Here is a 57,671-nt window from a genome sequence, read left to right as displayed (position 1 = left end):
TAGTTGTTGTTTTTAAGCTCATGAATCCTGTTAAACAACTCCTGTTTTCTATGGTTAACACTATTGGTGTGTTTGTTATATTGTGAATCGCTGGTATTTTCGTTATCTCCACTACTTAAGCAGATGTTATTTTTTTTGCTTTTATAAAGACTCTTCCTGTGAGCCAACCAACTATTTTTAATGGTTTTATACTCCATTCGTATTTCATGTGCTATGTGATCTCCCAGATTTTTCACTAAATGAAACCTGTCTGCTATTTGTGACGCCTTGGATGCCCCAGACTTTATAGCATTAGAGTAGCTGCTTGATCGATCCCTGGTTACATACAGTATGGAGTTATGTCTTATAAGCCAATCTGCAACCTCCTCCTTGTCTCTACTCTTTAGTAGTTCTACGGGACGGTGATTAATCGCATTTACAATAATAGTACCATACGATTTGCCTTTCCTGTATGCCCAGTCATCTATGCCTATGGTGGTTAGTTCCTGAAAATGGGGCATTTCTATAGACTTAACGATTCTAAGACAGGTAGAACTGCTCTGCTTTATTGATAGGAGCTCACTTATATACTCACCTTTACGAGAAGAGACCTCAATGAGCAGTTTTTGCAAAAAGTGACTTGTGCGATCTGTCAGTCGTGAGTGTTTCCGCGTTAAGGGCAGATGTTGCTCAGAGAAAACTGTTTGAGTGCAATTACTGTAACGGCATCTAAACTTTCTGACTTTCAGTATAATTTTAACAGCTCTGCCAACTACAGCTAGATCTGTTAATTTGCGCATATAGGATGAATGGACACTTTTACTCCTTTTACCGCAACAGATACATTTTGCTGTCTTGTCTTTAAGACGGGCAGATAGAAGAATCAAATTATCACTTATAACGGAATCATAGAATACAACACCTGGGATTCCAAAAATAGCTTGGAGCGAATGTTTGTTTATAAAAAAGTTATTATCTTTGGGTTGGCTAGTGTTGTCAATCATCTTTAAATCCTTTAGTGTCAGACCTTTAAAGATAATAAAAATAATTCTATTATACTAGCTTTTTGTTATTTATTTGCCTGTATATCAACACAATAAGTCAATTATACTGGTTGTTTAAGAACCGTTATTTTGCACCAAATTTGACGAAGAACCCGCATATGCACCCACCCGATTTTACTTTATTATTTGTGACTTTTCGAGTATTTTGCGTGATAAAGAAATCAATCACGCATAGATATGTCAGGAAAAGTAAAACGAATGAGCACAATTAAACAATTGATTCAGCTGCACCTGGCGGGCGTATCCAACCGACAGATTGCAAAGCAGCTAGGTATTTATAAAAATACGGTAAACAAATACATCCGGACATTGAGTCTGGATCCGTTAAGTTGTCAGGATCTGCTTACCTTAGACGATCCTGTGCTGGAAAGACGTCTGCATGCCGGTTCTCCGGCTTATTGCCAGGACCGCTTCGATGATCTGAAAACGCTTTTGCCCTATATAGAAAGTGAGTTAAAGCGAAAACATGTAACCAGACATTTGCTTTGGCAGGAATACCGACAAAGTCGTTTTGATGGTTACAGTTACTCTCAGTTCTGTTATCATCTCTCCCAATTGGAATCTGCCCGCAAGCCAACAGCCATTCTCACTCATAACCCGGCAGAGAAGCTGTTTATCGATTTTGCAGGAGATACCCTCTGTTATATAGACAAATCAAGGGGAGAGATCGTTTCTGTTCAGGTGTTTGTTGCCTGTTTGCCTTTCTCTGACTACACCTATGTGCAGGCAGTGATGGATCAACGGACCGAAAGCTTTATCCATGCTCTGGGTTGTTGCCTGCAGGAATTAGGGGGATCTCCCAAGATACTGGTACCTGACAATCTGAAGGCTGCCGTAATCAAAGCAGATAAATACGAGCCGGATATCAACCATGTACTTGAAGACTTTGCCAACCATTACGGGTGTGTTGTAACACCCGCCAGGGTTCGCAAGCCTAAGGATAAGGCTCTGGTGGAAAGCAGCGTAAACAGGATTTATCAACGGGTTTACGCCAAACTGCGTCATCAGACTTTTTTCTCTCTGGAAGAGCTGAATAAGGCGTTAAAAGAAAAAACTCGGGAACACAACCAAACCCGTATGCAGCAAAAAACGTATAGCAGGGAAGAACAGTTTCTTGCAGAAGAAAAAGCGCTTCTCAGGGCATTGCCGGCTCATGCGTTTGAAATAAGATACTATACAGAACTGAAGATTGCCCAGAACAATTGCATCTATCTGGGCCGGGATAAACATTATTACTCTGTACCTTTTCAACACATCGGCAAACAGGCCAAGGTTATTTATACCCGTACGCTTGTAAAGGTTTATGTTAAAGGTGAACTGGTGGCTACTCATCCCCGTTCATACAAATTTGGCTATACCACACAAAAAGAACATCTGTGTTCGGCCCATAATCACTATCTGGAGCGAAGCCCTGAATATTATTTGCGGATAGCAGAAAACCGATCGGAGGCGCTGTACAGGTTAATCCAACTCATTTTTGATAGCCAGGAGGTGCCAGAAATATTATACAAACGCTGTGACGGACTTCTGAGCCTGCAACGCAAAAGTGACCCGGTTCTCTTTGACCGGGCATGCCATATTGCGACAGAGAACCATATAACCAGCTATAAATTTGTTCGGAACCTGATGGATAAAAGAGATCTCATCAATGAGCAAGAGGTCGCTGGAGGAACTCTGCCCAAACACCACAATATCAGAGGAAAGCATTATTATCAATAACTATAAAAAAAATAATCATGGAACAAATCAAGTCCAGACTAGCCGGCCTCCGGCTCCCGGGAATGGCCCACTGTTGGCAAACCCTGTATGAAACACGTAAGGTAAATGAGCTATCACTGTCCGATGGGTTGGAGCTGTTGCTTCAGTCCGAAGAAGACCAACGCACAAGCAACCGATGTGCCAGATTGCTTAAAAATGCAGCTTTCCGTTATAAAGCCTCCATCGAGGAACTAAGCAATGATCCGGCAAGAGGGATAGATAAGTCACTGATCACAAGACTTTCTTTGGGTGAATATATAAAAAACGGAGACTCTATCCTTATCACCGGAGCGGCCGGTGTAGGAAAAAGCTTCCTTGCATCCGCCCTGGGTCACCAAGCCTGTTTGCAAGGTTACTCGGTGGCGTATTACAACATGCAGAAACTGATGATCAAACTCAAACAAAACCGGCTGGAGGGTATCATAATCCGGCAGTTTGAAAAGCTTGCGGCAACCGAACTGCTCATTATTGACGATTTTGGACTCACTACCCTCGAAAGACAACAACAACTTGATCTTATGGAAATCATCGAGGACCGTCATAACAGAAAGGCTACGATTATAGCAAGCCAGTTCCCTGTGGCAAGCTGGTTTGACATTATTGGAGAAGAGACGATTGCCGATGCAATTTTAGACAGAATAGTACACACATCGCATCGTTTTGAACTAAAGGGAGAGAGTTTAAGAAAAAAACTGTAAATTTGGCAGATTTAGAAATGTTCGTTAAGTCATAAAATAGAGGCATATCTGCTTTTTAGGTGGGTGCATATCACCGGAATAGCTAAAAAATATAATGATAAATAACTAATTACATTTAACAAGAATGGAGCCACAATTAATCGGGACCAAGTTTTTCCAAAAAGATCCATCTCCCTTCTAGCAACATTAACATAAGACCAAATTGATATTTGAGTCAACACAATTACAAGTATAAATAGAATATCTGTCATCACTTTTTTCTACAAAAGTATGTTTATAATTCAATTTTTTACATAAATTTTCAATAAAAATGAATGTAGAAGAATTTATAAAAATAAAGCTGAGAGTCAATCCCAGATTAAAGAGCTGAACAAACAGATGTCAAATACTAAATATATCTTACAGATCTCATTTTCATTGAATTAGTTATTCGATAATATACACCTGTGAGCTTCCCTTTTTTCGGACAGAGTTCAAACTATGGCCTCAAATCTAACCTACGTTTAGATTATTTTTTTATCTTCGCAAACAATGAGCACTAGTATACTTTTCAACTGGAATCTGGTATACTTTTCAATTGTTATATACAGAAGAGATAAGATAAAATTATAAATCATGAAGACAATAAAAATTATAGAACAACTTCTTATTGATGTTGATGGTGTGAAAGCTAAAACAAAAAACGGAAAATATCAAACTGTACATTTAAGGCAAGGTAATTTGGATGGTGCATGTGCCGTATATTCAACAATGATGAATTTGATCTTGATTGGTGCAGTAAAATTCAGCGATATTAGACTCTCAGGCAACAATTATGACAAACGATATGGGATTGAACGGCTTAAAAAGGAGTTTTTTGATCTAAAAGGGTTGCACAGAGAGGGTAATTACTTTTATCATGAGGAGTTCGATAATATCAAAGAAATGCTCCAACGTAGTTTTTCAAAACATGTATCCAGCACGCATATTGAAGGTAATGCAGATGAAATAATTGATAAAATACATCAAAATATTAATAACAATCAGCCACTACTCATTTCAATAGCTTACAAAGGAAGTGGTTCACATGCCTTGGTAGCAGTTGGCGTTGAAATTAATGAACAAAATCAACCAATCAAAATATTATGTCTTGACCCTGGTTGTGAAACGCCAAAATTTACATATTGGAATAGTATAATAGATTTAAAACCACAGGGTGGAAAATATAATTTTAGAAATATAACAGAAACAGGAGATTGTAAGTATGTACAACTTCAAGATGTTTTAGTGATTAGTAGTAAATAATATCATATTAACCCAACTTAAATAATACAACTACTATTGAAATGGAAAACAGTTCTCATATAAATGATAAATTTACAATTGATGAGCTTTTGCACTAAAGTTGGAAGCACAAAGACAGTAAAGAGTTCTTTAAGTTCTTTGATTATATTGCAAAATTCAATCATTATTCCATATACAACACGATGTTGGATTATCTTCAGAATGATGCGGTAATATTTTTTGGAGATACATCCGGGAGTGTAATTTAAACTCTGTCTGGTTCATATTCTAGGAAAATCACTACAAATATAATTTTTCTTTTTGGATTTACAAATGCTTTTTAAGGCTGTTATTGGTAGTGTGCAAGGGCGGTGAGGAACGAGCCGTTTATATACCCTTGCTCACTACCGGGAACAGCCTTTTCTTTGCGTTTGAAAAACCGGGAAGAAAAATGGATTATATATCCAATGGCATTCTATCACCGAACTTAATCCGCAATTGACCGGCTGTCAATGCCCAATTATGAAGAGGCTGTGTCCATTTTTTTGAGATATTTATAACGGCCAGGTAGATCAACTTCATCAAGGCCATGTCATTAGGGAAAACGCCCTTTGTCTTGGTCACTTTTCTAACTTGACGATGGAAGCCTTCTACGGCATTAGTGGTGTAAATTAGTTTTCGAATCTGTTCATCATAAGCAAAATAGGATGTAAGCTTGTCCCAATTCCTTTTCCATGAATCCATGACTACAGGATATTTCTTACCCCATTTATCTTGTAGTTTATCAAAATTCAATTCCGCCAGATCAAGCGTAGGGGCTTGATAGATTGTCTTTAAATCAGACATAAACTCTTTCTGATCTTTTGAGGCAACATATTTCAATGAGTTCCGGATTTGGTGAACAATACAACTCTGTATAATCACATGAGGGAAAATTGTGCTGATGGCCTCTGCGAACCCCGTTAGATTATCAATACAAGCAATCAAAACATCTTTCATCCCCCGGGCTTTAAGATCGGTCAGAACACTCAACCAGAAGTTAGCTCCCTCGCTTTCGGAAACATACATACCTATAAGCTCCTTACGGCCATCTTTGTTGATGGCCAATACATTATACACTGCTCTGCTTTCGGTTCGGCCTCCATCTTTTACTTTATAGTGCATCGCATCCAACCATAGAATGGTGTACATATTCTCCAAAGGGCGACTTTGCCATTCTTTTACCTTGGGAACGATCCGGTCTATTATTTCGCTAAGGGTATTGTGTGAAATCTCCACATCGTACATTTCCTCTATATGAGTGGAAATATCTCTCAGACTCATCCCCATGCCATACAAACTGATAATTTTGGAGGACATATTATCTGCCAAAATCGTCTCCCGTTTCTTGAGAATCTCCGGATTAAAACTGCTGTGGCGATCCTGGGGAGTCACTATCTCAATCTCCCCGGCCATCGTTTTAACGCGCTTACTGCCTCGGCCATTACGCTTATTGCCAATCTGACGCTCTGACTCATCCAGATGAGAGGACATCTCTCCGTCTAAAGCGGCTTCTAAAAACTCTTTTAATAAGGGGCCAAAGGCGCCATCCTTTCCTGTGAGTGATTCACCACTGCGAAGTTGTGCTAATGCCTTGTCTCGCATTAACTGGTACTCTTGACTGTTTCTATCCATAATGCAAAGTAAATTGTTTTTGGACAGAGTTCAAATTACGGTCTCTAACAAAGGGAGATGCCAGGCCTTATGTAATTTTTATTAACACTTAACCCAACAATATCTTTATCATTTCATCATTGATATAGGGTTTGAATGCTTTCTCCCATATGGAAGATTTGTTGCTGATTGATTTAGAATCGATAGATGGCTCGTATCGTGTAAGAATGTCTATAGACCATGGGAAGGATTTGTTGTCTATCAAACCCTGATCGTAGCATTCGCCTCCGGTAAGCGATAGCAGATTGCCTCTTTCATCGTATAATTCGCATTTTCTAAAGCCGCCCCATTGAATATGTTCGGCGTAACGGTCTATTAATTTTTCATTCCATGGTATTTTTTCATTGGAACATAGCTGATTCCAGTCTATATGGGATTTATAATTGTCAATCATTTCTTCATTCCAGTCTATTCCTGGATTGGAACACAACGAATTCCAATCGATATAGTGTTTATGGTTTTCGATGATGTCGATAGTCCAGGGAAAGGTATTATTTATAGAAAATGATCTCCATACCTTATTTTTGATGGATTGCCATTTGTCGCAATGGGTTTGGTAGAAATCGGGGTCGTGCGCAAATAAAAAACTATTACTTGCTATACCGCTCCAATCAATTTTATCACTCCAAAGATGTAATAGATCTTTTTCTATCCATGGTAGATGGGGATTAGCAGATATAATTTCCCAGTCAACGGAATGTTTGTATTTTTCTATAAAGTGGAAAGTGATAAGTGTGCGGTTTGTCTGTACTCCATAATAGGATAAATAACTTTCATCCAGATATTTATCAAACAGTCTAAGCGTCCATGGTATTGATTTATTGTGCGCTAATTCGACAAGATCCCATTTGGGAAAATACTTATCTAAAAGCGCTTCACTCCAGGCTACATTGGATTCTGCAGAAAGCTTATTGAAATTTATTCTATCCGCATATTTTTCAATCGTTTCATTATCCCAATAAAGCCCGTGGTTGGCCACTATCGAGCCGAAACAGATATCATCGGATCCGTACCAATCAATTTTAGTGTAGAATTTATCCAAAAAGCTTTTATCCTTGAAGACACTGCTATTTTGAGTTACTGTTTCCCATTCTAAATCTTCGGAAAAGGAATTTAGGATATCATACGTCCAATGAATGTTGCTGTTTTCGGAGATACGATCCCAGTTGAGCGTCTTGTGATACGTTTTCAGTTGAGATTCAGACAATGGATAGTATGATGATATCCAATCCCTCAATAGATCGGGATGATCTAAAAGGAAATGAATAATTTTATGTTGATGGTCTGATGTCATTTTAAGGAAAAGTGTGGTTTATTCGTGTTCACAGATTGATTGGATGCAATAGTTCAAAATTAGAGAATTTAATTTGATATAACAAACTATTATTGGAGTTATTATCTTCTAAATATTTCCAACCTGCTTGGTTGGTGTTTGATTGCAGTAGCCGGAACCAGTTACCTGTATAAGTTGCTGGTGTAGGATAAAAAATGGTCGGGATATATTTGCACACATTATAATGTTCGCGCGGCGCACGTAACCTAATAAATTAATTATCCAAATTACCCGGACTGCTATGAAACATTGTATAATTAGTTGCGAGAAGAAAAATAACCCTTATATTTGCAATGGACAATTTCAATATTCACTGGTTTAATTAATTTAATGTTTGTAGAGATAAAGGAAAGTATAAGAAAAGTCCGGCTCGCGAGAGTCGGACTTTTTATATTTTATAGCATTAGAATAACCTATCTTAAATGTCAAACACCCAGCTTACTATCTCTCTATCAGAGGCTATACAAAGCGATCTTTTTATAGAAAAGAGGCTGTCTTAAACAAAATTCCGCCAAACGACTGAATAAAAATGCGCCAAATGACTGAATAGAATTGCGCCAAATGACTGAATGAAATCAAGCCAAATGACTGAATTCAAATATTTATCTTATCTTTGCCACATACATAGTAACCTTATACATATAGATTTATATGGCAAAAGATAGTTATAAACCAAGAGTGATAGACCAGCTTCTAAGCAGGAAATTGCGAGGTAAAGGTGCCGTATTGATAGAGGGTGCAAAATGGTGTGGAAAGACATCGACCGCAGAGCAACAGGCTAAAAGCATCATTTATATGTCAGACCCCAAACGCAGAGATCAGTACCAGCTATTTGTTGATTCAAATCCGGAGATGATATTAGATGGAGATACACCTCGCTTGATTGATGAATGGCAGGAAACGCCAAAACTGTGGGATCTGATACGATTCGAGGTTGACCATCGTAAAGGTCTGGGGCACTTCATTCTTACAGGGTCTGCCGTACCGGCAAACCGGGATGAAATTTTACATTCGGGTACAGGGCGTTTTGCCTGGCTGATTATGCGTCCGATGAGCCTATGGGAATCGGGCGACTCCAATGGCAGTGTAAGTTTACGCGAACTATTTGATTCTCCAGAGAGTATTGCTGCAACTTGTGATTTAGATTTGAAAAGAATAGCCTTTCTTACTTGTAGAGGAGGTTGGCCACAAGCATCGCTTTTGAGTAAGGACGAAGACATTGCTCTGGATCAGGCTATCGATTATTACGATGCGGTGGTGAATTCTGATATTCAGCGGGTAGACGGTGTAGACAGGGACCCGGAACGGGTAAAACGATTGATGCGCTCTTATGCCCGGTATCAAGGCAGTCAATCGTCTTTTGCTGAAATAGGAAAGGATATGACAGCTAATGAGCATGGCGGATTAGACGAAAACACCATAAGTTCTTACCTCAATGCGCTTAGAAAAATATTTGTTGTAGAAGATATGCGCGCATGGAATCCTAATCTGCGTTCCAAAACAGCTATCAGGACTACGGACACCCGTTACTTTGTTGACCCATCCATCGCAACGGCTGCCCTTGGATTGGGGCCGGATGACTTAATGCATGATTTGGAAACGTTTGGTTTGATTTTTGAAACACTTTGTGTTCGGGATCTTCGGGTATTTGCACAGGCTCTTGATGGAGAGGTATATCATTACCGGGATAAAAACGGATTGGAATGCGATGCCGTAGTTCATTTACGAAATGGCAGCTATGGTCTTATTGAAATTAAGTTGGGTGGCGACAAACTAATTGAAGAAGGATCTAAAACACTGAATACACTCGCTTCAAAAATTGATACAAACAGAATGAAGAATCCTTCTTTCCTGATGATACTTACAGCGGTTGGCGACTTTGCCTATCGCAGGCAGGATGGCGTTTATGTTGTTCCTATAGGATGCCTCAAAGATTAGATGCATCTGGAGTAAAAAAATTCCCTTAAGTGAACGGGATGATCACTTAAGGGAATGTATTTTAAATCCAGGTCAATCGAGTCTTACCAGCCGGGGTTCTGTTTCCATTGGTTGTTGGTAAGCGACAACATGCGCGACTGGATAGGATACAGGTAGTCTCTGTCCAGTTTGAACTGCCATCCGTTCTGATAGTTCTTGTTATTGAATGGGATGATATAGCGTTTGGCATCTCCGGGTTTTCCGCTCAGGAACAGGTTGTTGTTGGCTGCCTGATCGTACACCAGTTTATTGCCGTAGGCTGTCTCCAGACTGCTTCCGGTGAACAAGGCTCCCAGAGGGGTTTTGTTTACAATCAGCTTGTCGGCTGCCGCCCAGCGCAGGATGTCTGTAAGACGACTTCCTTCGAAGGCTTTCTCCACACGACGCTCCCGGCGTACGGCCTGAATGTATTTATCCAGGTCCTTGAAGGGATAATCTGATGCGGTGTTGTACTCGCGGTCGAAATCTACCGCAGGCATGCCTACACGGTCGCGCAGGGGCTTCAATGCGGCTGCAATCTTAGCGGCGTTGGCTGCTCCGTTCAGTTCGGCCAAAGCTTCGGCGTAATTGAGCAGGATGTCTGCATAACGGTATTGGATGGCCGGAGCCTGACTCTTACCTTCGCCGTCGATCGTAGGAGTGTAGGTGGTATTGAATTCAACATACTTCAGTACCGAAAATCCGGTGGTGTTCTGGTTGTAGCTGTTTCCATCCAACGGCGGACGAACAAATACGTAGGCGTTGTTGGGACGGAGCGGCTGACCGGGAGTACAGACTGTCTGAGACAGACGGGGGTCGCGTACCGTAGGCAGTAGTTCGTTTCCGTATACTTTCTGTGCATTCTCACGCTCTGCACCCACAAACGGGCGACCGTCTGCCGTAAGGTAATCGTCTACCAGCGACAAGGATGCGCCGGTGATACCTCCACCCTGGTTCAGGTAGCGGGTTACCGAATGCCCGATGTTATCGCTTGCATCGTATTTTTTCCACCATAACACCTCTTTGTTAGTAGAAAGGTCCAATGTAATAAACAGATCGCGGTAGGCTGTCTGTGTATTGCCGGTTGCGATGCTCCACACGCCACGGTCTATCACCGCCTTGGCTGCATCGGCTGCCTGCTGCAGGTAGTTGTTTATTTTCTCGTCGGTAACACTCTTATCGTAGAAAGGGGTGCCCTTGGCTTTGTGGTACTTCTCCCAGGTTCCTTCAAACAGGGCCACTTCGCTTTTAAGCGCGCGGGCTACATCTTTGTGTACCCGCATGGTGGCGCTGTTGTTCTTTTCGCCCAGGTTCTCGATAGCCACATCCAGGTCGGCCAATATCTTATCGGCAATCATGGTACGGCTGTCTCTGGGGCGCTCCATCTGTTCCTGTACAGGGTCCAGCACCTCATCGATCCAGGTAAGCTCGCCGTAGTTTACAAACATCTGGTAATAATACCAGGCCCGGAAGTAATAGGCCTCGCCGATGCATTGGTTCATAGCCGCACCGGTCTCCTTGCAGTTCCCGAAGTTGTTGATCAGGAAATTGACATTGCGGATGTAGGTGTAGTTGGTGAGCTTTGTAGCATCGCTCAGCGCCGTTTCGCCGGCAAGCCTGTCGTCTATCACGTTGGAGATCATATTGTCGCTGGCCATGTCGCCAAAGGCGATACCCGAAGCATTACCCACATTCTGCGATTGGGTACGCACGCCTGTCTCGTAAAACTGGTTCAGGTATTTGGTAATCTCGGCAGTGCTGCTGAATGCAGTAGATGTGGAGAGAACGCCCTCCGGAAGTTTATCGAGGTCCGAACAGCTTGTCAAACCGAAGATAAGTGCTAAACCTATAAATATTTTTATTCTTTTCATATTGACGCGTATTAGAAATTAACGATTAGACCTAAAGAAATCACCTTATTCATCGGATAGTTCTTTCCTGATTCACTGGTATAAGAGGTTCCGGTGAAGATGGCTTCCGGATCGAACATCTTGGCCAGTTTGGTGCTTGTGAATAAGTTCTCGCCCGAGAAGAATACCTGGGTTTTGCTTAATCCCACCTTTTTGGTCCACGCACCCGGCAGGTCGTAGCTTACAGTAAGGTTTTTAAGTCGGCAGTAGGCCGCATTCTGCATGTAGCGGTCTGTTTTCTGCGAGGTCTTGTTTCTGAAGTTATTGATGGCTCCGGCTCCGGCGGTATAGGGTGCAGGATAGTAGGCATCCTTGTTATCTTCTCTCCAGTAGTCGAGGTGTTCTTCAAATACCGTAACCTGTGCATACGGACCCGATCCCCAAAAATAAACCGATCCCATGTCCGGCGACCAGTCTCTTTTGGCTACTCCCTGGAACAACAGGCTCAACGAGATGCCTTTCCAGTTTACAGATCCGTTTATCGTATACTGATAGCGGGGTGTGGTGTTACCGATGATGGTTACATCGCCCATATCTGCCAGGGTGTTGTTTCCTTTGTTTATTTTACTGTCGCCGTTCAGGTCGCGGTACTTTACATCGCCCGGATTCCATTTCTGTCCGGAGATATACGACAAGTCGTAAGCTGCATTATAGGCATCCGCCTCGGCTTGCGACTGGATCAGTCCGTCTGCACGGTATCCCCAGATCTCGCCCACTTTGCGACCTACATACCACTGTCCCTGAGGATCGGTACCGGTTGGGTTTTCGTAGGCTGTAACCTCCGAGATGGCGTCCGACAAGGAGGCTCCCACTGTATAGCCCACCTCTTTACCGATCTTGCCACGGTACTGCAACGTTACTTCCCAGCCTTTGTTACGCATACGGGCGTTGTTGGTATTAGGAACCGTAGCACCAAAAATATCAGCCAAGTCGGCCGAAGGGCCTAACATATCCTTTGTATCACGCTGGAACAGGTCGATTGTACCTGTAAGGGAGTTACCCAGGAATCCAAAGTCGACACCCACGTTCTTGCTCTCCACCTTCTCCCAGGTAGTATAAGGATCCACCACACCGGGGGCATTGATAATCATATCCCTGCCATCCTGGAAGTAATAGTTGCCCAACGGCTGTGTACCCATGGTGGAGGCAAACGTATACAACGCCGCTCCGCTCTGATTACCCAGCAATCCCCAGGAAGCACGCAGTTTGAGGTTTGAAAGCACATCGGTTGTTTTTTCCATGAAGGCTTCGCGAGAAAGATTCCATCCCAGTGAAACGGAAGGGAAGAAACCCCAGCGGTTGTCTGATGCAAACCGTGAAGAGCCGTCGTAACGACCGTTAGCTTCCAGCAGGTAAAGACCCTTGTAGTCGTAGTTGATACGGCCGAAGAATCCACGGGTGGCCCATCCGTTGCGGATATCGGTGATGGTCTGGTCGCCGGTACTCAAGCCCAGTCCGGGGTTGGTGGTAGAAATCAGATCCGTAACCTGGTTGAACAGGTAGCTGTAATTGTTATCCTCTTCCTGATAACCGCCCATCAGCGTAAAATTATGATCTTCCGCCAGAGTGAACAGGTAATTGGTGTACAGGTTTACCGACTGATAGCGTCTTTTAGACATGGAACGGGTAAAACGTCCGTTGGCTGCGATGTTCAACTCAGAACGGGTACCTTTATACAAAGTCTCGTTGTCGGCTCCCGGAATCTGAGGGGCTACGTTAAGCGCCTCGTACTCCTCGTTGTCGTTGCGATAGGTATAGTCTACAAAGATGCGCCAGTTCTTGATCGGTTGAATCTCGAAACCGCCGGTTAAAGACATGTTGTCGTCTTGTGTATTTGTGTAGGTGCCGCTTTGCAGATACGGAATCATGGTAAGTTCCGTAAAATGGCCGTTGGGATCCACCTCGCTCACCGTGGGACGGAAACGGGCCAGCGAATGATAGAAACCTTCGGACAATCCGCCGGTTCCGAAGGGAGTGTTGTTATCCGAATGCATAAACTTGGTGTTCACCTTCATTTTAAGCCAGTCGGTTACCTGCGAAGTAACGCTGGCATTGAAGTTGAATCGCTTGTAATCCATATCGGCATAGCGCAGGATTCCGTCTTCCGTATAAGCTCCTCCCGATACGTAATACTGAGCCAGCTTTCCACCTCCGCTCAAGCTCAGGTTATGGTTCTGCTTATAGGCGGCATCTTTGTAATGCAGTTTAAAATAGTCTACATTACCCACCCCTTTGGCTGTATTCTCGAATGCGGCCACCAGGTTGTTCTGTCCTTTCAGGTCGGCCCAGGCATCTACTCCTGCAGGATTCTGTATATATTGCTGCAATAAGCCCAGTTTCTCGTCGCTGTACTGTTTAGCAACCCCCGCATTGGCGCAGGCGGCATTAAAATAGGTGGCGAAATCGTACGAATTGGCCATATCCGGCAAAACCGTGGGAGAGCTCCAGCCTACAGTTCCCTGATAACTTACCCGCATCTTTCCCTCTTCGCCTTTTTTAGTTGTCACCAATATAACACCGTAGGCGGCACGGGCTCCGTAGATTGCCGAAGCGGCGGCATCCTTCAGCACGGATATATTTTCGATGTCGTTGGGGTTTACATCCGAAAGGTTCATTTCCACACCATCCACCAATATATAGGGGTTGGCTGTATTGGAAAGGTTACCCTGACCGCGCAGGGTAAGCGAACTTTCGGCACCGGGACGGCCCGAACTGCTGTTGTTAACCGTCAACCCCGGAACCAGTCCCTGTAAACTCTGGGTGGCGTTGGCAACCGGGCGCAGACTTAATTCGTCGCCTTTTACCGAAGATACGGATCCGGTAAGGTTCACCTTCTTCTGTACGCCGTAACCTACCACTACCACCTCATCCAGCGCCTGACTGTCTTCAAGCAGTTCGACACGCAGGTGTTCGGCATTTTTAACCGCAACCTGCTTGGGCTGATACCCGATGTAGCTGATTGTTAGCGTAGCATTCTGGGGCACCTCCAGGGTAAAGTTACCATCCATATCCGTAATGGTTCCAATACCGGCACTGTTGGTAACCTGCACGTTGGCACCGATAACCGGCAATCCGGATTTATCGAGCACCGTACCTGAAACCTTGAACGGCTGTTGTTGCTGCACTGCAGCTTCGCTGTTTTTTAATTCGCTGTGGTTCTTCCGCGACAAAATAATATGAGATCCTTCAATCTTAAAGGAGATGTTGCGATCCTTTAGAAGATCGTTCAACACATCGGCCACCCTTTTTTGACTGGCGTCGATAGATACCGCCTGGTTGGCGTTTACTTCGTTGTTATAGATGAACAAGTACTCCGTTTGCTTCTCAATTTCAGAAAGAATCTTATTGAGCTGGGCATTGTTCATATGAATGCTCACCCGGGCATCCTGGGAATAGGTAGATTTAGCATGTGAACAAAAAACACAAACCAAAAGTAGGAAAGTAGTTATTCGCATAGTTCTAAATATTTGTTTAAATCCAGTTTTTTTATGACAAAGTCTGCTTGAAAAATTTTCGTTCTTCATACATTTGTATTGATTTATAATTTAATACAGTTTTAAATAATTGTGTTGAATGCATGCCGGTAAGTGTTGGCGCACTTATCGGCATTTTTGTAGGCTAACAGTTCATTTTATCATAGGCAATAGATTCATAAAGATTAATAGAATTATTTAGTTTATATGTATTATCTGCGTTTCGTTATCCTTCTTATAGCTGAAGCTGATATCATTCTGAAGTACCCTGAGGGCATAATCTACACCGTCTGTCTGCCGGAATGATCCGGTGTAGGAATACTTCAGTACATCCTGATTGTTGATTATGATTTTGAACCCATAGTATTTTTCAAGGTCTTTCATGATGGTAAGGAAGGGTTCATCTTTGAAGCTGATGAGTCCCTCCTTCCAGCGGTAGGGATTGAAATCGGTCACCTTCGAAACCTCCAGCCGTCCGTCCTTCAGCGTTGCCTTGTGTTCCGGTTTAAGTGTTACCTGGTGCGACGGAGATGCCTGGGAGGTGAGCTTTACACTACCCTGCATCAGGGTGGTCACAAATTTTTCTTCGTCCGGATAAGCTTCCACATCGAACTTGGTTCCCAACACTTCGATGCTGTACTTGTCCGTTTTAACGATAAAGGGCCTTTCTTTGTCTTTCACAACATCAAAATAGCCTTCGCCCATCAGTTCGACCGTACGGTTGCGGGTGCTGAACTTTTCCGGAAACCGGATCGTTGTCCGGGCGTTCAGCCATACGTTGGTTCCGTCCGGCAGGGTTACGTTGGTACGCTGACCGGCAGGAACGGACACGATGCTCATGGCCAGCTCCTTGTTATCGGCTACATAGTGTTGGTAAACGGCGTTCAGCGAGAGGGTGATCAATACGATGGCAGCCACTCTCAACCAGTCGGACTTCAGGAGGGTTCGCAGTCGGCTTTGCCCAGGTACAGCGGCGATCCGTCTCTTGTCTTGCAGCAAGATGGCGCTGAACAGCTTATGCTCCTTCATAAAAATACGTTTGTTTTCGGCCGAAGCTTCCATCCAGTCCCTGATCTCCATGCCCTCCTCTACGGTGACATTTCCTTCAAAAAATCTATATAGTTTTTCCTTGTCCATACATCCACATGATTTGTTTCTGTATGTATAGCACCTGAGAAAAGAATGTTCCTAGTCTAATTGATAAAAAAATAGAAAAAAGGTAAATAGTCCTTCAGGTGGACATGCAGAATCTTCAGCGCCTTGCCAATGTGGTAGTCTACGCCCTTAAACGATATATTCATTTCCTGCGCGATCTCCTTATAGGATTTATTTTCGTAGCGGTTCAATATAAAGATGGCGCGGGTACGTTCGGGCATCTGGCTGAGGGCCTCCTGGATAAGTTGTTCTATTTCGGCCGTAAACAGTTCGCTGGGTTCGCAGGCCTCCAGCGTAGCGATACGGGTACCCAGCTCCCACTCCTGGTATTGCCTGATGTTTTCCGAAAACTCTTCGCGGATATGCAGATGCCGCAGATGATTCAGGCATTTGTTCTTAATCATGGTAAGGATATAGGCCGGGATATTGGATTCGTCGCTGATTGACAGGCGGTTTTCCCAATAATACATCAACGCATCGACGGCAATATCTTCCGCAACGGCTGCATCTCTTACATACACATTGGCAAAGCGTACAAAACGGTCGTAATATTCGTTGTACAACTTATTGAAGGATGTTATGTTTTCGGCAGACATCTTTTGGGGGCGTTTTGACATATTTTTCACAAAAATAAGTTTATTATTCCGGATTATATAACATCGGCTCTCTTTTTGGTGTGGGATAAATCAAAATCAAACCCGGGTTGCCGATTGTTATATAAATACCTCTATAGGCAAATCGACTGGGTATGAATGGAAAGGATATCAAAATAAACAGGCATCCTGCGGTGGCCGGTCAGTTCTATCCGGCCCATCCGGATGTGCTGCAAAGGGAACTGGAGTCTCTTTTCAGCATGGCTGCGCCCCAAAAGCAGGGCAGAGTGAGGGCTGTTATCAGTCCCCATGCAGGGTATATCTTTTCGGGTACGGTGGCTGCTTCGGCTTTTAATCAGTTGGACGACAAGGCATCCTATCGGAAGGTATTCCTGATTGCATCGTCGCACCAGGCCCATTTCAACGGGGCGTCTGTGTATTGCGACGGCGACTTTATCATGCCTTACGGCAGGGAGCTGGTGGATACGGAGATCGGAGAGATGCTGACCGAGGTCTATCCCGAACTGTTTACAGATAACCCGTCGCCTCATCTGAATGAGCACAGTATCGAGGTACAGCTGCCGTTTCTGCATTACAAGCTGCAGAACAGCTACCGGATTGTTCCAATCATAATCGGCACCAACTCGCCGGAGATTTGCAAACGGCTGGCCTCCGCCCTGAAGCCCTACCTTAACAAGGACAATCTGTTTGTGATAAGCTCCGACTTCTCCCATTATCCGGCATACGAAGCGGCCAAATCCGTCGATTCGGCAACCGGACAGGCAATTATATCCAACAGCCCACAAAACCTGTTGTCAGCTTTAGATATCAATGCACACAAGCATATCCCCCAGCTGGTTACCAGTCTGTGCGGTTGGACTTCCGTGCTTACTCTTCTTTATATGACGGAGAATGAACCGGCGTTCTGCTACAACGAAATCTGTTATAAGAATTCGGGAGATGCCAAAGAGGAGGGGTCCCGAAATCATGTTGTAGGGTATTGGGCTATTTCCGTGACAGAAAAGCAGGTGGACGCAGAACGGTTCACGCTTTCGGATGCAGAAAAGCAGGTGCTGCTGAAAGAGGCAAGGGATTCCATCGGACGGTTGTTCCGTAAAGCGGACACTCCGCCTGCAGCCATCGAATCGTATCCTCAGGCGCTCCGTACCAGATGTGGCGCATTTGTGAGTATCCATAATCAGGGGGAACTCAGGGGTTGCTACGGCCACATGGAAGAGGATAAGCCGCTGCTACAGAATGTACGGGAGATGGCTCAGTGGGCTGCCGCACGCGACTCGCGTTTCAGGCCGGTCACCAAGGAGGAGCTGAATGAGGTGGACATCGAGATTTCTGTACTTTCTCCTCTCAGGAAGATACGGAATATCACCGAAATCGAAATGGGGGTACACGGCATCTTTATACGAAAAGGGATGAACAGAGGGGTGTTTCTGCCTCAGGTAGCCACCGAAACCGGATGGAGCAAGGAGTCGTTTCTGGGGCATTGCGCCCGTGACAAGGCGGGTATCGGGTGGAACGGATGGAAGGAGGCCGAAATATCTGTTTTTACGGCAACCATTATCCGCGAGAAAGAGTAACAGGTGTCAGCTGTGCCATATACCCGCAACCGACTTTCCGCATCGGTTACATTTTCCATCCTGAATTTCATAGGTCCCAACGGTATACCCGTACCGCTGTATCAAGGTATGTCCGCATTGGGGACAAACGGTATCTTCGCCGTGTAACCGGGGCTGGTTACCGATATAGATAAATTTCAATCCGGACTTCAGGGCAATGGCCTTTGCCTCAAGCAGACTTTCAGCTGGGGTAGGCGGCACGTCGGTTAGCTTGTAGTTCGGGAAGAACCGGCTGAAATGCAACGGGGTATCTTCAAAGCCATTGGCAAACAGCCATTCGCACATGTGTGTGATCATTTCCGGATTATCCGAAAACCCGGGAATCAGCAGGTTGGTAATCTCCAGCCAGATCTTTTTCTCTTTCAGCGTCAGCAACGTATCGAGAACAGGTTGTAACCGGCCGCCCGTAAGTTTGCGATACATCACATCCTCAAAACATTTCAGATCGATATTGGCTGCATCCAGATAAGGACAAAGGTCGAGAAGAGGTTCCCGGTTGATATAGCCGTTGGATATCCAGACCACTTTCAGTCCTTTGCCGCGGGCGATACGGGCTGTATCGTACATATACTCGTAAAAAACAGTAGGCTCCGTATAGGTGAAAGCAATCATAGAGGTATTACAACCGATAGCCCTCTGTACAAGAGCCTCCGGGTCCAGGTCATAGCCGTTCAGCGACTGGGGAGATGTTTGGGATATTTGCCAATTCTGACAATTAAGGCAGCGGAAGTTGCACCCGCCGGTAGCCAGAGAGAAAACCGGTTGGCCGGGCATGAAGTGGAACAGGGGCTTCTTTTCAATGGGATCGATACTAAGCGAGCAGGGATTTCCATAGGCGGTGGTATAAAGTGTGCCGGATTGATTGATACGGGTTTTACAGATTCCGGCAGCCCCTTGCTGTAGTACACAACGATGTGGGCACAAATGGCAGCGTACCACCTGGTCCGTCCGCTTCTCCTGATAGGAGGCAATCTTTTGCCATTTTTCCGCTTTCATAATACACCCTCCTTTCTCTATATAGAACCACCAGTCAAAGGAAGTGTTTATCAAAGGGCGTTACCTGAAACAGTATTCCAATATTTTTAACATATCCGCATGTTTGGTATGCACCAGGTTGTTCTCTTCGCAGAATGCTTTGACATTTTTTGCAGGGAAATTCTTTTGAAGCATCTTGATCGTGGTGACATTCACATATTTACCTTTGGCATTTTTAATCCAGTAGCGGTTATCCGGCTTGTATGAGAATTTCTCGTTGGGTGTTAATTTGGTGACTGCCGCCCCTTCCTGGAAGGTAGAATAGTTGGTAATGGCTGCCGTTGCAGAATACCCACCGTAGCCGGCACCCTTCCCCTGGGAGAAATAGGTAGTCTTCCACTCCACGTAAACCTCGCCTACCCCTACCTTGACAACCTGGTAAAAGATATGCTTGTTTACATACACAAACATATCTCCCTGGATATCTATAGCGGCTATCTCCAGAGGGTTGGCGATGGCCCAGATCTGTTCTCCATTCTTATACAGCATCTCTTCGACGGTTGTGTTGTAATTCAACATCGCGGAAGAGCGGCGACCGTCCTTAAATAAAACCAGGCCATCTTTAAATTCATCGTAAAGATAGCTCTGCGATAGCTCCTGCGCCTGCAGTATACTGCTGCTGAAGCAAACAGAAAGAAGGAGTAAAATGAGGTTGTTTTTCATAATGCCAGCGTATTATTGGGAAATTATTGTTTCAATTTATCTTTCAGGTATCTACCGGTATAGGATGCTTCGCAGGCGGCAACCTCTTCGGGTGTACCGGCGCAGACAAGCTTTCCGCCCTCTTTACCGCCTTCGGGACCCAGATCGATCAGATAATCGGCACATTTGATCACATCCATGTTGTGTTCGATAATGATGACCGTGTGGCCGTTCTCGATAAGGGCGTTGAAGGCTTTCAACAGGGTCTTTATATCGTGAAAATGCAATCCGGTTGTAGGTTCGTCGAAGACAAACAGAGTGGGTAGTTTGGACTCCTGACTAAGGTAATAGGCCAGCTTGACGCGTTGGTTTTCGCCTCCGGACAGTGTGGACGATGCCTGGCCCAGTTTAATGTATCCCAATCCTACATCCTGCAGGGGTTTCAGCTTCCGGATTATCTTCCTGGTATCTCCCTGAGGATCCGACTCAAAGAACTCGATGGCCTGATTTACGGTCATCTCCAACACCTGGAAAATATTAGTACCGCGGTATTCCACCTCCAGCAGATCGGCTTTGAAGCGCTTCCCTTTACACTCTTCGCACTCCAGTGTGATATCGGCCATAAATTGCATTTCGACCGTTATCTTTCCCTCTCCCTTACACTCTTCGCAGCGTCCGCCTTCTTTATTGAAGGAGAAGAAAGCCGGGGTAAATCCAAGCTGACGGGCCAGGGCCTGATCGGCATAAAGTTTACGGATCTCGTCGTAGGCTCCCATGTAGGTGACCGGGTTGGACCGCGAGCTTTTGCCGATTGAATTTTGATCTACAAACTCGATGGCCTTGACAAGCTTCAGGTCGCCTGTAAGGGATAGACAAGGCACTCCCAATGGGGCATCGTCGAGATGATGCTTCACTCCTTCGTAAAATATATCGCGTACAAGCGAACTCTTTCCGGATCCGCTTACACCGGTGACAACAGTCATCACATTGAGCGGAAATTTGACATCCACCCCTTGCAGGTTGTGATAACGGGCACCCTTTACCTCCACATAATTGTTCCATTTACGCCGGTAGGGCGGAATTTCCAGCTTATCTTCTCCGGTAAGGTAGCGCACGGTATAGCTGTTGCTGTTCAGCTGAAGGTTGGAGATGTCGCCCTGATAAACCACTTCTCCTCCCAGACGTCCGGCCTTGGGACCGATATCTATTATATAATCGGCAGCCCGGATGATCTCTTCATCGTGCTCTACCACAACCACCGTATTGCCCAGCTCCTGCAACTGACGAAGTACTTTTATCAGCAGGTCGGTATCCCGCGAATGCAGACCGATGCTGGGTTCGTCCAGTATATAGAGGGATCCCACCAGGCTGCTGCCTAAAGAGGTGGCCAGGTTGATACGCTGACTCTCGCCACCGGAAAGGGAATTTGAAAGGCGGTCGAGGGTAAGGTACCCAAGTCCAACATCCAATAAGAACTGCAGACGGCTGTCAATTTCGGTAAGCAAGCGTTTCGATACGGCTGCATCCGTTTCGTCCAGCTTGAGGGTATCGAAAAAAAGTTTGGCTTCGTTGATAGGCAGACTTACAATCTGGGATATATCCTTTCCTCCTACCTGTACATACAGGGCCTCCTTTCGCAGGCGGCTTCCTTTACAAGTGGGACAGGTGGTCTTGCCTCTGTACCGGGCATGCATCACCCTGTATTGTATTTTATATAGATTTTCCTCTACAAAAGAGAAGAAGTCGTTAATCCCGTGAAGACCCCTTGCACCGTGCCACAACAGATCCCGTTCCTTCTCCGTAAGCTCGTAATACGGACGATGGATGGGGAAATCATATTTCGCGCTTGCCTGGATAAATGCGTTCAACCACTCACCCATTTTTTCGCCCTTCCAGCAAACTACAGCTCCATCATACAACGACTTGCTTTTATCCGGAACAACCAGATCTTCGTCTATTCCCATAATTTTACCGAATCCTTCGCAAACCGGACAGGCTCCCAGGGGATTGTTGAAACTGAACATCATATCTGTGGGCTCTTCGAACACGATACCGTCGGCTTCGAACTTACGTGAGAACTCTTTTGTCTGGGTGCCGTTCGGATCGAAGACCTTCACTACGCAGGTACCATGTCCTTCAAAAAAGGCGGTTTCTACAGAATCGGCCAGACGGTTCTTAAACGGCTTATCGAAAGCAACGGCCAGACGGTCTATCAAAAGCTGAATACCCCCGGATGCCAAAAGAGATTCGTTCTCCATTACTTCCGTGATACGGTAAACATTCTCGTCGATTTCCAACCGGGTGTACCCCTCTTTCTGAAGAATGGTAAGCTGTTCTTTCATGTCGCGTCCTTCCGGCAGAACAACGGGCGTATAGACTGAGAAGCGTGTGTTGTCGGGGAAATCCAACACCCAGTTTACAACATCCGAAACCTGGTGCTTCTTAACCTCTTCGCCCGATACCGGAGAGATAGTCTTTCCTATACGTGCGTAAAGCAACCGGAGGTATTCGTATATCTCGGTAGATGTTCCTACAGTAGAACGTGGATTGCGGGTGTTCACCCGTTGCTCTATGGCAATAGCGGGAGGAATACCCTTGATATAATCGCATTCCGGTTTACCCATTCGGCCCAGAAACTGACGCGCATAGGCGGAAAGACTTTCCACATAACGCCTTTGCCCTTCGGCATACAATGTGTCGAAAGCGAGCGAAGACTTTCCGGATCCCGATAATCCTGTGATAACAATTAATTTATCTCTTGGGATAGTAACGTCAATATTCTTCAGGTTATTGATGCGGGCTCCTTTTATCTCTATATTTGTTGCATCGTACATAGGTACATATTTTATAAACTACAAAGATAACGATATTTTTGGGTTGAATGTTTTAGCAGCTGTCAGAACCTTTCATTGTATTGACAGATAGTGATATTTTTATATCTTTGTAACATTATATTTGCATTATGAAACAGATAAAACTCATGTATTCCTACTCATTACGTCTTTTCATCTTCTTGATGTTGCTTGCATCTGCTTCGTGTACAACCTTAAGACAAACACCTAAACCCGCTGAAGGCCGCCAGGTTAAGCGGGAATTCAGAGGAGCCTGGATTCAGACCGTCCACCAGGGTGAATATAAAAACATGTCGACTTCGCAGCTGAAAAAGGAGTTGATCCGTAAATTGGATTACCTGCAGGATTGCGGTATCAATGCCATCGTGTTCCAGGTGCGCCCCGAAGCGGATGCCTGGTATCAATCCAAACTGGAACCCTGGAGCCGTTTCCTTACCGGCGAACAAGGGGTTGCACCTGATCCGATTTGGGACCCGATGGAATTTTTAGTCAACGCCTGCCACGAACGCAACATGGAGTTTCATGCGTGGCTGAACCCATACCGCGTAAGCACATCGGGGAATACTGTTTTTGCCCCGGGGCATATATACAACAAGCATCCCGAATGGTTCGTAACATACAATAAAATGATTTTGTTTGATCCGGGCCTGCCTCAAAGCCGTGCTTTTATCTGCAAGGTGGTGCAGGACATCGTTTCACGTTACGATGTAGACGCAATCCATATGGATGATTATTTCTATCCCTATCCGGTAGCCGGACTCCCCTTTTCGGATGATGCCAGCTTTGATGCGTACGGACGCAGCAAAGGATACAAAGACAATCAACGGGCCGACTGGCGCAGGGAGAATGTAAATCTGCTGGTGCAGGATATCAAGCAAACCATTCTGCGTACCAAACCGTGGGTCCGCTTCGGAATTAGTCCCTTTGGCATTTACCGTAACAAAAAGAATACGCCGGATGGTTCCGGAAGCGATACCAACGGATTGCAGAATTACGACGATCTGTATGCAGACATCACCTTATGGGTGCAGAAGGGGTGGATAGACTACAACATTCCTCAGATATACTGGGAGATCGGGAATAAAGCTGCCGATTATGTAACGCTTGTGAAATGGTGGGATAAGAATGCCAACGGAGGACACCTGTATATTGGTCAGGATGTGGCCCGCACGATGAAGAAGGACGAGCTGGACAAGAAGATGGCATACATCCGTTCTGCCTCCAATATACAAGGAAACTGCTTCTGGCCGGCAAATGAAATTTTATGGAATACCGGTGGTGTGGCCAACCAGCTGCAAGAACAATATCACCGCTATCCGGCTTTGATTCCGGCTTATACGCATTTGCACGACCGGCTACCCAAAGAGGTTTCCGGCCTTAAAGCCGAATGGACAAAGGAGGGGTATCTGTTACACTGGAAAGCCGAACAAAGTGATACAAATCCGGAGTTAGCCCGTTACTTCGTTGTGTATTGTTTTAAGGCGGGTGAAAAGGCAGACATCACGAACCCGGCCAACATCGTAACCATAACAAACAAGACTTTTTATTTGTTACCTTATGAAAAGGGAAATGATACATACAAGTATGTAGTAACTGCTGTGGATCGTTTCCATAATGAAAGCAAAAAAGGAAAAACAAAAAAAGTGAAGCTATAAGATGAATAACATTCGGCGTATTCTTATCGGGTTGTTATGCTGTATGCCTTTTTTATGGGGATGCTCCAACGACGAACCATGTCCGACGCCGGTACGTACCGTGCTTATTTACATGGCTGCGGATAATTCCCTGAGTTCATTCTCCTACAAGAATCTGGAATCGATCGTAAAGGGGAGCTCTGCAGCCGCACTCAATGGCGGGAATCTGTTGGTCTATCTGGATGCTTCCGATGCGGCTCCGCAGCTTCTTCAGATCAAGGCCAAGAGCGACGGGACGATACAGAAGCTGGCTATAAAGGATTATCCCGAGCAGAATTCGGCCGATCCCATTGTTATGCGTGGGGTGTTCGAATCGGTTGTATCTGAGTTTCCGGCCGAAAGTTATGGCCTGGTTTTATGGAGTCACGGCACTGCCTGGCTGCCTTACAATGTACAGCCGATGCTCCGGTCATTTGGACAGGATGAGAGCAGTTGGATGGAGATAGATGAGCTTGCCGAAGCTATTCCCGATCATGTATTTGACTTTATTCTGTTTGATGCCTGCTATATGGCAAGCACAGAAGTGGTGTATGCCCTCCGGAACAAAGCGGACTATATTTTGGCTTCTCCAACCGAGGTACTGGCCGAAGGGTTTCCTTACAAGCTGATTATGGCTGATTTCTTCACGCAGAAAGCCGGTCTGCAGCAAATAGGTGAAAAATTTTACACATACTATGATAAGCTGACCGGACTGAACCGATCGGCATCGGTGTCGTTGATTAACACATCCAAATTGGATGAGTTGGCCGCCGTATGCAGCGAGATTGTAAAGGGAAAGGAGCAGACAATCGCTTCGCTGCCTGTCAATGAACTGCAACAGCTGGAGTATCTGGGAAACACCTACCATGCCTTGTACGACCTGGATGATTTTATTGGCAGGCTGGCTACGGAACCCCAATATACAAACTTTAAAAAGGTGTTGGACGAGGTGGTTATATACAAGCAGACAACCCCCATGGCTACCTATGCCAAAGGGTCTATCTATATCAATCGCTTTTCGGGGTTGAGCATCTATGTTCCGCAAGCGGGACTGGAACAGCTCAACGAGTGGTACAAGGGAATGGATTGGTATAAGGTTATATACCAGTAACCTGACTCTACCAATAGAGAATGATTCCGGCAATTCCGGCAATAAAGATCATCAGTATGGGATGCATCTTGTATTTCCAGGTAAGGATAAAAGAGCCGATAAATATCAGCACACTTTTAGCATCAATGAAATTTTCTGCATTCACCAATAACAGGGCGGCTGCAGCAATCAGGCCGACCGTAGCCGGGCGTAAGCCTGTGAAAGCGGCTTCCACATATTTATTGTTTTTGAACCGGGCAAAATAATAGGAGATGATAAGCACCAGAATAAAGGAAGGCAGACAGACTGCAAAGGTTGCGATTACGGATCCTAAGATACTGATCTCCGTAGAATATCCTGCATTCTGCACCGCTGTATAGCCTATATAGGTGGCACTGTTTATCCCGATGGGACCAGGCGTCATTTGTGATATAGCAACGATATCGGTAAATTCCTGGGTAGATATCCACCCATGCTTGTCGACCACCTCATCCTGAATTAATGAAAGCATCGCATATCCGCCTCCAAAACCAAAAAGGCCGATTTTAAGATAGGTGTAAAATAATTGTAGAAACAGCATACTAATGTCTTTTTAAATACATCCGATAATATAAACCGCCTGCTGCGGCTACGATAATGATATAGACAGGCGACAAGCTGAGCAACCATATGGATAGCGCAACTACCACGGGAATGACCAGCACCCAGCCGCGCAGACGGAGGGAACGGGCTGTTGTAATTACGGGAACGGCAATCAGGGCGACCACAGCAGGGCGTAAGCCTTTAAATGCCTTCTCCACCCATTCATTTTCTCTGAATTGTGTAAAGAAGAGGGCTATCGCCAATATAATCAGGAAAGATGGCAGGATGGTTCCTAATGCACAGATTACACTGCCTGTGAGCTTTTTCAATTTATAACCCACAAAGATGGATATGTTCACGGCAAAAACCCCGGGTAAGGATTGAGCGACCGCAAAAAGGTCGATAAATTCCTCCTTACTCATCCATCCCCTGTCAACCACTTCCCGCTGGATCAATGGCAACATGGCGTATCCTCCTCCGATGGTAAAGGCTCCGATTCTGACAAATGTGATGAAGAGCGTCCAATACATAAAATTACCTCTGCTATTGATTAAACAAACGAATCAACAACAAAGGTAATTATAAATATGCAGACTTTGCGTGCTGCGTTCTATCTTGTACGGCGTACGCTTCTTGTGGGTGCCGACTTTTCGGGTTTGGATGCTTTCTGTTTGACGGTTTTTTGTTTGGCAGGAGCCTGTCCGCGTACGGATTTAACTCTTCCTTTGGATTCCTTATTTGTGCTGGCTGCAACCGTGGCTGTATCTTCGGGAACCCAAAGGCTCTCGCGGAACATCGTAAGCTCTTTCTCAATACGGGCTTGTTCCCGGCTCATCGAATCGGGCGTAGGGCAATATTGCTGTAGATTACGGTTCATCAGGTTTTCGGTCTTCACGATATCACCGGCAAACATCCGTTTCCGAAAATAATCATCAATAGTAAATGTCTTTGCGTTATTGATGTTGGATGTCATGATTGGCACAGTGGATACATAGGGACGTATGGATTCGTAGGGCAGCCAGAACATCGGCATTCTTTGTTCACCCATATCGCCTGCATTAAACAGAATCGGCGAAATGGCCAGTGTCTTAACATCAAATACAGAGTTATGCTGGTCAAAATACCATGCCTCTTTTACGTAATATGCCTTTACCTCTTCCGAAGGGACGTCGCTATCGTCTATTACATACTTTACTCCGCCACCGCCGGGAACAGTTTCTTCCTTATAAAGAATATAGAAGCGGTCCAGCAAATCCTTGAAATTAACCTGGTGCGACGGACTGAAATCCTCGTAACCATCCAGGTATTCGTAGGCTGATATTTTATTCTCACCTAACAGACGGAAGATGATTGTAAACAAATTCATCTGTTTATTAATGGGGCGTACAGGATAATAAAGCGGTGCATTCTGCTCCTTGGTTAGATCCACCTCTCTGTAAATTACACGCATCCAACGTGCATTCCCGATATCCTGGGTAAGATGTTCGTTCATGTTTTGTGCTCTTACCGTCAGCTCCGGAACATTACTTTCCTGCGTTTCCACCCGGGATCCGGTTGTGGCTCGGGGTGATCTTCTTTGTTGAGTCTGCTGTTGCGACTGACCCTCCTCCTGAGCAAATGCCGGATTTACAGTAAAGAGGAAGCCTCCAAGAATTGCTATATAATACAGATGTTTCATATACAAGATCAATTAATTTACAATAACTTCGATGGTGGGTATGGTCCGTTCAATACCATCAGGCCCTTTTGCTACGACACGGGTGATATAGAAACGCTTTCCTTTGGACAGCCTGCGGATATAATCTTTCTGCCGTTGAGAAAAGTTACTTCCGTCCGATACTTCAGGAATGGCATTCCCCATGGAATCAAAGAAAGTGAGCTCGAACCGAAGTACGGAATAGGTTACATTCAACAAATCATCGTCAATTGCCGCTTTGATCCCATCTGCTTCCACCAGATTCCTTTTAGCAAACTGTCCACCCTTGAATTTACGGATGTTACCATTGGCATCTTTATATTCGATATAGGGCAGCGGATCTGGCAAAGCCCTCACCCTGAAAGACGTTTTTGCCATCTCTACCGAACGGCCATCCGCCATCCGGGCATTTACAGAGACAACCGCCTCCATGCCCACCCGCGACGGACGGGCCTCCCATAATTCACCATGCCTTGTCAGCGTACCGTTAGTCATCGTTGCCGTAATCTGAGAACTGGCTATGCCGGGAACGGCTATACGGATCGGGTTGGCTATGCCGGCATATAATACATTCATCAAAGTGGGAGCAACCGTAGCGGTAGGCTCCGTAACAAAATATTCACTCACAAAATCTCTGCGCATAACAGAGCCGTCGCTGCCGGGCATTTCGATATAGCCCTTCAGAGGGAATGTACCCGATGAAGAAGCTGTTACACGGAACATCCCTTTGTTGGCTTCGGGCAGCTCGGTCCCGTTGACAACTATCTTGGGCCGTTTGGTGGAGTCGACTGCAGAAAGAACAATGTTTGCTTCATACTGACTGCCACGCATTACAACCTGGCTTTGAGGAATAACCTGCGCCGTTATCTGGTTTACACGATAGTCGCCCACATCCACACTGCTGAGAAGATAGTTCAAGGCCTCACCTTCTGCATAGCGTACGTCGCTTTGTAATTTGGTAAGCATGGTTACTGCCGCAGCAACAGGCATATTTTCAAACAAGGACTCCTGCCAGGAACGGGTTGTGAGTCCGCTTCTCACCGACTCTGTATTCAGGCTGGCTTCAAGAACCTTTGTTTTAGCGGGATCCGTAACCAATTCTCCTAAGAACTTCCGATAGTTATCTATACTTCGTTTCAGCTTTTTACCTTCGCCTGTAACCGGAGACAACATGATTTGTGAGGAAGCTTCAATATCATCCTTACGAACGATATTATTTACATTCCCGTCTTTCCCGTCCGCCTCCTTTACAATACGTACCTTAAGTTCCTGAAGGTAGTTGTATAATGAATCGCTCGACTTTTTCACCTGCTGTCCCTTCTCATACCATTCTTTTACCTTGGTAGGGTTAGTCTGATAGTAGGTATCCAACTCGCCCGATACAATCTGATTTCGTTTGGATGAGTTGTCGATCGTAGTTCGTAAACTGCCTTCCACCAATTCGAAACCATCCAAAACCTCTGACGACACATTAAGTGCCATCATGGCAATGAACACCAGATACATCAGATTGATCATCTTCTGTCTGGGCGAATTGGGATTATTTGATAATTGTGGCATATTCTGATTGCAGTTTAATTATTATCTTCCGGGTTGTCCGGGATTTGAACCATAAGAAGCAGCTCCCTGGGGTTGGTAGGTGGATGCCGATGGTGGATTGTAACCTTGTCCTCCCTGAGGTTGTGACTGAAACATCCCGGCTCCGGGCATGTTGACTGTCATCGCCTGCAACAAACGGCTGTAAACCGTATTGAGCTGAGCAAGCTGTTGTGCCATACGCTCATTTTCTGCCCGGAAGACAGAACTGTCCACCACAGACCCTTCGTATAAATCTTTTATACGACTCAAACCGCCGTTAATACGTTCGATGGTATCGATTTGCGAACTGATGCTCTTAAGCTGAATTTCATAGATGGTGTTGAGTCCTGAGATATTCCGGTTAAGCGCCTCCATCTGATGTACATATCCTCTTGAATTCTGGTTGATTCCATCCGAATGGTCCGTAATACTTTTATAGGAGCTTAGCAACGTATCCGATACTTCCGTAAGACTGTTTGTAGTCTGACTGAAACGCTTCATCTGGTCGGCCATCCCAGCCAGTTGATCCAGGTACTGTTGTGTTGCATCTGTCAACTCAGCCATCTTGGAGATCTGCTCTGCTGCACCGCTCAGCTTCTTGATGCTATCCGAAAGATTCCGTGTATCTTCTTCCGAAATGTCCAAAGCTCCGCTTAATCCAGCTGATTGCTTTACAGCCATCGGGTTGATCAACAAATTCGCATTGGAATCATCCTCTTCATTCGCAGCCGAATGCATGATACCCGAAACTTTTTGATTGGCAAACTCGGGACGATCCATGGGATTCTTGGATTTCAGTACAGGAAATACCTCTTCCCAATGATAATCCTTTCCGGGATGTTCAAACCCGGAGATGAAGAATACAAAAAATTCCGTCATCATACCCACGAACAACATTTCATTACCAAAAGGGAGGTGAAGCAATTTAAACAAGGCTCCCAATACAACAATCGAGGCTCCCCAACTATAACAGAAGTTCAGCAGTCTCTTACCCATATCACTGGAAAGAAACATCTCAATTCTATTTTTATATTTCTTATACTTTCCCATCGTTCCGAAGTATTATATTATATATCATTTCTTATTTTTTACCCTTTGAAAATCCGATCTGAGTTCGTACGCATCTGAAGCCGATATACGAACGTGTTTCATTCTGGTATTCCATGGAACGCATATCCGAGCGGATAAACTGGGATACATCCTTCCAGGAGCCGCCGCGCACCACCTTTTTCTTCATGGCGTAAGGATCTTCCTTCGCTGCATTATAGCGCAAATCAGGATTCATATCATTCATCTGATTCGGACCCGATTCAGAATAGGTGGTGGAAGTCCACTCAGCCACATTGCCAGCCATATCATATAAACCGAATTCATTAGGAGAATACGAACCCACCTTCGATGTGATCAGATGTCCGTCTTCGGTATAATTCCCATTACCCGGCTTAAAGTTCCCCAGGAAACATCCTTTGCTGCTTTGCAGATCGTTGGTCGCCCAGGGGTATTTATTTTCATTTTTACCGGCACGCGCTGCATACTCCCATTCGCCTTCGGTAGGCAATCTGAAAGGTTCAATTGTATAACCGGCAGGTAAATTGGCAGATTCTTTAAAATAGTTGGTTCTCCAGACACAAAATGCGGTGGCTTGTTCCCATGAGACACCCACAACCGGATAGTCATTGTAACCGGCATGTGTAAAATACATCCTCATGTATGGTTCATTATAGGCATTGTTGAAATCATTTACCCAACAAGTTTCATCCGGATAAATATTAACGATCCTCGTATGAAGAAAGTCGTGATAACCGCTAAGCGGTCTTGTGATGGTTTCATTAACAATAACCCCATCGTCGTTGATATAAGCCGTATCCTTGGAGATCATGACAACCTCATTGGGATCTACCTTTATATCTGTATTACGTTGACGGGCTGCCGGATCCAGGTTATTCTTCCTTAATGCGGCGGCAGTATGATCATACCACTCATATCGATAATTCATCTGCTTCTCATCCAGTCTTTTTTCTCCGGTGATGGGATGAATATAGTATACACTCTCAATAGCGCGCTGCTCGTCTTCAGTTGCACGCTTCCAGGGTATGGGTCTACTCCAGTCCAGATGAGGTGTTACAGGTTCGCCATAGCGGTCTTCCGTAATCTTAAAAAGTTCGTTGCCTCCGTAGGCAGGATCGGCAAGACGTTCACGAATGATCGAATCGCGTACGTAATAAAGGAACTGACGATATTTAGCGTTGGTGACTTCTGTCTCGTCCATCCAAAATGCATCAAAAGATACTCCTTTGGTTTCCGGATCTGTACCCCATAACGAATCCTTATCCGAAGGTCCCATCTCGAATGAACCTCGTTTAATAAGAATCATTCCAAACGGTGCCGGCTCATTGAAGGATGCCGTTCTGGCTCCTGTAAGCTCACCTCCACCTCCACTTAACGGACTACCGCAAGAGGTAATTAAGGCTGCTGCCCCAAGTATTGATAATACCTTCTTCATATACTTATAATATACGTACACTTTTGTGTTTATTTTTCCCTGTTTTTGTCTTTGTCAGCTTCAACTTATACCGGATCATCAGTTCGTGGCTGCCGGTACTTCCCTTCAATATGGCAGATGTCGGGAAATCATAAGCATACCCCACCTGAAATCCACCGATAAGAGCCCCAATTGAAAGGACCACCGATTCATTCACCCGCCAGGATAGTCCGCCATTAAACATTTTATTATAAACTAACCGGGCCGTAATATCAGTCTGAAACGATTGCATATCAGTCTTCATGAATACAGACGGTTGCAATTCATACAACGGGTTCCTTAGTTGAATATTGTATCCTCCGGTTAAATTATACGCCCTGCCTATATAGCTGTAGACATTTTCAGTAAGCGCCAGTTCCGGTTCGGAAATATGTGTCGATGCAATTCCTGCATAAAAGTCTTTATGGCTGTAATATATACCTGCATTTAAATCAAGAACCATGGCCTCAACCTTGGTATTGGGTATTCCTTCATCCGTACCTGTATGAAATTCACTTTCAGGGATATCCACCTTTGTTCCGTCGAAACTTTGATTAACCATGCCTGCCTGTATACCTATGCTGAGAATCCCTCCGAATAGTTTTTTCTTATATGCATATTGAGCCGAAACATGGGTATTCTGAAACAGACCGATTGTTTCTGTAAAGCCCACCACCCCGACCCCATGGGTGGTTTTACCAAAAGTTAACGGCATATCGGCTGAAACAAAAAAGGATTTGGGAGCTCCTTCAATACCGATCCATTGCTGGCGGTGCAAAGCAAATAGATTGATATTGTCCGTATTACCGGCAACGGCAGGATTATAGTATCCCATCGCCATCCAATACTGACTGAATTGGGCATCGTATTGTCCAAAAGCGACATTCATTCCACCCAACAATATGATTAATTGCAGAAAAAGCCTTCTCATTCTTACTTTATGCATAGTACGATTATTGTAACTGCAAAAATGGAAATAAATTGTACATAGGCATAAAAAACAGAAAAGGCAGTAAGTATTTCCTTACTGCCTCCAATGTATTTAAAAAAACATTAATACTCTTCCTCATTAAAGAAGAAATCCTCTTTACTTGGATAATCAGGCCAGATATCCTCCATGCATTCATAGATTTCGCCTTCATCTTCCATTTCTTGCAAATTCTCAATTACTTCCAACGGCGCACCAGAACGCTGTGCATAATCAATCAACTCGTCCTTTGTTGCAGGCCAGGGTGCGTCTTCTAGTTTTGAAGCTAGTTCCAATGTCCAATACATAGTTATAAAGTATTAATAGTTACCAAAAAGTTAGTTCTAATTTTCAATTTCCCGCAAAAATAGAACTATATTTCTTAGATGCAAGTATAATCCCAAATTATTTCTTTTCCATCGTTAATTATACACTCTTTTCGTGCTAAAACGAACAAATAGTCGGATAAACGGTTCACAAAAATCAAAACCGGCTCCTCTACCGGGTCAGTTTCTGTTAATTTGTATATCTGTCTTTCAGCCCTTCTGCAAACAGTCCGGCATACATGTGCCAAAGAGGCGGAACGGCATCCTCCCGGAAGAACAAAGTTTCGCATAACCGGTATTCCTGCATCCAACCGATCGATTTCATTTTCAATCCGGACGATACTTTCAGGGGTAATACGGCTTTCTATTTTCAACTCTGTACTTTGCTGGTCGGTTGCCAGATAAGAACCTACACTAAATAATTTATGCTGAATAAAATATAGAAAATCTTTATCCAGCTGATCCTCCAGTGAAGTAACCAACAAACCGATAAAAGAATTCAGTTCGTCTATTGTGCCATAACTTTCCAGTCGCTGATGCGTTTTAGAAACACGTTCGCCACCCACCAGAGAGGTAGTTCCTTTATCTCCTGTTCCAGTATATATCAAACTTTTTTTAGTTGCCATAATCTTGATATCAATAGTAGGTTATATAATTACGTTTATGCAGCTTGTCATTAAAAAAAACTATACCCAAAGCATACAGGTCCATAGTGACTGTAACTTTCGGATGCGAACAGATTTCTTTCCAGGCAATTCTCATCTTGGAAGACGATTTAATCCCTTTAAAAACAAAGACTGAATTTTGATGAGTCTGCTCCACACATTTATTAAACAACGAGGAACAACAAATATCATCATCCTGCATATTAAAATAAACAAAATCCACAGCTTCCATATCTTCAAGGGCCTTGGGTAGCAGATCGGTATAATCGCCTTCTCTCAGATCAATCGGATTCCGGGCCTGTTTAAAGGTCTCACGTGCAACAGATGCAAAAGCCGGATTACTCTCTAATGCAATACACTGTAACCCGGAAGCGTAAGAAGTGAGGTAAAGAGTGGACAGCCCCATATTGGTCCCTATCTGTAAAATATGAACCGGTTTGAAGTAATTGACGATTTTGAACAACAATGCACCCTGTTTAGGAGAAATAGCCCTTTTCTGAACCAGCTGTCCGAGGGTCTTTTGGACAATCGCCCCCTTTTTTTTCTTATCAGGATAAGAGACCAGCTCCTCTCTGTACTGAAGTTTTAAACGTGTCAACGCAATATCATCCAGTAAATAGAAATGACCTGACTCTTCAATAACTTTAGTAATCAGATTGTAAACAAACGGAGAATGTACACCATATCCTTTTCGATAGCGGACACGTCTATAGAGGAGAATACTACGCCTTAAGGCATTTTTGCTTTTTGGTATGATCTGCATCTTATATTTTATTTACTAATACAAAGTTAGTAAATAAAAGTTTTATCTGACAAACCATTTCTTACCCAGATGATGTACCGGATACCATGCGGCTATAAAACCTATAGTAACAACCGTAATAAAAACAGTAATTACATCACTTAATGCAACCCGTACCGGATATGCATCAACGATAAAGGCTCCTGTAGTCTGCCCCAGTTTAAGCAAACCGAATTCTTGTTGAATCAGGCAAAGAATAATACCGATCAAGATACCTATCAATGCGCCAAAGCCAGCAATCATCCAGCCTTCGAAAAGAAATATCCGGGAGATGAGCGCGTCGTTAGCACCCATATTGCGTAAAGTCTTTACATCTTCCTGTTTTTCGATCATAAGCATCGACAACGAACCCACCACATTAAAAAGGGCAATTGCCAGAATGAAGCTTAGAATTAAGAAGGTCATCCATTTTTCTATCTGCATCATTTTATAAGATGCTTCCTGCTGTTCGAATCGGTCTTGAACAATGAAATCTTTTCCTAGAATGGATGTGATTTCGTCTTTATCGGAAGAAAAGTTGGAAGACGGATGCAGCTTAATCTCGATAGAGGAGACTTCTGTTTCGTATTTAAATAGTTCGCGTGTCAAAGAAATGGGCACCAAAATATAATTTTCGTCGTACACTTGTTGATTGATGCAGAAAACTGCTCCGGCATATGCATACGAAACCTGAAATGAGGTTGCAGGATTTGACAGATTTACTTTTTCATCTCTTTTGGGTGCATAGAACTCCATAGGCGAAAGATAACCTGCATTTACACCAAGAGCTGAAGCCATCCCTATACCTGGAATAGCATAATCAACCACATCATCCTGTAAAATAAAATTACCATCAACCAAAACACTGTCGATGGACGCCAATTGCTCAAAACTTTTATCAACCCCCTTTACAACGGCAACCACCTGCCTGTTATCATAACGCACCAAGGCATTATCTTCCAGGACTTCACACCATACGTCTAATGAAGGTAATTTTTTCACCTTCTCAATCCGACTGTCTTGCGGATCGAAGACCTTTCCTGTTCGGGGAGTGATCTTTAATTCAGGATCAAAGCTGCTGAATAAAGTAGATACCAGATCATTGAATCCATTATACACAGACAGGGCGCAGACTAAAGCAATGGTTGCAACTACTACACCGCAAACAGATACCATCGAAATAATATTGATGGCATTGTGAGACTTCTTTGAAAAGAGGTATCTTCTGGCTATGTAAAAAGGAAAATTCAATGGGGATTACTTCTTTAACAAATTATCAATTTTTTCAATATAGTCCAGTGAATCATCGATATAAAAGGTCAGTTCGGGTATTTTACGCAACTGTAAATGCACCCGTTGACCTAAATCAAAGCGGATAGCCTTGGTGTTAGCCTTGATTGCTTCCAGCAATTCGGGAGCTTTTTCCGAAGGAAAAATACTTAAATATACCCGTGCAATGCCTAAATCAGGACTTACCCGCACCACACTCACGGATACCAAAGTGCCCGACATAGCCTTTGTCTGAAGCAGAAATATATCGCTTAATTCCTTCTGCAATAAACGACCAATTTTATTTAATCTTGTACTTTCCATAATTATTATTTTTTCCAAATCATTGTAAGTCCGTCCCGAAGCGGCAGAATCACCTTCTCCACTCTCTGATCAGCTTTTATTTTATCATTAAATGCAAGAATACCCGCTGTTTGCTTATCTGCCGGATGGAGAGGCTCAAGCACTTTCCCGTCCCATAAGGTATTATCAGCCAGGATCAAAGCCCCTGCCGGCAACTTATCAAAAATCAGATCGTAATAATCTGAGTAAAGTCGTTTATCGGCATCTATAAAAACAAGATCGAATGATTCATCCAACGCCGGTATGATCTCCATCGCATCACCGAAATAAAGCTTGATTTTATCCTTATCCGGCGATTGGGAAACATACTTACGGATAAAATCTTCCATCTCATCATTGATCTCCAACGTGTGGATTTCGGCATCCTTCTCAAGAGCCTCAGCCATACAAAGAGTTGCATAACCTGTATAGGTCCCTATTTCGAGAACCCGTTTAGGTTTAAGCATCCGGCAAAACATCTTTAAAATTCTGCCTTGAAGATGCCCGGATAACATACGTGGACGAAGAAGATTCACATTGGCATCCCTATTTAAAGCAGCCAACAGTGAACCTTCTTCATCACTATGTGAAAGAATATAGGATTCTATTTCTTTCGTCATTCAATATTAGTCTTTAAAAGTTGGAAGCGAGTATTTATCTCCAGCATCCAAAACTTTACCAACATTATTTATTTCAAGGAACGAGGTACCGCCGCCTTCACCAAAGCTACCGCTAAGATAGGCAACCATATCAGAACGGGTAATACGGCCACTCTTGATCAGTTCATTCAATGCTTTAAAGTAATATTCCCGCTCAGATTTACTCTCTTCCTGATAAACAGCCCATACGCCATAAGATAAAGCCAGCTCTCTTGTAAGACGCTCGTGATAACAGATGGCATATACGGTGGATGTACCACGGAAAGCAGCCAGATAACGTGCTGTTCTTCCGGTAAAGCTATCTGTAATGATTGCTTTTACATGAAGCTTTGAAGATGCCTTCACTGCCTGTTTGGCAAGGAAAGAAGTTACATCAAGGTCGTTTCCTACGATAGGAACACGGATATCATTTGCTGCAAGCTTTGTTTTTTCGGCTTCAGCTGCAATCTTGGTCATAGTAGCAACCGCTTCTACAGGATATTTTCCATAGGCAGTCTCACCACTTAACATTAATGCATCTGTACGGTAATAAATGGCATTTGCGATATCTGTAACCTCTGCTCTGGTAGGACGAGGGTTATTGATCATCGAGTGAAGCATCTGAGTTGCCACAATAACCGGCTTTTTAGCTTCCACACACTTTCTGATCAATACACGCTGAATACCCGGAATCTTTTCCTGTGGAACTTCAATACCTAAATCACCACGGGCGATCATGATACCGTAAGCCACCTCCAGGATTTCATCGATATTATCAATACCTTCCTGATTTTCAATCTTAGCAATAATTTTGATCGGGCTGTTGTGTTCGTCAAGAATACGCTGTATATCAAGCACATCTTGTTTGCAACGAACAAATGAATGAGCAATAAAATCAAGATTATTCTTAATACAGTAAAGAATGCTGGTACGGTCTTTTTCTGTCAACGATGGCAAGCTGATACGTACCCCCGGTACATTAACACTTTTACGGCTACCAAGAGTAGCATCATTCAACGCCTCGCAAACAAGGTAATCAGAATGCTTTTCAATAACTTTCAAATCAAGATCGCCATCGTCGATAAGCAATTCTCCGCCTACAGACATATCTGCAACAAAATTCTTATACGACAGGCAAATGCATTCCCTGGTGGTTTCTCCATCAGGATTACCCATCACCTTAATTCTATCACCTGTTTTTAATTCAAGAGGCTGAGCCGTTTTGGTTGTTCGAATCTCCGGGCCTTTCGTATCCATTAAAAGCGCAATGTGATTTGACACGGCACGGGTATTGCCGACAACTCTATTAAACCCTTCTTCAACCATGTGGGCCGAATTCAGGCGTACCACATTCATTCCTGCCTTATACAGGGATCTGATAAACTCTACCTCACACCGTTGATCTGAAACAGTAGCAACAATCTTTGTATGCTTTAACATATAACCTTACTATTATAATCTTTATTAAAAAAATCTTCAAATTAAAACACAAACAAGCACCCGGTCCATCAAATTCATTTGAAAGATTCAAGGGCCAGTTTGTAAGAATCAAGCCCAAAGCCAAGGATCACTCCTTTGCATGCAGCTGAGATTTTAGATTCATGCCTAAACGACTCTCTGGCATGAACATTCGAAATATGTACTTCCACAACCGGAGTTGTAACTGCTTTAATAGCATCATACAATGCAATGGATGTATGGGTGTAGGCTCCGGCATTTAGTATTATTCCATCATAATCAAATCCTATCTCGTGAATTTTATTTAGCAATTCGCCTTCAATATTGCTTTGAAAAAAGGTAATTTCAAACGTAGGAAAGTTTTTCCGCAGCGTATCAAGATACTCCTCAAAAGAGGAGTTTCCATATACAGACGGCTCTCGCTTTCCCAGCAGATTAAGATTTGGTCCGTTGATAATCTGAATCTTCTTCATTTTATTGTAAGTTTATTACCTTTGCCCCATACCACAGGGTTGGAAAATATCCGGCAAAGATAATGATTTTATTTGACAAAATTGATATAAACTATGACAAAGCAATTGGGTAAAGATATTATAAGTAAATACCATACATATATTCGCCTCGAAAAATCGCTATCACCGAATTCAGTGGACGCATACATGCGTGACTTAGAGAAATTAGTATCCTATGCGAAAACTGAAAATCTGGACATAACAGGCATAACTTATCTTGATTTGCAACAATTTATCTCACAATTACATGATATAGGAATTCATCCACGCTCTCAGGCACGTATTTTATCAGGCATCAAATCCTTTTATCATTTCTTACTCATTGATGAATATATAACAAGCGACCCGACTGAATTGTTGGAAGCTCCCAAAATAGGACTTAAACTACCCGAAGTGCTGTCAATCAATGAAATCAACAGACTACTGGACAGCATTGACCTTTCAAAGGCGGAGGGGCAGCGAAACAGGGCCATGCTGGAGGTTCTTTACAGCTGCGGACTTCGTGTTTCCGAACTGATAAATCTTCGGTTTCCGGATGTTTACTTTAACGAAGGATTCATTCGGGTAGAAGGCAAAGGAAGCAAGCAGCGCTTAGTTCCCATTTCAGATACCGCCCTTAAAGAAATACGCCTGTATCTTTTTGACCGTAATGCCGTTCAAATAAAAAAGGGTTACGATGATTTCCTGTTCCTTAGTCGCCGGGGAACCGGATTGTCTCGTATCATGGTTTTCCACATCATCAAAGAACAGGCAGTTTTGGCTGGCATCACCAAAAATATCAGTCCGCATACATTCCGCCATTCCTTTGCCACCCACTTACTTGAGGGAGGTGCCAACCTTCGGGCAATACAACTGATGCTAGGTCACGAAAAAATCACAACCACAGAAATTTACACCCATATCGACCGCGAATTCTTACGAAACGAAATCCTGGATCATCATCCCAGAAGCCGGCAAAAAAGTCAATAAAAAAGATCTGACATTCAGCGCGAAAGATTTACTAAGCTATTTTCAGCAAAATAAACAAATAAAAGTTGAAAAAGAACTTGAGTTAAATCAATTAACAAATAATTATGTGTAATTTTGCCTACATAAAATATATGAAAACAAATATTGTTGCCCTAGTACTCGTTCTTCTTTGCATAACTGCTAAAGGAGTCGCACAAATCAGCCATGGAGGATCCCCTCTTCCAATGCTTACTCTCAAGAGTAGCTCTGCTGATTTCTTTGTGGAGATGCCTGCATTTGATGTGGCCGAGGAGCTTCACACAGATTCATTGAACGAAAGTGATCTGCGGGGAGGATTCAGGTTTGCATATAAGTTTATGACCTCGCTAAATGTAAAGACAGCCGGAACCTCATTTACGATGGCAGACGGCACAAAAGTCTGGAGGTTAGGTATACGCTCGGCCGGGGCTTATTCCATCAATGTCTTATTTTCAGAATTTGAAATACCGGAGGGTAGTCAGGTCTTCCTTTTCAATCCGGACCAAACCCATATCCTGGGATCTTTCACCCATCAGAACAATTCAAAGCTTAATATACTTCCGGTCGCCCCAGTTAAGGGAGACGAGTTGATAATTGAATACCACGAACCGGCCAATGCTGCATTCGCCGGAAGATTGGTTGTTGGTGAAGTAAACCATGATTATCGCAATTTAAGAGGGGCCGAACCTGGCCCCAACCTCGGGACCAATTTCTGTATGGATAACTTGGTTTGCGACCCCAACTATAATAATCAATACGAAGAAGTAGGACGCAGCGTCGTTTTACTGATCATAGATGGAATCTTCCTCTGCAACGGAACGTTGCTAAACAACACCGAAAGGGATGGAACTCCGTTTTTATTAACAGCTTCACACTGTCTCAATAACAGGTTCAATGTAACCAATCCGGATTACGAAAAGGTGGCCGGCAGCATTGTCTGCTTCTTTAACTACAACAGTCCGGTGTGCAGTCCAACCATGAGGGGAACAGAAGAGCAGTCCATGGTCTCTGCCGTACCATGTGCCATCAACGAGAAAACAGATTTAGCGCTGCTGGAATTACTGCAAACGCCTCCTGTATATTACCGGCCCTATTATGCCGGCTGGAATGCAATGGATGCAGGTGTAGCTCCCTATAGCGGGATCCATCATCCGGGAGGATCTGTGAAACGGATCAATAAGTACACTGGAACATTGAACGTTGCATCTTTCGATATTACCCATTTTAAAGAAAACAACCATTGGCATATCCCCAGGTGGAATGACGGGTCAACCGCAAGCGGGTCATCAGGATCTCCACTCTTCGATGCACAGGACATGGTTGTAGGAGCTCTTTCGGGAGGAAGTTCAAACTGTACATTTATTCCGAGACACCCTACCCTAAAAGGTCCGATAAACGACTATTATTATACGTTGAAAGACTCGTGGTCTCCGGATACGACAAAAGAAATTACACTTAAGTATTGGCTGAACCCGACATCATTCCCAATTTACAAAATAGAAGGATTGGATCCCTACGGAGATGCTGCCGCTGTAAGGTTAAGTAATCTCACCAACAACGGGAACAGAAATAACATTGAAGCTCTCAAGGTCGCGTTGCCCGACTCGGGATTTGTTTTCGGAACAAATACAACCCACCCGGAGAGTTTTGCAGAAGGTTATTCCATTTCAGGAGAGAAGGTTCGTATACACGGTGTTTTTGTTGTTACTCCCTCAGCCATCGGCTCGTGGAAAGACAGTAAGGTTACAATTGCAGTGCATAGCGGGTCAGGCAAACCCGGTCAGCTTATCCATTCGCAAATATTCAAGCCTACCTATACCAATCTGGATGCATCCAAAACTGATTTTATAGAAACCGACAAGCCCTTGAACCGCGACATGGAAACATTTGTTCCATTTACATCCCGGGTAGTTGCCGAAAACGAATTCTATATCTCCTATACAATTGAAAATGTAGCCGGTGATACAATCGCTGTTTACAATCTCAAATCTGGAGAATCCACCAAAAATACGGCATGGATTAAACGTGGAGGCGAATGGACGGAAGCTTCCAACGTGATTAACTTTGCAACATCCCTGTTTATCGACCCCGTTGTTCAATACATGGAATCATCCGGTGAAATTCCTGTCGGCATCGAACCAGAAGATTTAAATCCGGCAATCCGTGTTTATACGGGAGCAGACAGAAAACAGCTTTATATTTTAACAAACAATACAACGGAATCTGTACAGGTGGAATTATTGTCGGTTACCGGCAAGTTGATCCAAACGAATTCTTTCCGTTCAGAGCGCATTACGTTACCTGTGGGCCATCTTTCACGAGGAATCTATATCGTTAAAGTAAAGGCCGGGAAAAACAGATATGCAACAAAAATTGTACTTTAATATTTAATTGTATCAATAAACTAAAATATATTTTTTGCCTATGAAAATTATACGTATTTTAGACAAGTAATCGTTTCTTTAGACTTGAAGTAATAGAATTATATAAAAGGTCATCGTATATAAAATTTAATTTTATATTAATTAAACATGGTCTACTTTCATTAATAAGTATTAAATTAGTGACATTTTATGACCGGAATTCTATACTTCCTTAAAATAATACTTTAGTTTTGCAGGCTAATGTATAATAAGCAAAAGAAGTGAATATAAATACATAAATATCATTTTAAACTTACATCAAATTATGAACAAAAAGTTTTTCTTGCCATTTTTCATTTTGGCAACAATTGTAACCTTTTCTTCTTGCTCAAGCAAGTTGAAACCGTTAGCAGAACAGTACATCAAGGCCGAACCGCAGCCACTTGAGGCAATCGGTGGCAAAGTTCCTGTAACAATCAATGCTACATTCCCGGCAAAATGGTTCAACAAAAACGCTGTTGTAACTGTAACTCCGGTTTTAAGGTATGAAGGTGGCGAAGCATGGGGCACAGCTTACACATACCAAGGTGAAAAAGTAAATGGTAACAACCAGGTAATTCCTCAAGCTGCAGGAGCCAATGTTACAATGAAATCTTCTTTCACTTACAAGCCTGAAATGAAGAAATCAGAATTATATCTGACTTTCGAAGCTAAAATCAAGAACAAAACAGTAGCTCTTCCCGACATCAAGATTGGCGAAGGTGTTATTGCAACTTCAGCTTTGGCTGACGCAGGAACTGCAACTCCAGCTTTGGCTGCCGATAAGTTCCAACGCATCATTAAAGAAGCTCACAATGCAAACATCATGTTCCTTATCCAACAAGCTGAACTTCGCACAAAAGAATTGAAGAAAGGCGAATTGGCTGATTGGAAAAACCTTGTTAAGAATGCAAACGAAGCTCCTAACCAAAATGTAGCTATCGAAATTTCTGCATATGCTTCTCCTGATGGTGGTCTTGATCTGAATACAGGTCTTGCTGAAAAGCGTGAAAAGAACACTTCTAAATATCTTGCTAAAGAATTGAAGAAAGAAAAAATCGATGCTCCGGTAGACGCTCGTTACACAGCTGAAGACTGGGAAGGTTTCAAAGAATTGGTTGCCAACTCTAACCTTCAGGACAAAGACTTGGTTCTTCGCGTTCTTTCAATGTACAACGATCCAGAACAGAGAGAAAAAGAAATCAAGAATATCTCTGCAGTTTACAGCAACCTTGCTGACGAAATTCTTCCTCAGTTGCGTCGTTCACGTTTGACTGCCAATATCGAAATCATTGGTAAATCAGACGACGAAATTGCCAACCTTGCTAAAACGGATGCAAAAGCTCTTACAGTAGAAGAACTTCTTTATGCTGGTGCTTTGGCAAAAACAACTGCAGAAAAAGAAGCAATCTACAAAAAAGCTGTTGAATTGTTCCCTAGCGATTACCGTACATACAACAACGTTGGTATGATCAACTTCCTGAACGGTGATTTGTCTGCTGCTGAAGCAATGTTCAATAAAGCTAATTCTGTTAAGGCAAACAACGAATCTAACATGAACTTAGGTTTGATCGCTTTAACTAAGGGTGACCAGGCTAAGGCTGAACAATTGTTTGGTAGCGCTGCAGGTGTTGCTGAATTAAGTGAAGCTCTGGGCGTTCTTTACCTTGAAAAAGGCGAATACGCTAAGGCTGTTAACTCTTTCGGTGCAACAAAGAGCAATAACGCTGCTTTAGCTCAGATCCTTGTAAAGGACTACAGCAAAGCTCAGCAAACATTAGACGGTGTTGCTAACGCAGACGCTACAACAGATTATTTGAAAGCTGTTGTTGCTGCTCGTACAAACAACGTTAACGGTGTAATCAGCAATTTGAAATCATCTATTGCAAAAGACAAGGCCATGGCTAAAGAAGCTGCTAAGGATCTTGAATTTGCAAAATTTGCTGCTGATGCTGCATTCTCTGCTTTAGTAAAGTAAGAACTACATTTTATTAAATACGATAAAGCCTCAGGCATCCGCCTGGGGCTTTATTTATATAAGACCCGCTAGAAGACGTTCGTGCTGGGCGAACATAAAAAAGGGTGCCGGAATCAAATCCGGCACCCTTTTTATCTAAAGATGGATATATTATCTGCTCATACGCTTGCGCTCATTCTCGTCGAGAACAATTTTACGCAGACGCATGCTGTTAGGTGTAACCTCCACATACTCGTCGGCTTTGATATATTCCAACGCATCCTCCAGACTGAATACAACCGGAGGAGCCAAAGAAACCTTATCATCCGATCCGGATGCACGCATATTGGTAAGCTTCTTCGACTTAGTGACATTTACGACCAAGTCTCCTTCTTTCGAATGCTCACCCACAATCTGACCGGCATACACATCTTCCTGGGGACTAACAAAAAAGCGTCCTCTTGATTGAAGGTTATTTAATGCATAAGCAAAAGCCGTACCCGCTTCCATAGCGATAATCGCGCCATTGGCACGACGTTCAATATCCCCTTTCCAGGGTTGGAATTCGATGAAACGATGAGCCATTATGGCTTCACCTGCCGAAGCAGTAAGCACTGCGTTGTTCAACCCGATAATACCACGTGAAGGAATGATGAACTGAAGATGGATACGATCGTTCTTGCTCTCCATCATTCTCATTTCGCCTTTGCGTTTTGTAACCATATCAATGATACGGCTTGAACACTCTTCGGGGAGGTTAATGGTAAGCTCTTCAACCGGCTCACATTTTACGCCATCGATTTCTTTGATGATTACCTGAGGCTGACCCACCTGTAATTCGTATCCTTCGCGACGCATTGTTTCGATAAGTACAGACAAGTGCAATACACCACGACCGTATACCAGCCACGAATCGGCCGAGTCGGTAGGTTCCACACGTAATGCCAGGTTCTTATCAAGTTCTTTCTGCAGACGTTCAAATATATGACGTGATGTTACAAACTTTCCATCTTTTCCGTAGAAGGGAGAATTGTTGATTGTAAACAACATAGACATGGTAGGTTCGTCGATCGCAATGGTAGGTAAAGCCTCGGGCTCCAGAAAATCGGCAATAGTTTCTCCAATTTCAAAACCTTCGATGCCGATAAGGGCACAGATATCACCCGATTTAACCGAGTTCACTTTACTACGACCCAGACCTTCAAATACATTCACCTCCTTGATGCGTGATTTTACCATAGAACCGTCACGCTTGCAAAGCATCACATCCTGCCCCTCTCTCAATTCACCACGGTGTACGCGACCGATGGCAATACGACCCACATATTTGGAGAAGTCGAGCGAAGTGATAAGCATCTGCGGAGTACCTTCCAATGTTACAGGTTCGGGGATATATTCTATGATTGCATCAAGCAATGCGGAAATATCTTCTTTAGGTTCATTCCAGTCGGTAGACATCCAACCATTTTTAGCAGAGCCATAAATTGTCGGGAAGTCCAACTGTTCTTCGGTGGCGTCCAGACTAAACATCAGATCGAACACCATTTCCTGAACTTCAGACGGTCTGCAGTTTGGTTTATCTACTTTATTAACAACTACAATTGGTTTTAATCCGAGCTGGATGGCCTTCTGCAGTACAAAACGGGTTTGAGGCATTGGGCCTTCAAACGCATCTACTAACAATAAAACACCGTCGGCCATATTCAATACTCTTTCAACCTCGCCACCAAAGTCGGCGTGCCCCGGAGTATCAATAATGTTGATTTTATAATCATTGTAAGTAATGGATACGTTCTTGGAAAGAATCGTAATACCTCTTTCGCGCTCAAGGTCATTACTATCCAAAAACTGGTCGGGTTCTGCCTGTCCTTCACGGAAAAGCTTACCTGCTAATAACATTTTGTCAACGAGCGTTGTTTTACCGTGATCCACGTGCGCGATAATCGCGATGTTTCTAATCTTTTGCATTGAGACTAATTTATTGGCTGCAAATTTACGACAAATTCCTTTCATATGGAAAAAAAGAAAAGTAAAAGTGTTGTCTATCAAAAAACTAATGGCTACCTTTGCGCACGCTTTGAAACAATAGTATTAATTTTTTAAAAGTAGAATTCATGTATTTAGATTCAGCTAAAAAGGCAGAACTTTTCGAAAAGTACGGAAAGTCTAGCGCAGACACAGGTTCTGCAGAAAGCCAGATCGCTCTTTTCACTTTCCGCATTTCTCATTTAACAGAACACTTGAAAAAGAATCACAAAGATTATAGTACTTCAAGAGCTCTTAAAATGTTGGTAGGTAAACGTCGTCGTTTACTGGATTACCTAATTGCTAAAGACATCGAAAGATATCGTGCAATCATCAAAGAACTTGGTATCAGAAAGTAAGAAACAACTTCTCAGGAAGTTAAAGGGCTCTCTTCATTGAAGGGGGCCCTTTTCTTTTGTTATAACAACTCCCTTTTAATCAAAAAACAGATTAAAAACCACACAAAATAGCCTAATCTTTGAATATTTAATGTATTTTTGCCGTGTTTTGTAACAAATTATAATCAGCCGAAAAATTAATAAAATACATACAACTTAATTATCATGGGAAATAACAAGATTATAGGAGCAAAAATACAACGCATCCGCGAATCCAAAAACCTCACCGTTCAGGAAGTTGCCGAACGCTCCGGATTAAGTGTAGATCAGGTAGAGCGTATAGAAGGAAGTCTTGATTTTCCTTCCCTGGCTCCGTTAATCAAGATTGCCCGCGTGCTGGGAGTTCGTCTGGGCACATTCCTCGACGATCAGACAGAGCTGGGTCCGGTTATTTGTCGGAAACAAGACAACAATACCGCTACAGAAAGTATAAGCTTCTCAAACAATGCCACCAAAGCACGCAAGCACATGGAATACCATTCCTTGTCGAAAGCAAAGTCGGGACGACACATGGAGCCGTTCCTGATCGATATTGCCTCGTCATCGGGCGTAGATTTTATCCTTTCCACACACGAAGGCGAAGAATTTATCTATGTTCTTGAAGGTATCGTAGAGATCAATTACGGCAAAAACACCTACATCCTTGAAGAGGGAGACAGCATTTATTACGATTCGATTGTAGCCCATCATGTACATGCCGGAGCCGGCAGTACAGCTAAAATACTGGCTGTAGTATATACGCCATACTAATTATCATCTCTTTATGGAATTACAAGACAAAACAATCGGACAATGGCTTGAGCATTGGGCCGAGACAACACCCGATAAAGAATACCTTGTTTATTCGGACCGCGACCTGCGTTTCACCTGGAAGGAGTTTAACGAACGGGTAGACAAAATGGCCAAAGGATTGCTGGCTATCGGTGTAACAAAAGGAACCCATGTAGGAATCTGGGCAACCAATGTTCCCGACTGGCTTACCTTTCTGTATGCCGGAGCTAAAATCGGAGCGGTATTGGTAACTGTAAATACCAATTACAAGCAGCACGAACTGGAATTTCTTGTTGAAAATTCGGATTTACACACCTTATGTATTACCGAAGGGGTATTTGACGGAAACTATGTAGACATGGTCTACGAAATGATTCCCGAACTTAGAAATTCTCAACGAGGTTATCTTAGCTGCAGCCGTTTTCCCAAAATGAAGAATGTGGTTTTTATCGGCCAGGAAAAATTCAGAGGGATGTACAATACACCCGAATTATTACTGTTGGGAGACAACATCAGCGACGAAGTGCTGGACGATGTAAAATCCACCATTACATGTCATGACGTAGCCAATATGCAATATACCTCTGGAACCACCGGATTCCCAAAAGGTGTAATGCTCACACATCACAATATAACAAACAACGGACTCTTTACAGGAGAAGGCATGGGTTTTACACAAAACGATAAGCTATGTTGCTGTGTACCCCTGTTCCACTGTTTTGGCGTAGTACTGGCAACCATGAATTGCCTTACGCACGGGTCCACCCAGGTGATGGTGGAAAAGTTTGACCCGCTGGTGGTTCTGGCTTCTGTTCACAAAGAACGGTGCACCGCTCTCTATGGCGTTCCCACCATGTTTATTGCCGAATTGAACCATCCCATGTTTTCCATGTTCGACCTCACCTCGCTACGAACAGGGATCATGGCAGGAGCCTTATGCCCCATTGAGCTGATGCGTGCAGTAACAGATAAGATGCATATTACACATATAACTAGTGTATATGGACTTACCGAAAGTTCACCGGGAATGACTCATACAACCCTGGATGATTCCTTCGAAGAAAGATGTACTACAGTTGGAAAAGAATACCCTCACACGGAAGTGAAGATTGTAAATCCGGAAACCGGAGAAGAATGTCCTCAGGGTGTTCAGGGGGAAATATGCTGCCGCGGATACCTTGTTATGAAAGGCTACTATAAAAATCCGGAAGCTACCGCCGAAGTTATCGATAAGGATGGCTGGTTACACAGCGGCGATCTGGGTATCAAAAATGAACAAGGAAACTATGTAATAACCGGCCGGATAAAAGATATGATCATTCGGGGAGGTGAAAATATTTACCCCCGCGAAATAGAAGAGTTCCTATACCACCTGGAAGGTGTAAAAGATGTACAGGTTGCCGCCATCGCCTCGCAGAAATATGGAGAAGAGGTAGGAGCCTTTATCATTCAAAAAGAGGGCGTGACTCTTACCGAAGAAATTGTCAAAGATTTCTGCCGGGGTAAAATAGCCCGCCATAAAATACCAAAATATGTATTCTTCATTGACGGCTTTCCATTGACGGGAAGTGGCAAGATCCAAAAATATAAACTCAAAGATATCGGGTTACAACTACTCAAAGAACAGGGAATAACCCCTCAATGAGCATATAGAAGAGAGCCTTCCCCTATGGAAAGCTCTCTTTTTCTTTTCCTTAACAACTAACTTCATGCTTTTTATTTACCTTTGCAAACTGAACAATCTATTTTATTCAATATGTCACAACTATTTCCAACCACGCTGCCTTATAAAGTAGCGGATATGAGTTTGGCCGAGTTTGGTCGCAAGGAGATTGAAATCGCCGAACACGAAATGCCGGGTTTAATGGCGCTTCGTGCCAAGTATGCCGATAAACAGCCGCTAAAAGGCGCCCGAATTACCGGCTCATTGCACATGACTATTCAGACGGCCGTTCTGATCGAGACATTGGTTGCTCTGGGAGCCGATGTTCGCTGGGCAAGCTGTAATATTTTCTCTACGCAGGATCATGCCGCCGCCGCCATTGCCGCCACAGGCGTACCTGTATTTGCGTGGAAAGGAGAATCCCTCGAAGAATACTGGTGGTGTACAGACATGGCACTCCGTTTCCCCGAAGGAAAAGGTCCGCATATGATTGTAGACGACGGAGGTGATGCTTCCCTGTTGGTACATATGGGATACCGTGCCGAAATAGACGCCGAAACCATCAACCGTAAAGGCGGCAATCATGAAGAGCAGGTTATTCTGGATACACTCAATACTATTCTGGCCGAAGATAACCAGCGCTGGCATCGTGCGGTTGAAGAGATGAAAGGGGTTTCAGAAGAGACAACCACCGGTGTACATCGTCTTTACCAGATGATGGAAAAAGGGGAATTGCTGGTTCCTGCCATCAATGTAAACGACTCGGTAACCAAATCCAAATTCGATAATCTGTACGGTTGCCGCGAATCGCTGGCCGATGGTATCAAACGTGCCACCGATGTAATGATTGCCGGTAAGGTAGTAGTTGTTCTGGGTTATGGTGATGTAGGTAAAGGATGTGCCCGTTCCATGCGTTCGTACGGTGCACGTGTGATCGTGACCGAAATAGACCCGATCTGTGCATTGCAGGCTGCCATGGAAGGATTTGAAGTAACCACCATGGAAGAGGCGGTTAAAGAGGGTAACATATTTGTTACCACTACCGGAAACTGCGATATCATCACCATCGAGCATATGGCTCAGATGAAAGATCAGGCTATTGTATGTAACATCGGCCATTTCGACAACGAGATTCAGGTAGACAAGCTGGTTAATTATCCAAATATCAAACATACAAACATCAAACCACAGGTAGACAAGTACACCTTTCCAACCGGGAACTCCATCTTCCTGTTGGCCGAAGGACGTTTGGTAAACCTGGGTTGTGCAACCGGACACCCCTCTTTTGTAATGAGCAATTCATTTACAAACCAGGTTCTGGCACAAATAGATCTGTGGCAGATGGCTTACGAAATAGGTGTTTATCGCCTGCCTAAACGACTCGACGAAGAGGTAGCCCGCCTGCATCTGGAACGTATCGGTGTGAAACTGTCTGTTTTAAGTGAAAAGCAGGCCGATTACATCGGTGTACCCGTAGACGGACCTTATAAACCGGAACACTACAGATATTAATATAATGAAGGGTGAACCGGCAACACGGTTCACCCTCTTTTCTTTCACTATGTATCCAATTATGAAGATTGCCATCCTCTCTCCATTTTATCCTTACCGGGGCGGAATCGCCCAGTTCAGCGCCATGCTTTATGACGAGCTTGGCAAAGAACACCAGGTTAAAGCATTTAACTTCAAGCGACTATATCCCGGCATATTATTCCCCGGAAAGACACAATATGTAGATAAAGACGATCAGGCAGAAGTGGTTGAAAGTGTTCGGACATTAGACAGCATCAATCCTTTCAGCTATTTTGCTACGGAAAAAGCGTTGAGAGAGTTTGCGCCGGATCTGATTATCATCTCCTATTGGATGAGCTTCTTTGTACCCGGTTATGCCCACATAGCCAACCGGATGAAAAAAAGCTGTAAAGTGGTGGCGTTGCTTCACAATGCCTATCCTCACGAAGCCCGGCCCATGGATAAGCCGTTGGCTAAGCTGTTTTTCAATCAGTGTCATGGATTTATCACCCTCAGCGAAAATGTAAAAAACGATTTACACGCTATCCGTCCCGCGGCCCCCTGTATGGTGAGTCCGCATCCCCTGTACAACCAATTCGGCGAACGAAAAGACCGGTCGGAAGCCTGCACCACGCTGGGGCTTGATCCGGATAAAAAAACATTACTCTTTTTCGGACTGATCCGCCATTATAAAGGACTTGATTTGCTGATCGAAGCCATGTCGCATCTGGATAACACCTATCAGCTTGTAATTGCCGGCGAATGCTACGGCAGCTTCGATAAATACCAGCATCAGATCGATGCTTCCGGTGCGAAAGAGCGAATCAGGGTATTCAACCGGTATATAAATGACAATGAGATCAGCGACTACTTCTCGGCAGCAGATGCTTTGATACTGCCCTATCGTTCGGCCACACAAAGCGGAGTCGTATCTATTGCGTACCATTTCGACACCCCGATGATAAGTACTCCGGTGGGCGATTTCCCGGCAAGCATTGATATCCCGAAAACCGGTATAGTAACCTCTGCCATAACAGCCCAAGCCATTGAAGAAGCTATCCTGACCCTTTTTAAAAACGACCAGCTGGCAACCTGCCTCAAGAATATAGAGACAGAGAAAAAGGCACTATCGTGGGAAACTTTTGCAGGAAAAGTTATAAACTACGTTCAAACATTATAATTTTCCGTAACAATGCCTCTTTCTTCTGCTTACTTAACGGGGATCCTGATTATTTGCTACAGCTATATCTCCCATTTCTGTAAGATACTGATTCCAAAGACCATCTACCTGGAATTGATTCCCTAAGGCGTACTTGATCGCTCCATCGAACGACCAGGGAATAACCTTTAATGTGCTTTGATTGAACTTTTTAAGAAAATCCGGATCCTTTGTCTTTGTCAGCCAAGCAAGAAAGAATCCAGTGGTCCGGTAACCATCCATATAGCTGCCACCTTTGGGTCTGTCTTTTTCTGTAAAGCAACCGTTAAGCAGACGGACAGCATCTGCCACACCTTCAATCATTGCAAAGAAAGTCTTATTTGTTCCATAAGAGCCTATTCCCTGAGGTTCTAACTGAAAACCATGCGTTAGCTCATGATATAAAACACCGCGGGTTTCATAATCTACTTTTTCTTTATTCAATTCTTTTCCAAAGGTTTTTTCCACCCATTTTGTACTGTAATCTATATAAATAGTTGGAGGATTACCCCCCTTTGCCGAAATCCCATCGTACTCTTTCAAGGTATAATGAATCGTTTTTATACCCGGAATGCTATCAGAAGGAGAAAAATAAAGCGTTTCTAATACCTTCCGTGCTTGCAAAGCAATATAATCTTCCGGATTCGACACCAATTCATGATAAATACGAGCCCCTTCTGTTTCGGGCGACAAGGATTTAAAAATAATGTTACCAACCGGATAATTGCTCCACGATACATTATCCTTCGAGGTTGAAGATTGCGAAACCACATCATTGGCTTGCAGTAAGCCCATACACAAAAGTCCTGACAAGAAATAAGATTTAAACACACTCATAATAGGTCTATATTTAATTTAAAGTACAAATCTACAGAATTAAACCGAAAAATATTAAATCAAGTATTAACTATCCATTAAAAGAAAGTCCACTACGTTGTAATTTCATTTAGGCAATAACGTACTATATTCCCTTAAGGGTTTTAATCTTTAGTATACGGACAACTATTCGTAACGCAGTAGCATACTATTCGTTTGACAATTGGATGACTTGCATTCAACATATGAGTAACTTGCGTTCAACAATTGGGTAACTTGCGTTTAACATATGTCAAACGAATAATGGCTCGTTATGAAAAAAATAGTTCATGGTAGTGATTGGATTAGTTCATCGTTGTGTTAAGACTAACCATTGGTTATGCATCCTCTCTGAACAGAAAGAATACGATGAAAATCTCCTTCGTACCCGGATGCTTGTGTATAAAACAGACTCATTAAAATGGACTATGTAAAGCCTGCGGTTTGATTTGACTGGAACCGAAGTGGAGCCGTACGGGATGACAGATGACAGATGATCTGCATCCGTCACAAGACATCTATCATCCTCACAACCCTCTTCAATAAAGGGATCCGAGCTGAAAAATGACAAATGACAGATGTTTTTCGCACAAATCGTTTTCGATGAATAAATTTCAGTAGAATAATGAGATAGGCCGACACGAATTATTTTATAAATTTATTCCGTTTTTTTGTAACAACCTGCAAGGCTGTGCCGTCTACTTTTTGAATGCCTCGCCAAAGGTGCACATGGAAGAGGGATGAAAACAGATTCAACAATTTAAATTTTAAAAAGATATGAAAAAAATCATGGCCATACTGGCACTCGTAATCATATGCCAGGCAGGATATAGTCAGAAAAATGTAAACGACCTGTTCAAGGAGTTTTCGAAAATGAACAATGTAACTACCATCAGCATGGGACAGATCACCATGAAATTTGCGAGTCTGTTTTCGGACACGATGGGGGTAGACGGGATAGAGGTGTATTCGTTGGAAGACTGCACCAATGATGTAAAGGAAAAACTAAGCAAGGCGGTGAGCCAGCTTAAAGACAATAAGTTTGAGACAATGGTCAACGCCAACGAAAACGGAGAACGCACCAAAGTGCTGGTCCGCATCGAAAATGAGATGATCCGCGAGATGGTGATCGTAACCACAGGCAGCGACGCAGCATTGGTACGTATAAAAGGTAAAATCAAACCATCAGACATCGAACGGATGGTTAACAAACACGGTAAAGGTGAGTCCTGATCAATTCAAACAGACGTTCCTTCCGTTGCATCCGAAGCTTTTCCGCGTTGCCTATGCCCTTACGGGTAATAAAGACGATGCCGAAGACATTCTTCAGGAGGCTTATTGCAAACTATGGAACAAACGGGAGGAACTTACAAACATTATCAATCCGGAGGCCTTTTCGGTCACCCTTATTAAAAACCTTTGCATGGATTTTCTCCGGTCTTCTAAATCGGGACGCTACGAAGATAGTCTGGATACCATTACAATTGCCAGCTACAACACGCCCGATACCGTACTCGAAAATGCAGACGAGGTTGAAAGGGTAGCACAGCTGATTGAGCAGCTGCCGGAAAACCAGAAGAGGGTTTTGAAACTAAGAGGTTTTGGCGACTGTTCCATGGAGGAGATAGAAGAGATTACCGGATTCAGTGCTGTCAATGTGCGCACACTGCTTTCGCGGGCACGTAAAATTATTAAAGAGCAATACATAAAACTAAACGTATATGAACGATAAACAGATAGACGAACTAATCGACAAGGCACTGCAAGAGGATGGAAGGCTGCCCGAAGGCCTGTCGGAAAGATTGGAACAGTATATCGACAACCTGGCTGCCGGAGAACAGACCAAGAAGATTTCTTTGGTAAGAAGGCGTTTCATATACTGGTGCGGAGGCGTTGCGGCGGCTCTGGTGATTGGCACCGCTCTCTTTTTCCAGACGGAATATGTTCAGCAGAAACCTACCACTGCCGATACATTCTCTGATCCGATGGAGGCTGCCATCGCTGCAAATAAAGCGCTCGCCTTTATGTCCACTCAGCTGAACAAAGGATTGGACGAGGTGTCTGACGCTCAGCAGGAAATTCACAAGGTAAATAAAATCGTAAACAAACAATTGAATAATAAAGAAGAGATACAATGAAAGCAAAATATATCATACTCGCACTTCTGTGCATCGTATTCAGTCAGGCTGGTCTGGCGCAGACAACCAGTAAACTGTTCGAAAAATACGCCGACATGGACAATGTTACTTCGGTCTATATCTCGAAGGCCATGTTTAAAATGATGCCCACCATGCAGACAGCAGGATTAAATCTGATGAACATGAAAGGGAAAGTGGAATCATTGCAGGTACTTACCACCGAACGCAAGGATCTGACAGTGAAGATGCGCAACGAGTTTTCTCAGTTGGTAACCAAACAACACGAAGAGCTAATGCGCGTTCGCGACGGTAAAACCAAGGCAACCTTCTATGCCGTAATGAAAGGAGATCTGGTAAAAGACATGCTGATGCTGGCAGATACCGAAGATGGGTTTACGGTGATACAGCTGCTTGGGAATTTTACCCTGCAGGATATCCAGGAAATTACCAAAGACATGGATAAATAAGATAAAATGGTACTGCAAATAAATGAAAGAGGGTGTGTCAAAACTAAGTAATGACACACCCTCTTCTGTTTTTTAAAAACTTGAGTAATCTATTTCTGCAGCTCTTTATCCTTCTTAAGGGTATTCCATACCGACCAGGCTATGGCTCCGGCCAGCAGCAACAGGATAATCAGCGAGCTTACCGATGCAACCTGGGTTGCCATAATGTAGTTGTCAGGTTCGAAGCGGAATACAATCTGATGTTCGCCGGCAGGTACGCGAAGGGCGCGTAATGTCCAGTCGGCACGGAAATGAGGCGTTTCCTTCCCATCCACAAAAGCTTTCCATCCGGGTTGATAATAAATCTCGGAGAAGATGGCAAGCTGTTCGGTTTTTGTATTTGACTGGTATGTAACCACATTCGGCTTGTAATCGGTAAGTGCAATCGTTGCCGTAGAATCCGGTTGAGGAGTGAAACCTTCCAGATCGGCAGCAAAAAGTTTGTCGACAACCGCCACCATCAACGGATTGAACTGATTCATTGCAGCCATCTCGGCATCGGCATTGTCCACCATCTCCACCTTTTGGGCAAACCATGCGTTTCCATAGGCGAAAGGATTGCGTATAGGAGCCTGTTCCGGATTGTAAATGATATAGCGCATATTCAGCATATTCAACGTAGGACAAACCATCAGTCCTTTGATCACATCATCGGCAGTCTTTGCCTGTTGGAAAGTTTTCATGATCGACTGTATCTCACCCGTCAGACGATGGTCAATCAACTCCTGATACCTGCGCAACTTGGCAGCATGGTAACCTCCAATGGATTTATGATAAAATGAAGTTGTAGTTTCCTGGAATGGATTATTCAGGTTCAACACCCGGAAAGAGGGATCTGTATCCTTCAGTATTTCTTTATCGGCCACCGTTGCCTTATAGGTCTCGGCAGGTTGCTCACGTACAAAGTCGTCGCCATTAAGGTAGCGCTTGTCCACACTCCATAGGTCGGCCAACCATAAGGATAGCTATTCCCACACCAACATATACAGCTGTTTTCTCTTTGTTCTTCGCTTTAAAATACCAGAACAAAAGAGATACGCCCAGCAGAATAAAAATCAACGAGCGTAAAGCATCTGCCTGTGCCAGAGATTTACGGTCCAGTCAGCAAGGCATTGTACTACCAGTCGCGGCATCGTGATACTGGGTATCCATGGGCGAGCGGAAATCGAGGAACAGGGCCGGCATCAACCAAAGAATCAGACAAATACCGCCTGTAAGCCCTAAAGCCGTAAGGGTTCCCCGCTTCAGCAAGGTTCCACGTCCACCTTTCCGGAAAGGATCTCCTTCAATCCCCAGAAGGCAATGAGCGGGAATACAAGTCCCGGAATCACCAAAGCCATCTCCACCGTACGGAACTTGTTGTACATGGGCCAGGTTATGAAACATAAAATCGTTGAAGGCCGGTCAAAGTTCTTTCCCAATGCCAGCAAGGGTAAGAAAAACAGAACCTCCCAGCATCCACCATTTCAGCTTTCCGGGAACCACGAACAGTCCCAGTACGAACAAGAAACAGGACGATAGCGCCGAAGTAAACCGGACAGAGGTAAATATCTTATCGCCCCAATAGGTGTAACTCTGCACATCGTTACCTAACTGGGCTCCTTTACTCCGAAGCTCCTTGTATAGGTTTGAATTATTGTCCAATGTACCTCCCGAAGCTCCTCCGTAGGCATTGGGTACTAATAAGGTGAGCAGCTCTCCCTTGCCGTAACTCCCAGGCAAAGGCATATTCTTTGTCCAGACCGTCGGACACTTTGGCGGCACTTCCTGTAGTTGCCTGCGTAAGTTCCGTAGGACCGCGCATGGAGGTTTTACTCATCTCCCAGTTGGCATACAGATTCCCTAAGTTAGGTAACACAGCCAGGATAACACACACAAGCATAACACCCGAAATCTTCACCAGCGGAACCATTGCCTTTTGGCGGATCTGATCCCAGGCGAAGCCGATGTAGATAAACAGACAAAGCAGCGCCAGGTAATAGGTGATCTGTAAGTGACCGTTCAATACCGAAAGGGCTACACCCAAGGTAAACAGCACCGCTCCCCAAAGAAATTTACTCCGGAACAACAATAGCATACCGGCTATCGTGAGTGGCATATAGG

General features: G+C 43.8%; 49 protein-coding genes and 1 pseudogene (1 of these 50 running past the window's edge). 19 read left to right on the top strand and 31 right to left on the bottom strand.

Annotated features, from left to right (window positions below; genetic code table 11):
* Positions 1-983 carry the 5' portion of an ISL3 family transposase gene (locus tag F5613_RS15725; RefSeq protein ID WP_179399297.1) on the bottom strand. Its footprint begins 739 nt before the window's first position, so 983 of the gene's 1,722 nt are visible here — the first part of the coding sequence; it begins with the start codon at positions 981-983; its stop codon lies off the left edge, out of view.
* Positions 984-1,220: 237 nt separating this feature from the next.
* Between F5613_RS15725 and istA the strand changes: the two genes are divergently transcribed.
* The 3 genes from istA to F5613_RS15710 all read left to right on the top strand — a co-directional run bounded on the left by istA (position 1,221) and on the right by F5613_RS15710 (position 4,783).
* Positions 1,221-2,762 carry an IS21 family transposase gene (gene istA, locus F5613_RS15720; RefSeq protein ID WP_179400462.1) on the top strand — a complete coding sequence of 514 codons (1,542 nt, stop codon included), beginning with the start codon at positions 1,221-1,223 and terminating at the stop codon, positions 2,760-2,762.
* 17 nt (positions 2,763-2,779) lie between these two features.
* A complete protein-coding gene (gene istB / locus F5613_RS15715; RefSeq protein ID WP_179400461.1) occupies positions 2,780-3,499 on the top strand; it encodes an IS21-like element helper ATPase IstB in 720 nt (239 codons plus the stop codon).
* 615 nt (positions 3,500-4,114) lie between these two features.
* The gene (locus F5613_RS15710) at positions 4,115-4,783 is read left to right on the top strand and encodes a hypothetical protein (protein WP_179400460.1); all 669 of its coding nucleotides are present in this window, start codon (positions 4,115-4,117) and stop codon (positions 4,781-4,783) included.
* 435 nt (positions 4,784-5,218) lie between these two features.
* On the opposite strand, the gene F5613_RS15705 is transcribed toward F5613_RS15710, so the two are convergent.
* Together F5613_RS15705 and F5613_RS15700 are read right to left on the bottom strand one after the other, a co-directional pair.
* Positions 5,219-6,436, bottom strand: a complete 1,218-nt coding sequence (locus F5613_RS15705; protein ID WP_179399823.1) for an IS256 family transposase — start codon at positions 6,434-6,436, stop codon at positions 5,219-5,221.
* A gap of 88 nt (positions 6,437-6,524) precedes the next feature.
* The gene (locus tag F5613_RS15700) at positions 6,525-7,769 is read right to left on the bottom strand and encodes a hypothetical protein (protein WP_179400459.1); all 1,245 of its coding nucleotides are present in this window, start codon (positions 7,767-7,769) and stop codon (positions 6,525-6,527) included.
* Between the two features lie 690 nt (positions 7,770-8,459).
* Between F5613_RS15700 and F5613_RS15695 the strand changes: the two genes are divergently transcribed.
* Complete coding sequence (locus tag F5613_RS15695) at positions 8,460-9,746, top strand: ATP-binding protein (protein ID WP_179400458.1); 1,287 nt, start codon at positions 8,460-8,462, stop codon at positions 9,744-9,746.
* Between the two features lie 83 nt (positions 9,747-9,829).
* Here F5613_RS15695 and F5613_RS15690 read toward each other — a convergent pair whose 3' ends face one another.
* From F5613_RS15690 to F5613_RS15675, 4 genes are all read right to left on the bottom strand, one after another.
* Complete coding sequence (locus tag F5613_RS15690; protein WP_179400457.1) at positions 9,830-11,635, bottom strand: RagB/SusD family nutrient uptake outer membrane protein; 1,806 nt, start codon at positions 11,633-11,635, stop codon at positions 9,830-9,832.
* Positions 11,636-11,646: 11 nt separating this feature from the next.
* Positions 11,647-15,129, bottom strand: coding sequence for a TonB-dependent receptor (locus tag F5613_RS15685; protein ID WP_246303441.1), 3,483 nt, complete (start codon positions 15,127-15,129; stop codon positions 11,647-11,649).
* A gap of 216 nt (positions 15,130-15,345) precedes the next feature.
* Positions 15,346-16,284, bottom strand: coding sequence for a FecR family protein (locus tag F5613_RS15680; protein ID WP_179400456.1), 939 nt, complete (start codon positions 16,282-16,284; stop codon positions 15,346-15,348).
* Positions 16,285-16,340: 56 nt separating this feature from the next.
* Positions 16,341-16,919 (bottom strand): RNA polymerase sigma-70 factor, encoded by a 579-nt coding sequence (locus F5613_RS15675; protein WP_246303444.1) that lies wholly within the window; start codon positions 16,917-16,919, stop codon positions 16,341-16,343.
* 131 nt (positions 16,920-17,050) lie between these two features.
* Here F5613_RS15675 and amrB point away from each other — a divergent pair, with 131 nt between their 5' ends.
* The gene (gene amrB / locus F5613_RS15670; protein WP_179400455.1) at positions 17,051-18,490 is read left to right on the top strand and encodes an AmmeMemoRadiSam system protein B; all 1,440 of its coding nucleotides are present in this window, start codon (positions 17,051-17,053) and stop codon (positions 18,488-18,490) included.
* 6 nt (positions 18,491-18,496) lie between these two features.
* Here amrB and amrS read toward each other — a convergent pair whose 3' ends face one another.
* Genes amrS through uvrA form a run of 3 tightly spaced genes read right to left on the bottom strand, consistent with a single transcriptional unit; the run spans position 18,497 to position 23,040 of the window.
* Positions 18,497-19,525, bottom strand: a complete 1,029-nt coding sequence (amrS, locus tag F5613_RS15665) for an AmmeMemoRadiSam system radical SAM enzyme (protein ID WP_179400454.1) — start codon at positions 19,523-19,525, stop codon at positions 18,497-18,499.
* 60 nt (positions 19,526-19,585) lie between these two features.
* The gene (locus F5613_RS15660; protein ID WP_068187072.1) at positions 19,586-20,227 is read right to left on the bottom strand and encodes a hypothetical protein; all 642 of its coding nucleotides are present in this window, start codon (positions 20,225-20,227) and stop codon (positions 19,586-19,588) included.
* Between the two features lie 23 nt (positions 20,228-20,250).
* On the bottom strand, positions 20,251-23,040 hold the full coding sequence (uvrA, locus tag F5613_RS15655; protein WP_179400453.1) for an excinuclease ABC subunit UvrA: 2,790 nt from the start codon (positions 23,038-23,040) through the stop codon (positions 20,251-20,253).
* 146 nt (positions 23,041-23,186) lie between these two features.
* Between uvrA and F5613_RS15650 the strand changes: the two genes are divergently transcribed.
* Positions 23,187-24,713: a glycoside hydrolase family 10 protein gene (locus F5613_RS15650; protein ID WP_179400488.1), complete on the top strand. Its 1,527-nt coding sequence runs from the start codon at positions 23,187-23,189 to the stop codon at positions 24,711-24,713.
* A gap of 1 nt (position 24,714) precedes the next feature.
* Entirely contained in the window at positions 24,715-25,842 is a 1,128-nt protein-coding gene (locus F5613_RS15645) for a clostripain-related cysteine peptidase (protein ID WP_179400452.1), read from the top strand.
* Positions 25,843-25,849: 7 nt separating this feature from the next.
* Here the strand turns inward: F5613_RS15645 and F5613_RS15640 are convergent, their stop codons facing one another.
* The 15 genes from F5613_RS15640 to aroQ form a co-directional block, all read right to left on the bottom strand.
* Complete coding sequence (locus F5613_RS15640; protein WP_068187062.1) at positions 25,850-26,401, bottom strand: chromate transporter; 552 nt, start codon at positions 26,399-26,401, stop codon at positions 25,850-25,852.
* Between the two features lies 1 nt (position 26,402).
* Entirely contained in the window at positions 26,403-26,933 is a 531-nt protein-coding gene (locus tag F5613_RS15635; protein WP_068187060.1) for a chromate transporter, read from the bottom strand.
* Between the two features lie 80 nt (positions 26,934-27,013).
* Positions 27,014-28,081 (bottom strand): type IX secretion system ring subunit PorN/GldN, encoded by a 1,068-nt coding sequence (porN, locus tag F5613_RS15630; protein WP_068187058.1) that lies wholly within the window; start codon positions 28,079-28,081, stop codon positions 27,014-27,016.
* A gap of 12 nt (positions 28,082-28,093) precedes the next feature.
* Entirely contained in the window at positions 28,094-29,659 is a 1,566-nt protein-coding gene (gene porM, locus F5613_RS15625) for a type IX secretion system motor protein PorM/GldM (protein ID WP_179400451.1), read from the bottom strand.
* Between the two features lie 21 nt (positions 29,660-29,680).
* Positions 29,681-30,727, bottom strand: a complete 1,047-nt coding sequence (porL, locus tag F5613_RS15620; protein WP_245832489.1) for a type IX secretion system motor protein PorL/GldL — start codon at positions 30,725-30,727, stop codon at positions 29,681-29,683.
* Between the two features lie 31 nt (positions 30,728-30,758).
* Entirely contained in the window at positions 30,759-32,180 is a 1,422-nt protein-coding gene (porK, locus tag F5613_RS15615) for a T9SS ring complex lipoprotein PorK/GldK (protein WP_079682154.1), read from the bottom strand.
* 4 nt (positions 32,181-32,184) lie between these two features.
* Positions 32,185-33,144: a PorP/SprF family type IX secretion system membrane protein gene (locus F5613_RS15610; protein ID WP_245832490.1), complete on the bottom strand. Its 960-nt coding sequence runs from the start codon at positions 33,142-33,144 to the stop codon at positions 32,185-32,187.
* A gap of 107 nt (positions 33,145-33,251) precedes the next feature.
* Entirely contained in the window at positions 33,252-33,473 is a 222-nt protein-coding gene (locus F5613_RS15605) for a DUF2795 domain-containing protein (RefSeq protein WP_005633363.1), read from the bottom strand.
* Positions 33,474-33,547: 74 nt separating this feature from the next.
* Positions 33,548-34,117 carry a cob(I)yrinic acid a,c-diamide adenosyltransferase gene (locus F5613_RS15600; protein WP_079682156.1) on the bottom strand — a complete coding sequence of 190 codons (570 nt, stop codon included), beginning with the start codon at positions 34,115-34,117 and terminating at the stop codon, positions 33,548-33,550.
* Positions 34,118-34,127: 10 nt separating this feature from the next.
* Positions 34,128-34,919, bottom strand: coding sequence for an O-methyltransferase (locus F5613_RS15595; protein ID WP_079682157.1), 792 nt, complete (start codon positions 34,917-34,919; stop codon positions 34,128-34,130).
* Between the two features lie 42 nt (positions 34,920-34,961).
* Entirely contained in the window at positions 34,962-36,188 is a 1,227-nt protein-coding gene (locus F5613_RS15590; RefSeq protein ID WP_179400450.1) for an FtsX-like permease family protein, read from the bottom strand.
* Positions 36,189-36,194: 6 nt separating this feature from the next.
* Positions 36,195-36,530, bottom strand: a complete 336-nt coding sequence (rbfA, locus tag F5613_RS15585) for a 30S ribosome-binding factor RbfA (protein WP_079682159.1) — start codon at positions 36,528-36,530, stop codon at positions 36,195-36,197.
* Positions 36,531-36,535: 5 nt separating this feature from the next.
* Positions 36,536-37,168, bottom strand: coding sequence for an O-methyltransferase (locus tag F5613_RS15580; protein ID WP_079682160.1), 633 nt, complete (start codon positions 37,166-37,168; stop codon positions 36,536-36,538).
* Positions 37,169-37,174: 6 nt separating this feature from the next.
* Entirely contained in the window at positions 37,175-38,626 is a 1,452-nt protein-coding gene (gene pyk, locus F5613_RS15575; protein WP_179400449.1) for a pyruvate kinase, read from the bottom strand.
* Between the two features lie 74 nt (positions 38,627-38,700).
* Positions 38,701-39,117: a type II 3-dehydroquinate dehydratase gene (gene aroQ / locus F5613_RS15570; RefSeq protein WP_079682162.1), complete on the bottom strand. Its 417-nt coding sequence runs from the start codon at positions 39,115-39,117 to the stop codon at positions 38,701-38,703.
* A gap of 93 nt (positions 39,118-39,210) precedes the next feature.
* Between aroQ and xerD the strand changes: the two genes are divergently transcribed.
* The 3 genes from xerD to F5613_RS15555 all read left to right on the top strand — a co-directional run bounded on the left by xerD (position 39,211) and on the right by F5613_RS15555 (position 44,523).
* Positions 39,211-40,125 (top strand): site-specific tyrosine recombinase XerD, encoded by a 915-nt coding sequence (gene xerD / locus F5613_RS15565; protein WP_179400448.1) that lies wholly within the window; start codon positions 39,211-39,213, stop codon positions 40,123-40,125.
* Between the two features lie 131 nt (positions 40,126-40,256).
* On the top strand, positions 40,257-42,527 hold the full coding sequence (locus F5613_RS15560; protein WP_179400447.1) for a T9SS type A sorting domain-containing protein: 2,271 nt from the start codon (positions 40,257-40,259) through the stop codon (positions 42,525-42,527).
* 304 nt (positions 42,528-42,831) lie between these two features.
* Entirely contained in the window at positions 42,832-44,523 is a 1,692-nt protein-coding gene (locus F5613_RS15555) for a tetratricopeptide repeat protein (protein WP_179400446.1), read from the top strand.
* A gap of 150 nt (positions 44,524-44,673) precedes the next feature.
* Here the strand turns inward: F5613_RS15555 and typA are convergent, their stop codons facing one another.
* A complete protein-coding gene (typA, locus tag F5613_RS15550) occupies positions 44,674-46,470 on the bottom strand; it encodes a translational GTPase TypA (RefSeq protein ID WP_179400445.1) in 1,797 nt (598 codons plus the stop codon).
* 146 nt (positions 46,471-46,616) lie between these two features.
* Here typA and rpsO point away from each other — a divergent pair, with 146 nt between their 5' ends.
* The 5 genes from rpsO to F5613_RS15525 all read left to right on the top strand — a co-directional run bounded on the left by rpsO (position 46,617) and on the right by F5613_RS15525 (position 52,051).
* On the top strand, positions 46,617-46,886 hold the full coding sequence (gene rpsO, locus F5613_RS15545; RefSeq protein WP_068187106.1) for a 30S ribosomal protein S15: 270 nt from the start codon (positions 46,617-46,619) through the stop codon (positions 46,884-46,886).
* A gap of 204 nt (positions 46,887-47,090) precedes the next feature.
* Positions 47,091-47,675 (top strand): helix-turn-helix domain-containing protein, encoded by a 585-nt coding sequence (locus F5613_RS15540; protein ID WP_179400010.1) that lies wholly within the window; start codon positions 47,091-47,093, stop codon positions 47,673-47,675.
* 13 nt (positions 47,676-47,688) lie between these two features.
* Positions 47,689-49,341, top strand: coding sequence for an AMP-binding protein (locus F5613_RS15535; RefSeq protein WP_179400009.1), 1,653 nt, complete (start codon positions 47,689-47,691; stop codon positions 49,339-49,341).
* 111 nt (positions 49,342-49,452) lie between these two features.
* Positions 49,453-50,871 (top strand): adenosylhomocysteinase, encoded by a 1,419-nt coding sequence (ahcY, locus tag F5613_RS15530; protein WP_179400008.1) that lies wholly within the window; start codon positions 49,453-49,455, stop codon positions 50,869-50,871.
* Positions 50,872-50,875: 4 nt separating this feature from the next.
* Positions 50,876-52,051: a glycosyltransferase gene (locus F5613_RS15525; RefSeq protein ID WP_246303406.1), complete on the top strand. Its 1,176-nt coding sequence runs from the start codon at positions 50,876-50,878 to the stop codon at positions 52,049-52,051.
* A 33-nt stretch (positions 52,052-52,084) separates the two neighbouring features.
* Here F5613_RS15525 and F5613_RS15520 read toward each other — a convergent pair whose 3' ends face one another.
* Positions 52,085-52,906 carry a basic secretory protein-like protein gene (locus tag F5613_RS15520; protein ID WP_218858927.1) on the bottom strand — a complete coding sequence of 274 codons (822 nt, stop codon included), beginning with the start codon at positions 52,904-52,906 and terminating at the stop codon, positions 52,085-52,087.
* Between the two features lie 795 nt (positions 52,907-53,701).
* On the opposite strand from F5613_RS15520, the gene F5613_RS15515 reads away from it, so the two are divergent.
* The 4 genes from F5613_RS15515 to F5613_RS15500 are packed head-to-tail and all read left to right on the top strand — an operon-like array spanning position 53,702 to position 55,529.
* Positions 53,702-54,157 (top strand): DUF4252 domain-containing protein, encoded by a 456-nt coding sequence (locus F5613_RS15515; protein WP_079682168.1) that lies wholly within the window; start codon positions 53,702-53,704, stop codon positions 54,155-54,157.
* Entirely contained in the window at positions 54,147-54,656 is a 510-nt protein-coding gene (locus tag F5613_RS15510; protein WP_068185276.1) for an RNA polymerase sigma factor, read from the top strand. The genes F5613_RS15515 and F5613_RS15510 overlap by 11 nt, the downstream gene beginning before the upstream one ends.
* The gene (locus F5613_RS15505; RefSeq protein ID WP_179400007.1) at positions 54,646-55,062 is read left to right on the top strand and encodes a hypothetical protein; all 417 of its coding nucleotides are present in this window, start codon (positions 54,646-54,648) and stop codon (positions 55,060-55,062) included. The genes F5613_RS15510 and F5613_RS15505 overlap by 11 nt, the downstream gene beginning before the upstream one ends.
* Positions 55,059-55,529, top strand: coding sequence for a DUF4252 domain-containing protein (locus F5613_RS15500; RefSeq protein ID WP_179400006.1), 471 nt, complete (start codon positions 55,059-55,061; stop codon positions 55,527-55,529). Before F5613_RS15505 ends, F5613_RS15500 begins: the two co-directional genes overlap by 4 nt.
* A gap of 89 nt (positions 55,530-55,618) precedes the next feature.
* Here the strand turns inward: F5613_RS15500 and F5613_RS16575 are convergent, their stop codons facing one another.
* The 4 genes and pseudogenes from F5613_RS16575 to F5613_RS16560 all read right to left on the bottom strand — a co-directional run.
* The gene (locus F5613_RS16575; protein WP_246303440.1) at positions 55,619-56,521 is read right to left on the bottom strand and encodes a YfhO family protein; all 903 of its coding nucleotides are present in this window, start codon (positions 56,519-56,521) and stop codon (positions 55,619-55,621) included.
* 148 nt (positions 56,522-56,669) lie between these two features.
* A complete protein-coding gene (locus F5613_RS16570; RefSeq protein WP_246303439.1) occupies positions 56,670-56,954 on the bottom strand; it encodes a hypothetical protein in 285 nt (94 codons plus the stop codon).
* 18 nt (positions 56,955-56,972) lie between these two features.
* Complete coding sequence (locus F5613_RS16565) at positions 56,973-57,212, bottom strand: hypothetical protein (protein ID WP_246303438.1); 240 nt, start codon at positions 57,210-57,212, stop codon at positions 56,973-56,975.
* A pseudogene (locus F5613_RS16560) lies at positions 57,202-57,671 on the bottom strand (YfhO family protein); the annotation flags it as partial. The gene F5613_RS16565 and the pseudogene F5613_RS16560, both read right to left, overlap by 11 nt.

The sequence above is a fragment of the Macellibacteroides fermentans genome, assembly GCF_013409575.1.
Lineage (GTDB): Bacteria > Bacteroidota > Bacteroidia > Bacteroidales > Tannerellaceae > Macellibacteroides > Macellibacteroides fermentans.
The sequence above is the reverse complement of the archived record's forward strand: the minus strand, read 5'-3'. Positions and strand labels throughout refer to the sequence as shown.

Coding starts and splice junctions, on each gene's coding strand:
- F5613_RS15600 (WP_079682156.1), bottom strand. CDS start 34,117: ATGGCAACTAAAAAAAGTTTGATATATACTGGAACAGGAGATAAAGGA.
- porK (WP_079682154.1), bottom strand. CDS start 32,180: ATGAAGAAGGTATTATCAATACTTGGGGCAGCAGCCTTAATTACCTCT.
- porM (WP_179400451.1), bottom strand. CDS start 29,659: ATGCCACAATTATCAAATAATCCCAATTCGCCCAGACAGAAGATGATC.
- F5613_RS15675 (WP_246303444.1), bottom strand. CDS start 16,919: ATGTCAAAACGCCCCCAAAAGATGTCTGCCGAAAACATAACATCCTTC.
- ahcY (WP_179400008.1), top strand. CDS start 49,453: ATGTCACAACTATTTCCAACCACGCTGCCTTATAAAGTAGCGGATATG.
- amrS (WP_179400454.1), bottom strand. CDS start 19,525: ATGAAAGCGGAAAAATGGCAAAAGATTGCCTCCTATCAGGAGAAGCGG.
- rbfA (WP_079682159.1), bottom strand. CDS start 36,530: ATGGAAAGTACAAGATTAAATAAAATTGGTCGTTTATTGCAGAAGGAA.
- F5613_RS15635 (WP_068187060.1), bottom strand. CDS start 26,933: ATGTATTGGACGCTCTTCATCACATTTGTCAGAATCGGAGCCTTTACC.
- F5613_RS15595 (WP_079682157.1), bottom strand. CDS start 34,919: ATGCAGATCATACCAAAAAGCAAAAATGCCTTAAGGCGTAGTATTCTC.
- F5613_RS15560 (WP_179400447.1), top strand. CDS start 40,257: ATGAAAACAAATATTGTTGCCCTAGTACTCGTTCTTCTTTGCATAACT.
- F5613_RS15505 (WP_179400007.1), top strand. CDS start 54,646: ATGAACGATAAACAGATAGACGAACTAATCGACAAGGCACTGCAAGAG.
- F5613_RS15680 (WP_179400456.1), bottom strand. CDS start 16,284: ATGGACAAGGAAAAACTATATAGATTTTTTGAAGGAAATGTCACCGTA.
- F5613_RS15500 (WP_179400006.1), top strand. CDS start 55,059: ATGAAAGCAAAATATATCATACTCGCACTTCTGTGCATCGTATTCAGT.
- F5613_RS15515 (WP_079682168.1), top strand. CDS start 53,702: ATGAAAAAAATCATGGCCATACTGGCACTCGTAATCATATGCCAGGCA.
- F5613_RS15695 (WP_179400458.1), top strand. CDS start 8,460: ATGGCAAAAGATAGTTATAAACCAAGAGTGATAGACCAGCTTCTAAGC.
- F5613_RS15690 (WP_179400457.1), bottom strand. CDS start 11,635: ATGAAAAGAATAAAAATATTTATAGGTTTAGCACTTATCTTCGGTTTG.
- F5613_RS15610 (WP_245832490.1), bottom strand. CDS start 33,144: ATGCATAAAGTAAGAATGAGAAGGCTTTTTCTGCAATTAATCATATTG.
- F5613_RS15525 (WP_246303406.1), top strand. CDS start 50,876: ATGAAGGGTGAACCGGCAACACGGTTCACCCTCTTTTCTTTCACTATG.
- aroQ (WP_079682162.1), bottom strand. CDS start 39,117: ATGAAGAAGATTCAGATTATCAACGGACCAAATCTTAATCTGCTGGGA.
- F5613_RS15660 (WP_068187072.1), bottom strand. CDS start 20,227: ATGAAAAACAACCTCATTTTACTCCTTCTTTCTGTTTGCTTCAGCAGC.
- F5613_RS15555 (WP_179400446.1), top strand. CDS start 42,832: ATGAACAAAAAGTTTTTCTTGCCATTTTTCATTTTGGCAACAATTGTA.
- F5613_RS15645 (WP_179400452.1), top strand. CDS start 24,715: ATGAATAACATTCGGCGTATTCTTATCGGGTTGTTATGCTGTATGCCT.
- F5613_RS15605 (WP_005633363.1), bottom strand. CDS start 33,473: ATGTATTGGACATTGGAACTAGCTTCAAAACTAGAAGACGCACCCTGG.
- F5613_RS15705 (WP_179399823.1), bottom strand. CDS start 6,436: ATGGATAGAAACAGTCAAGAGTACCAGTTAATGCGAGACAAGGCATTA.
- F5613_RS15580 (WP_079682160.1), bottom strand. CDS start 37,168: ATGACGAAAGAAATAGAATCCTATATTCTTTCACATAGTGATGAAGAA.
- F5613_RS15700 (WP_179400459.1), bottom strand. CDS start 7,769: ATGACATCAGACCATCAACATAAAATTATTCATTTCCTTTTAGATCAT.
- F5613_RS15685 (WP_246303441.1), bottom strand. CDS start 15,129: ATGCGAATAACTACTTTCCTACTTTTGGTTTGTGTTTTTTGTTCACAT.
- F5613_RS15650 (WP_179400488.1), top strand. CDS start 23,187: ATGTATTCCTACTCATTACGTCTTTTCATCTTCTTGATGTTGCTTGCA.
- istB (WP_179400461.1), top strand. CDS start 2,780: ATGGAACAAATCAAGTCCAGACTAGCCGGCCTCCGGCTCCCGGGAATG.
- F5613_RS16570 (WP_246303439.1), bottom strand. CDS start 56,954: ATGTTTCATAACCTGGCCCATGTACAACAAGTTCCGTACGGTGGAGAT.
- F5613_RS15535 (WP_179400009.1), top strand. CDS start 47,689: ATGGAATTACAAGACAAAACAATCGGACAATGGCTTGAGCATTGGGCC.
- porL (WP_245832489.1), bottom strand. CDS start 30,727: ATGGGAAAGTATAAGAAATATAAAAATAGAATTGAGATGTTTCTTTCC.
- pyk (WP_179400449.1), bottom strand. CDS start 38,626: ATGTTAAAGCATACAAAGATTGTTGCTACTGTTTCAGATCAACGGTGT.
- rpsO (WP_068187106.1), top strand. CDS start 46,617: ATGTATTTAGATTCAGCTAAAAAGGCAGAACTTTTCGAAAAGTACGGA.
- xerD (WP_179400448.1), top strand. CDS start 39,211: ATGACAAAGCAATTGGGTAAAGATATTATAAGTAAATACCATACATAT.
- uvrA (WP_179400453.1), bottom strand. CDS start 23,040: ATGTACGATGCAACAAATATAGAGATAAAAGGAGCCCGCATCAATAAC.
- F5613_RS15520 (WP_218858927.1), bottom strand. CDS start 52,906: ATGAGTGTGTTTAAATCTTATTTCTTGTCAGGACTTTTGTGTATGGGC.
- istA (WP_179400462.1), top strand. CDS start 1,221: ATGTCAGGAAAAGTAAAACGAATGAGCACAATTAAACAATTGATTCAG.
- amrB (WP_179400455.1), top strand. CDS start 17,051: ATGAATGGAAAGGATATCAAAATAAACAGGCATCCTGCGGTGGCCGGT.
- F5613_RS15710 (WP_179400460.1), top strand. CDS start 4,115: ATGAAGACAATAAAAATTATAGAACAACTTCTTATTGATGTTGATGGT.
- typA (WP_179400445.1), bottom strand. CDS start 46,470: ATGCAAAAGATTAGAAACATCGCGATTATCGCGCACGTGGATCACGGT.
- porN (WP_068187058.1), bottom strand. CDS start 28,081: ATGAAACATCTGTATTATATAGCAATTCTTGGAGGCTTCCTCTTTACT.
- F5613_RS15540 (WP_179400010.1), top strand. CDS start 47,091: ATGGGAAATAACAAGATTATAGGAGCAAAAATACAACGCATCCGCGAA.
- F5613_RS15640 (WP_068187062.1), bottom strand. CDS start 26,401: ATGCTGTTTCTACAATTATTTTACACCTATCTTAAAATCGGCCTTTTT.